Origin of the sequence: Nocardia aobensis NBRC 100429 (assembly GCF_000308375.1) — a bacterium.
GTDB classification, from domain to species: Bacteria; Actinomycetota; Actinomycetes; order Mycobacteriales; family Mycobacteriaceae; genus Nocardia; species Nocardia aobensis.
Map to the genome: position 1 here is coordinate 1 of NZ_BAFQ01000295.1, position 56,072 is coordinate 56,072.

General features: G+C 68.6%; 56 protein-coding genes (1 of these 56 running past the window's edge). 24 read left to right on the plus strand and 32 right to left on the minus strand.

The features are described from left to right. The coding region (locus RJ03_RS32780; protein WP_157163588.1) for an FAD-dependent oxidoreductase at positions 1-1,043 on the plus strand (1,043 nt) is incomplete at its 5' end. A 3-nt stretch (positions 1,044-1,046) separates the two neighbouring features. Here RJ03_RS32780 and RJ03_RS32785 read toward each other — a convergent pair. Next, positions 1,047-1,463 carry a YkvA family protein gene (locus RJ03_RS32785; RefSeq protein ID WP_036510413.1) on the minus strand — a complete coding sequence of 139 codons (417 nt, stop codon included), beginning with the start codon at positions 1,461-1,463 and terminating at the stop codon, positions 1,047-1,049. A gap of 174 nt (positions 1,464-1,637) precedes the next feature. Between RJ03_RS32785 and RJ03_RS32790 the strand changes: the two genes are divergently transcribed. Next, entirely contained in the window at positions 1,638-2,129 is a 492-nt protein-coding gene (locus RJ03_RS32790; RefSeq protein WP_036510622.1) for a DUF4334 domain-containing protein, read from the plus strand. Between the two features lie 101 nt (positions 2,130-2,230). Here the strand turns inward: RJ03_RS32790 and RJ03_RS32795 are convergent, their stop codons facing one another. Continuing rightward, the gene (locus RJ03_RS32795) at positions 2,231-3,172 is read right to left on the minus strand and encodes an alpha/beta hydrolase (protein WP_157122309.1); all 942 of its coding nucleotides are present in this window, start codon (positions 3,170-3,172) and stop codon (positions 2,231-2,233) included. Between the two features lie 177 nt (positions 3,173-3,349). On the opposite strand from RJ03_RS32795, the gene RJ03_RS32800 reads away from it, so the two are divergent. After that, positions 3,350-4,192, plus strand: coding sequence for an HpcH/HpaI aldolase/citrate lyase family protein (locus RJ03_RS32800; RefSeq protein ID WP_036510416.1), 843 nt, complete (start codon positions 3,350-3,352; stop codon positions 4,190-4,192). Here RJ03_RS32800 and RJ03_RS32805 read toward each other — a convergent pair. Both RJ03_RS32805 and RJ03_RS32810 read right to left on the minus strand, forming a co-directional pair. Continuing rightward, entirely contained in the window at positions 4,175-4,918 is a 744-nt protein-coding gene (locus RJ03_RS32805) for a maleate cis-trans isomerase family protein (protein ID WP_036510419.1), read from the minus strand. The genes RJ03_RS32800 and RJ03_RS32805 overlap by 18 nt on opposite strands. A gap of 33 nt (positions 4,919-4,951) precedes the next feature. Continuing rightward, entirely contained in the window at positions 4,952-5,518 is a 567-nt protein-coding gene (locus RJ03_RS32810) for a TetR/AcrR family transcriptional regulator (protein ID WP_036510422.1), read from the minus strand. A gap of 82 nt (positions 5,519-5,600) precedes the next feature. Here RJ03_RS32810 and RJ03_RS32815 point away from each other — a divergent pair, with 82 nt between their 5' ends. Further along, a complete protein-coding gene (locus RJ03_RS32815) occupies positions 5,601-6,494 on the plus strand; it encodes a DUF4437 domain-containing protein (protein ID WP_036510425.1) in 894 nt (297 codons plus the stop codon). A 46-nt stretch (positions 6,495-6,540) separates the two neighbouring features. On the opposite strand, the gene RJ03_RS32820 is transcribed toward RJ03_RS32815, so the two are convergent. Genes RJ03_RS32820 through RJ03_RS32855 form a run of 8 tightly spaced genes read right to left on the minus strand, consistent with a single transcriptional unit; the run spans position 6,541 to position 14,219 of the window. After that, entirely contained in the window at positions 6,541-7,284 is a 744-nt protein-coding gene (locus tag RJ03_RS32820; RefSeq protein ID WP_036510428.1) for a maleate cis-trans isomerase family protein, read from the minus strand. Between the two features lie 24 nt (positions 7,285-7,308). Continuing rightward, entirely contained in the window at positions 7,309-8,076 is a 768-nt protein-coding gene (locus tag RJ03_RS32825; protein WP_036510430.1) for an SDR family oxidoreductase, read from the minus strand. Beyond that, positions 8,073-8,987, minus strand: coding sequence for a hypothetical protein (locus RJ03_RS32830; protein WP_036510433.1), 915 nt, complete (start codon positions 8,985-8,987; stop codon positions 8,073-8,075). The genes RJ03_RS32825 and RJ03_RS32830 overlap by 4 nt, the downstream gene beginning before the upstream one ends. After that, positions 8,984-9,673, minus strand: a complete 690-nt coding sequence (locus tag RJ03_RS32835; protein WP_036510436.1) for a hypothetical protein — start codon at positions 9,671-9,673, stop codon at positions 8,984-8,986. Before RJ03_RS32835 ends, RJ03_RS32830 begins: the two co-directional genes overlap by 4 nt. Further along, positions 9,670-10,791, minus strand: a complete 1,122-nt coding sequence (locus RJ03_RS32840; protein WP_036510440.1) for an aromatic ring-hydroxylating dioxygenase subunit alpha — start codon at positions 10,789-10,791, stop codon at positions 9,670-9,672. Before RJ03_RS32840 ends, RJ03_RS32835 begins: the two co-directional genes overlap by 4 nt. 10 nt (positions 10,792-10,801) lie before the next feature. After that, complete coding sequence (locus RJ03_RS32845) at positions 10,802-11,743, minus strand: alpha/beta hydrolase family protein (protein ID WP_036510443.1); 942 nt, start codon at positions 11,741-11,743, stop codon at positions 10,802-10,804. A 2-nt stretch (positions 11,744-11,745) separates the two neighbouring features. Next, positions 11,746-12,555: an oxidoreductase gene (locus tag RJ03_RS32850; RefSeq protein ID WP_051025599.1), complete on the minus strand. Its 810-nt coding sequence runs from the start codon at positions 12,553-12,555 to the stop codon at positions 11,746-11,748. Continuing rightward, positions 12,552-14,219, minus strand: coding sequence for a carbon-nitrogen hydrolase family protein (locus RJ03_RS32855; RefSeq protein WP_036510446.1), 1,668 nt, complete (start codon positions 14,217-14,219; stop codon positions 12,552-12,554). The genes RJ03_RS32850 and RJ03_RS32855 overlap by 4 nt, the downstream gene beginning before the upstream one ends. Positions 14,220-14,473: 254 nt before the next feature. Here RJ03_RS32855 and RJ03_RS32860 point away from each other — a divergent pair, with 254 nt between their 5' ends. Genes RJ03_RS32860 through RJ03_RS32875 form a run of 4 tightly spaced genes read left to right on the plus strand, consistent with a single transcriptional unit; the run spans position 14,474 to position 17,281 of the window. After that, positions 14,474-15,691, plus strand: coding sequence for a hypothetical protein (locus tag RJ03_RS32860; RefSeq protein WP_157163589.1), 1,218 nt, complete (start codon positions 14,474-14,476; stop codon positions 15,689-15,691). Continuing rightward, complete coding sequence (locus tag RJ03_RS32865) at positions 15,688-16,266, plus strand: neocarzinostatin apoprotein domain-containing protein (protein ID WP_036510452.1); 579 nt, start codon at positions 15,688-15,690, stop codon at positions 16,264-16,266. Before RJ03_RS32860 ends, RJ03_RS32865 begins: the two co-directional genes overlap by 4 nt. A gap of 18 nt (positions 16,267-16,284) precedes the next feature. Continuing rightward, positions 16,285-16,692: a neocarzinostatin apoprotein domain-containing protein gene (locus RJ03_RS32870; RefSeq protein WP_083871526.1), complete on the plus strand. Its 408-nt coding sequence runs from the start codon at positions 16,285-16,287 to the stop codon at positions 16,690-16,692. Positions 16,693-16,702: 10 nt separating this feature from the next. Then, positions 16,703-17,281, plus strand: a complete 579-nt coding sequence (locus RJ03_RS32875; RefSeq protein WP_036510458.1) for a neocarzinostatin apoprotein domain-containing protein — start codon at positions 16,703-16,705, stop codon at positions 17,279-17,281. 56 nt (positions 17,282-17,337) lie between these two features. Here the strand turns inward: RJ03_RS32875 and RJ03_RS32880 are convergent, their stop codons facing one another. From RJ03_RS32880 to RJ03_RS32900, 5 genes are read right to left on the minus strand one after another with little or no spacing between them, the layout of a single operon-like run. Further along, positions 17,338-18,744: an aldehyde dehydrogenase family protein gene (locus RJ03_RS32880; RefSeq protein WP_051025600.1), complete on the minus strand. Its 1,407-nt coding sequence runs from the start codon at positions 18,742-18,744 to the stop codon at positions 17,338-17,340. Further along, on the minus strand, positions 18,741-19,883 hold the full coding sequence (locus RJ03_RS32885; protein WP_036510461.1) for an FAD-dependent oxidoreductase: 1,143 nt from the start codon (positions 19,881-19,883) through the stop codon (positions 18,741-18,743). The genes RJ03_RS32880 and RJ03_RS32885 overlap by 4 nt, the downstream gene beginning before the upstream one ends. Further along, the gene (locus tag RJ03_RS32890) at positions 19,880-21,268 is read right to left on the minus strand and encodes an aldehyde dehydrogenase family protein (RefSeq protein ID WP_036510464.1); all 1,389 of its coding nucleotides are present in this window, start codon (positions 21,266-21,268) and stop codon (positions 19,880-19,882) included. The genes RJ03_RS32885 and RJ03_RS32890 overlap by 4 nt, the downstream gene beginning before the upstream one ends. Next, positions 21,265-22,539, minus strand: coding sequence for an acyl-CoA dehydrogenase family protein (locus tag RJ03_RS32895; RefSeq protein WP_036510467.1), 1,275 nt, complete (start codon positions 22,537-22,539; stop codon positions 21,265-21,267). Before RJ03_RS32895 ends, RJ03_RS32890 begins: the two co-directional genes overlap by 4 nt. Further along, positions 22,536-23,015 carry a flavin reductase family protein gene (locus RJ03_RS32900; RefSeq protein ID WP_036510470.1) on the minus strand — a complete coding sequence of 160 codons (480 nt, stop codon included), beginning with the start codon at positions 23,013-23,015 and terminating at the stop codon, positions 22,536-22,538. Before RJ03_RS32900 ends, RJ03_RS32895 begins: the two co-directional genes overlap by 4 nt. Positions 23,016-23,139: 124 nt before the next feature. Between RJ03_RS32900 and RJ03_RS32905 the strand changes: the two genes are divergently transcribed. Beyond that, a complete protein-coding gene (locus RJ03_RS32905) occupies positions 23,140-23,925 on the plus strand; it encodes an IclR family transcriptional regulator (protein ID WP_036510474.1) in 786 nt (261 codons plus the stop codon). Here RJ03_RS32905 and RJ03_RS32910 read toward each other — a convergent pair. From RJ03_RS32910 to RJ03_RS32920, 3 genes are read right to left on the minus strand one after another with little or no spacing between them, the layout of a single operon-like run. Next, entirely contained in the window at positions 23,922-24,629 is a 708-nt protein-coding gene (locus tag RJ03_RS32910) for a hypothetical protein (protein ID WP_036510477.1), read from the minus strand. The two genes, RJ03_RS32905 and RJ03_RS32910, sit on opposite strands and share 4 nt — an antisense overlap. A 45-nt stretch (positions 24,630-24,674) precedes the next feature. After that, the gene (locus RJ03_RS32915; RefSeq protein ID WP_036510480.1) at positions 24,675-25,298 is read right to left on the minus strand and encodes an isochorismatase family protein; all 624 of its coding nucleotides are present in this window, start codon (positions 25,296-25,298) and stop codon (positions 24,675-24,677) included. Positions 25,299-25,309: 11 nt separating this feature from the next. Further along, positions 25,310-26,521, minus strand: a complete 1,212-nt coding sequence (locus tag RJ03_RS32920; protein ID WP_036510483.1) for a CaiB/BaiF CoA transferase family protein — start codon at positions 26,519-26,521, stop codon at positions 25,310-25,312. Positions 26,522-26,591: 70 nt separating this feature from the next. Between RJ03_RS32920 and RJ03_RS32925 the strand changes: the two genes are divergently transcribed. Continuing rightward, positions 26,592-27,545, plus strand: coding sequence for a hydroxymethylglutaryl-CoA lyase (locus RJ03_RS32925; protein ID WP_051025601.1), 954 nt, complete (start codon positions 26,592-26,594; stop codon positions 27,543-27,545). Between the two features lie 48 nt (positions 27,546-27,593). Here RJ03_RS32925 and RJ03_RS32930 read toward each other — a convergent pair whose 3' ends face one another. The 3 genes from RJ03_RS32930 to RJ03_RS32940 are packed head-to-tail and all read right to left on the minus strand — an operon-like array spanning position 27,594 to position 31,023. After that, the gene (locus RJ03_RS32930; RefSeq protein WP_036510488.1) at positions 27,594-29,024 is read right to left on the minus strand and encodes an MmgE/PrpD family protein; all 1,431 of its coding nucleotides are present in this window, start codon (positions 29,022-29,024) and stop codon (positions 27,594-27,596) included. After that, the gene (locus tag RJ03_RS32935) at positions 29,021-29,839 is read right to left on the minus strand and encodes a cyclase family protein (RefSeq protein ID WP_036510491.1); all 819 of its coding nucleotides are present in this window, start codon (positions 29,837-29,839) and stop codon (positions 29,021-29,023) included. The genes RJ03_RS32930 and RJ03_RS32935 overlap by 4 nt, the downstream gene beginning before the upstream one ends. Further along, positions 29,836-31,023, minus strand: a complete 1,188-nt coding sequence (locus RJ03_RS32940) for a CaiB/BaiF CoA transferase family protein (RefSeq protein WP_036510494.1) — start codon at positions 31,021-31,023, stop codon at positions 29,836-29,838. The genes RJ03_RS32935 and RJ03_RS32940 overlap by 4 nt, the downstream gene beginning before the upstream one ends. Before the next feature lie 138 nt (positions 31,024-31,161). Here RJ03_RS32940 and RJ03_RS32945 point away from each other — a divergent pair, with 138 nt between their 5' ends. From RJ03_RS32945 to RJ03_RS32955, 3 genes are all read left to right on the plus strand, one after another. Further along, positions 31,162-32,625: a dihydroorotase gene (locus tag RJ03_RS32945; protein ID WP_036510498.1), complete on the plus strand. Its 1,464-nt coding sequence runs from the start codon at positions 31,162-31,164 to the stop codon at positions 32,623-32,625. A gap of 54 nt (positions 32,626-32,679) precedes the next feature. Further along, positions 32,680-33,231 (plus strand): dihydrofolate reductase family protein, encoded by a 552-nt coding sequence (locus tag RJ03_RS32950; RefSeq protein WP_036510502.1) that lies wholly within the window; start codon positions 32,680-32,682, stop codon positions 33,229-33,231. Positions 33,232-33,364: 133 nt separating this feature from the next. Further along, positions 33,365-34,216 (plus strand): SDR family oxidoreductase, encoded by an 852-nt coding sequence (locus RJ03_RS32955; RefSeq protein ID WP_036510506.1) that lies wholly within the window; start codon positions 33,365-33,367, stop codon positions 34,214-34,216. A 12-nt stretch (positions 34,217-34,228) separates the two neighbouring features. On the opposite strand, the gene RJ03_RS32960 is transcribed toward RJ03_RS32955, so the two are convergent. Then, complete coding sequence (locus RJ03_RS32960) at positions 34,229-35,587, minus strand: flavin monoamine oxidase family protein (protein WP_036510509.1); 1,359 nt, start codon at positions 35,585-35,587, stop codon at positions 34,229-34,231. 159 nt (positions 35,588-35,746) lie between these two features. Further along, positions 35,747-37,123 carry an MFS transporter gene (locus RJ03_RS32965; RefSeq protein ID WP_051025602.1) on the minus strand — a complete coding sequence of 459 codons (1,377 nt, stop codon included), beginning with the start codon at positions 37,121-37,123 and terminating at the stop codon, positions 35,747-35,749. 260 nt (positions 37,124-37,383) lie between these two features. On the opposite strand from RJ03_RS32965, the gene RJ03_RS32970 reads away from it, so the two are divergent. Beyond that, positions 37,384-39,378 carry an APC family permease gene (locus tag RJ03_RS32970; RefSeq protein ID WP_036510512.1) on the plus strand — a complete coding sequence of 665 codons (1,995 nt, stop codon included), beginning with the start codon at positions 37,384-37,386 and terminating at the stop codon, positions 39,376-39,378. A gap of 19 nt (positions 39,379-39,397) precedes the next feature. Here the strand turns inward: RJ03_RS32970 and RJ03_RS32975 are convergent, their stop codons facing one another. The 4 genes from RJ03_RS32975 to RJ03_RS32990 form a co-directional block, all read right to left on the minus strand. Further along, complete coding sequence (locus RJ03_RS32975; RefSeq protein WP_036510516.1) at positions 39,398-40,669, minus strand: cytochrome P450; 1,272 nt, start codon at positions 40,667-40,669, stop codon at positions 39,398-39,400. Positions 40,670-40,716: 47 nt separating this feature from the next. Continuing rightward, positions 40,717-42,108 carry an NAD(P)/FAD-dependent oxidoreductase gene (locus RJ03_RS32980; RefSeq protein WP_036510521.1) on the minus strand — a complete coding sequence of 464 codons (1,392 nt, stop codon included), beginning with the start codon at positions 42,106-42,108 and terminating at the stop codon, positions 40,717-40,719. Beyond that, positions 42,105-42,323, minus strand: a complete 219-nt coding sequence (locus RJ03_RS32985) for a ferredoxin (protein ID WP_036510525.1) — start codon at positions 42,321-42,323, stop codon at positions 42,105-42,107. Before RJ03_RS32985 ends, RJ03_RS32980 begins: the two co-directional genes overlap by 4 nt. A 68-nt stretch (positions 42,324-42,391) precedes the next feature. Further along, positions 42,392-42,889: a MarR family winged helix-turn-helix transcriptional regulator gene (locus tag RJ03_RS32990; RefSeq protein ID WP_036510528.1), complete on the minus strand. Its 498-nt coding sequence runs from the start codon at positions 42,887-42,889 to the stop codon at positions 42,392-42,394. Between the two features lie 116 nt (positions 42,890-43,005). Between RJ03_RS32990 and RJ03_RS32995 the strand changes: the two genes are divergently transcribed. Further along, positions 43,006-43,950, plus strand: coding sequence for an NADP-dependent oxidoreductase (locus tag RJ03_RS32995; RefSeq protein ID WP_036510531.1), 945 nt, complete (start codon positions 43,006-43,008; stop codon positions 43,948-43,950). Between the two features lie 45 nt (positions 43,951-43,995). Here RJ03_RS32995 and RJ03_RS33000 read toward each other — a convergent pair whose 3' ends face one another. Then, positions 43,996-44,799: an SAM-dependent methyltransferase gene (locus RJ03_RS33000; RefSeq protein ID WP_051025603.1), complete on the minus strand. Its 804-nt coding sequence runs from the start codon at positions 44,797-44,799 to the stop codon at positions 43,996-43,998. A gap of 350 nt (positions 44,800-45,149) precedes the next feature. On the opposite strand from RJ03_RS33000, the gene RJ03_RS33005 reads away from it, so the two are divergent. The 8 genes from RJ03_RS33005 to RJ03_RS33040 all read left to right on the plus strand — a co-directional run bounded on the left by RJ03_RS33005 (position 45,150) and on the right by RJ03_RS33040 (position 52,341). Continuing rightward, positions 45,150-46,280: a 4Fe-4S dicluster domain-containing protein gene (locus RJ03_RS33005; protein WP_036510534.1), complete on the plus strand. Its 1,131-nt coding sequence runs from the start codon at positions 45,150-45,152 to the stop codon at positions 46,278-46,280. After that, positions 46,267-46,791, plus strand: coding sequence for a Crp/Fnr family transcriptional regulator (locus RJ03_RS33010; RefSeq protein WP_083871529.1), 525 nt, complete (start codon positions 46,267-46,269; stop codon positions 46,789-46,791). Before RJ03_RS33005 ends, RJ03_RS33010 begins: the two co-directional genes overlap by 14 nt. Positions 46,792-46,832: 41 nt before the next feature. Continuing rightward, positions 46,833-47,642, plus strand: coding sequence for an FAD/NAD(P)-binding protein (locus RJ03_RS33015; protein ID WP_051025611.1), 810 nt, complete (start codon positions 46,833-46,835; stop codon positions 47,640-47,642). Further along, a complete protein-coding gene (locus RJ03_RS33020; protein WP_036510540.1) occupies positions 47,642-48,415 on the plus strand; it encodes an NADH-quinone oxidoreductase subunit B family protein in 774 nt (257 codons plus the stop codon). Before RJ03_RS33015 ends, RJ03_RS33020 begins: the two co-directional genes overlap by 1 nt. Further along, positions 48,399-49,691: a Ni/Fe hydrogenase subunit alpha gene (locus RJ03_RS33025; protein WP_036510542.1), complete on the plus strand. Its 1,293-nt coding sequence runs from the start codon at positions 48,399-48,401 to the stop codon at positions 49,689-49,691. Before RJ03_RS33020 ends, RJ03_RS33025 begins: the two co-directional genes overlap by 17 nt. Further along, positions 49,688-50,179: a hydrogenase maturation protease gene (locus RJ03_RS33030; protein ID WP_036510545.1), complete on the plus strand. Its 492-nt coding sequence runs from the start codon at positions 49,688-49,690 to the stop codon at positions 50,177-50,179. The genes RJ03_RS33025 and RJ03_RS33030 overlap by 4 nt, the downstream gene beginning before the upstream one ends. Positions 50,180-50,287: 108 nt before the next feature. Next, positions 50,288-51,100: an alpha/beta fold hydrolase gene (locus tag RJ03_RS33035; RefSeq protein WP_036510548.1), complete on the plus strand. Its 813-nt coding sequence runs from the start codon at positions 50,288-50,290 to the stop codon at positions 51,098-51,100. Positions 51,101-51,174: 74 nt separating this feature from the next. After that, positions 51,175-52,341 carry a PP2C family protein-serine/threonine phosphatase gene (locus RJ03_RS33040; RefSeq protein ID WP_036510642.1) on the plus strand — a complete coding sequence of 389 codons (1,167 nt, stop codon included), beginning with the start codon at positions 51,175-51,177 and terminating at the stop codon, positions 52,339-52,341. A gap of 45 nt (positions 52,342-52,386) precedes the next feature. On the opposite strand, the gene RJ03_RS33045 is transcribed toward RJ03_RS33040, so the two are convergent. After that, on the minus strand, positions 52,387-53,244 hold the full coding sequence (locus RJ03_RS33045) for an aldo/keto reductase (protein ID WP_036510551.1): 858 nt from the start codon (positions 53,242-53,244) through the stop codon (positions 52,387-52,389). Positions 53,245-53,446: 202 nt separating this feature from the next. On the opposite strand from RJ03_RS33045, the gene RJ03_RS33055 reads away from it, so the two are divergent. Next, complete coding sequence (locus RJ03_RS33055) at positions 53,447-55,648, plus strand: acyl-CoA dehydrogenase family protein (RefSeq protein ID WP_036510557.1); 2,202 nt, start codon at positions 53,447-53,449, stop codon at positions 55,646-55,648. A gap of 11 nt (positions 55,649-55,659) precedes the next feature. Here RJ03_RS33055 and RJ03_RS33060 read toward each other — a convergent pair whose 3' ends face one another. After that, a protein-coding gene (locus RJ03_RS33060; protein ID WP_036510560.1) for a cytochrome P450 crosses the window boundary here: on the minus strand, positions 55,660-56,072 show its end. Its footprint extends 931 nt past the window's final position; the window shows 413 of its 1,344 coding nt (coding positions 932-1,344); its start codon lies beyond the right edge, outside the window — the gene reads right to left on this strand; its stop codon occupies positions 55,660-55,662.

The following is a 56,072-nucleotide window of genomic DNA, read 5'->3' on the forward strand; positions in this document are numbered from 1 at the left end:
GCGTTATCGGTGGTGGGATCGCGGGCAGTTGCCTGGCCGGTGGTCTCGCCCGGCGAGGGCATCGGGTAGCGGTCTACGAACAACAGCGCCCGGGGCCCGGAGCCGGGGCGTTTCTGTTCATCGACGGGCGCGGGCACGACGCGATGGCGGCGATGGGCGTCGATCGTTCGGCGCTGCACGAGGTTTCGTATCCGCTGGCGGGTCTCGACTACGAGGACAGCCGCGGACGGCGCAGCGCAATGCCCAGTCGCGGTCATCGTTTCTGGTTGCGCCGCAACCTCATGGGCGTGCTGTCGGAGTTCGTCGCGGGCTCGGGCGCCGAGCTGCGCTACGGCGAGCCGATCACCGGCGTGACCGTGGGCGAGGACAACCACACGATCCGGCGCGGCTCCGAAGTCCTCGCCGCCGAGGGACTGCTGATCGGCGCCGACGGTATCGACTCCGTCGTCCGCGCCGCGCTGGAACCCGCTCGCACTCCCGTCTACGCCGGTGACGTCGTGCTGTACGGAATGACCGGCACGCCACTGGATCCGCCACCGCCCACCACCCCCGCAGTCCTCCACTTCTACGCCGAGGTCGCCGAAGACGGCAGTGCCGGAAGTACTTTCGGCCACATCTGGCGTCCCGAGGATCCGGCAGCCCTGTGGTTCGTGCGGATCCCGCGCGATCCGCTCCCCGGCACCCGCGACGATATCGGGATGCGACCGGTCGACGAGTGGGCCGAAACCGTCCTGGCCGCAACACCTTCCAGCCGGGCGCTGGTGTCGGCCTTCCTGTCGCGGACGGAACAGGTGCACGTCAGCAACGCCCGCAACGTCCCCCTGGAAGATGCACGCGCACCGCAGGATTCGGTCATCCTCATCGGTGACGCCGACCACGCGATCACTCCGGCCGCCGGAGTGGGCGCCCGCGACGCGCTCGAGGACGCCCGCGCCGTCTTCGACGCGATCGTCGGCACCGCCTCACCCGCCGAAGCGATGACGCAACGCCGCAAGCAGATCGTCATCGACCGCGAAGCGGCTCTGCGGGCGCGGCGCCGATGACGACTATCGCACCGGCAGCCCTGTGAGCCGGGCGAGGGCGGTATAACCGTCGTCGGTGCCGGGCCAATGGGCGCGGACCGCCTCCGGGCCGGCGGCGCGGACGACGCTGCGCAGGACCGCGGTGACGATGATGGCGTCGTCGGCGTATCCGATGACGGGGATGATGTCGGGGATCAGGTCCAGGGGTGAGGCGAGGTAGGCCAGCACCAGCCAGAGCCGGATCCGGACGCCGCGTGGCAGGGAGCGGTCGGCGGCCAGGCGGCGGATCAGGCGCAGGGTGTCGGGCAGGATCCGCAGGGCTTCCCGCAGCAGGTTGCCCCGCGGCCGGACGATGATCAGCGCCGTGATCAGCGCAAACCAGCACACGATGAGCGCGGCCGCGACCGCGATCAGCAGATCCCACCACCACGAGCCGGTCATGATCGGTATCCCACCATCACACGTCGCCTCGATCGGCGGTGGGGTCCCCGGGTCCGGTCGTGTTCGCCTCCACACGATCGTGGCGGACACTTCGACCGCAGGTTTGCCCATAGCTTGCCCGGTCGCTTGGCGGTACCGTATTCACAAGCCTCCGCCGTCGGATTGGAGAGCATCGTGAGCGACGAATCGGCTCGCAAGACATTCACCGAACTGAAGGAACGCGCCGGGCGCCGTCTCGTCAGCGGACCGGAGCGTTCGTTCATCCCGGACGCCGATCTCGACGAGTTCTGGGCCACGCTGGAGCCCGCGACCATCGATTTCATGATCGGTGAATGGCAGGGCGGCGAGTTCGACACCGGCCACCGGGAGAACGGAACGCTGGCCCTCATCAACTGGTTCGGCAAGACGTTCGATTCGGCCACCGATGTGAAGCCGCTGGTCTGTCTGGACGCCGACGGCAACAAATACTCGAACACCGACAACGGCGAGGGCAGCCTCTGGATGGAGGAATTTCGCGGCGAGGTCACCGCGACGATGGTGTTCGACGGGCAGCCCGTGCACGACCATTTCAAGAAGATCGACGACGACGCCGTGATGGGCATCATGGACGGCAAATACGCACTCGACGACGGCCGCTACGCCTACTTCTATCTCGAACGGGCCTGATCCGGCGTCGATGACCGCCTCGCGGGCGATCCGATTCGGTACTCCTGGTCGATGATGCCGACGCCCGCGCGTGGTCGAGCGGCGGCGGTGACCCGTGGCCGCTACGCCCCCGCGAGGGTCTCGAGGTGGACAGCGGTGGCCGGCGAGGTCACCGAATAGTCGGTGGTGCCGGTGAAGTAGGCGCGGGTCCATGTCGTGGTGGTTCGTTCGAGCATGGCCCAGTTGGCGGGCTGCGGTGTGCCGCAGAATAATTCGCCCAATCCATCGCTGGAAGGTCCTTCGGCGTCGGTGTGTTCGCCGGAGGTGAGGCGAATGCCGACGAACGGCCGGTGCAGGTGCGTCTGAAGGGCCGCTGTGCCGCTGGCGAAGTTGTTGCACAGACCGGGTGGGCCGGAGATCGTGAGAATCGGCAGGGCGGTAGGGGCGAGATCGGCCAGAGCGGTGTCGGTGTTGGTGCCGAGGAAGGATTTCACCGGATCCAGCAGGATCAGTCCGCGCAGATTCGGCCAGGCCTGCGCAGCGCCGGCGTGCAGGCGGTGGGCGACGTACTCGACCGCCTCGGCCCCGGCCGAATGGCCGATGAACACGAACTGCCGCGGCAGGGCGGGTGCGGTGACGCCGGCCTGCGCGGCGGCGGTGGCGAGGGCGGTGGCCAGTGGGCCGGTGGGATCGTTCGCGGTAGCGAACAATCGGGCCACCTGATCCAGGAACACCGTATTGTCGCCGAGGTTCTGCAGCGTGCAGCCCGACAGGTTCATGAACGGCAGGCTCGGCGCGAAGACGAGGTTGCCGGCACCGGCCAGACGAGCGGCGAGCGCGGCGACATTGCCGTCGGCGCGGGCGAATCCGTGCTGCAACCACACCAGTCCGCGCGGTGCGCCGGTGGGCAGATACCAGTCGGCATGTTGCTCGAGGGTCGTCCCGGCGCACGGCAGCGCGATCGTCCCCGGCAAACCTGGCGAGTCGGCGGCCGCTGGGGCGAATCCGAGGACGGCGACGCATGCCGCGGCCATGACGGTGAGGGCCGAAGTTCGAAAGGCCATCGCGACTCCCTGTGCCGGGCAGCCGGTTTCGGCGCGGTGAGCCGACCGCGAGGGGGTTCCTGAGAAACCCAACGGGTGGACAGCTCCGGGCCGAGACCGCTATGTTTCATTCACCGAAACGGTGTTTCTTCCAAGGGAATAGTACGGCGATTCCCGAGCCGGTGCGAGGGGTAGTTGATGAGATCGGCGCTCTATGTTCCGGGCAACCGTCCGGCGCTGTTCGACAAGGCGTTGGCCGGACCTGCCGATGTGGTTCTGCTGGACCTCGAGGACTCCGTCCCGGCAGGGGAGAAGGTCCGCGCCCGTGAACTGGTGTCGGCATGGCTGGCCACACTCCCCGCGACGAGCCGCGAACGCATCTGGGTCCGGGTGAATTCCGGCGACGACGCCGATCTGTGCGCGGTGGCGGGCGCCGGACCCGCCGCGGTATGCCTGGCGAAAACCGAATCGGCCGAACAGGTCCGCGCGGCGGCGGGCGTGCTGAGCGACCATGAGCCGGCACCGGGCGTTGTCGGCATCTGCCCGCTGCTCGAAAGCGCGGCGGCGGTGCTCGCTGCCCGCGAGATCGCCGCGGCGCCGCGGGTGCTGCGACTGCAGCTGGGTGAGGCGGATCTGTGTGCCGATATCGGGATGGCGCCGGGCCCCGACGGCGCGGAACTGCTGGCGATCCGCACTCACCTGGTGCTGGTCAGCGGGGCCGCGGGTCTCGAACCGCCGCCGGCTCCGGTCAGCACCGACTTCCGCGATCTGGCCGCACTCCGAGAGAGCACCGAAGCGTTGGCGCGCTTGGGGTTTCGCGGCCGCACCTGTATCCATCCCGCCCAGCTGCCGGTCGTGAACGCGGTGTTCACCCCGTCCGCCGAGGAGCTGACGCGCGCCCGGGATCTGGTGGCGCGCTTCGAGGCCGGGGCCGGTGGCGTCGTACTGGACGCCGACGGTCGTATGGTCGATCTCGCTGTCGTCCGCCGCGCCCAGCGATTGCTGGCCGAAGCGGGCGATCGGTCACTGTTCGCGCAGTAGTCGTCCGGCCCCTTCGACGCGGTCGTCGATCCCGTGCTCGCGCAACGCATGCCACAGCGTCGCGGCATTGATCGCGATCACCGGTTTTCCCAACTCGCGTTCCAGTTCGTCGGCCGTTGCCACGAAGGACAGATTCGTGCCCACCTGCACGATCGCCTCCACCTGCGGCCCGTCCAGTCCCGCGACCACCGCGCGCAGCCGGTCGGGCCGGACCTTGGCGATATCCATGGCGGTCGAGCAGCGCAGCCCGGTGATCGCGGCGACCTCGAAGCCCGCCTCGGTGAAGAACCGACCCACCTCCTCGTCGGCGACCGGCTGATACGGCGAGAACACCGCGATCCGCCGGCACCCCAGGGCGTGCAGCGCCGCGCGGCACGAACTCGCCCCCGTCGTCACCGGCAGGCCGGTGCGTTCCCGCAGCCGTCGTTCGAAGGCCGCATTGCCCTCGACCCCGCCCCAGAACGTTTCCGCGGACATGCCCATGACCATGCGGTCCGGTTCGGCGGTGAGCACATCGCGCACGGCGGTATCGATGGAGGCGCGGATCTGGCCCAGCAGCGCCCGGAAATCGTCGTCGTCGCCCATGGCCGGATCGGGAATGTACATCGAACCGGCCCGGTAGCTGATTCCCGGCAGCCCGGCCCGCCAATAGTCGTGTTCGACAACGGTATTGGTACTGGGCACGATGACGCCGAAGACGGCGCGGGTTCCCACGGCATTGGTCATCTCGAGTCTCCTCGCTCGCTGCGACCGGCCGCCTCAGCGACGGCCGGAACTGTGTTCCAGTGCCTGATCGACCGCGCGGTGTGCGCGGTCCCGGTCGACGGGGCCGTCCAACAGCAGTACGTCCACGAGCAGCGGCGCCACGATGGACAGCGCGATCTCCTCGATCGCCGCCTGCTCCCGCACTCCGGCGCGGCGCACCGCGGCGCGGAACGGCGCGAGCAGGTCGCTGACGTATCGGTGGCGCAATTCGACGCAGTCGGGATCTGCCGCCGAGGCGGTCACCAGGGCGCGAAGGAACGCGGCAACCGGCTTGTCGCGCAGTCGATCACAGAGTGAATCGACCTCGCCGTGCAGGTCGGCGACCGGATCGCCGGTCGGCTCCGGGGAGGGGTGGGGTGCCACGGTGATGAGTGCGGCGAGGAAGTCCTTGGGTGCCGGCCAATGGCGGTAGATGGTGGTGCGCGCAACGCCTGTCACGGCGTGCAGCCGCCGGGGCGTCAGGGCGGCCGCGCCCTCGGTGAGGACCAGTTCCAGCGCGGCGGTGAGCACGATCTCCGCGGTGTCGGTGGCCGGTCCGGAAGGACGTCCGGGTCTGTTCACGGTAATAAACGATACATCTTGTTTTGCTTATTGATAAGCACTACATTCTGTATCGGAAAGTCAGCTCCGGGAGGAGGACCCCATGCGTCCACATGTAGAGCTCATCGACGACAAAGATCTGATCTGGCACCGCGCCGAGTTCCAGCGCGCCACGGGCAGTGCCGAACAACGCAACCTCAGTTATGACGAGGAGGACGGTTCGGCCTCGCTGAAGGTCCGGTTCACCAGCGACTGGTCCCGGCCCGCAGGCGTGCACGTGGCCGACACCGAATGGTTCGTGCTGTCCGGGCGAATAACCGTGGGCGACAACGAACTCGGAACCCACGGCTACTGGACGGCGCCGGCCGGGGTGTGGACGCCGCCGATCCGGGTAGCGGCCGGTACGGAGATTCTGCTGTTCCGGGAGGGGGGCGGCTGGGGGTTCGACCTGGCGGACGGTGATCGCGAATTCGTGCGTCCCGACCAGGAACTCGTCGTCCTGGATACCGCGTCGATGCCGTGGATCGATGTGAAGGACGGCAGCCCGATGCGGTTCGATCTGGGAGGCACCCCCGTGCCCGGGCTCTACATCAAACTGCTGCACCGCGACGAGAAGACCGGCTTCTACACCCGCCTGATCAAGGCGAAGCCGGGATGGCGGGAGGTGCCGCTGGCGCATCATCCGTGCAGCGAGGAAGCGTATTGTCTCGACGGCGGTTTCGAGTACAACTTCGGCACCATGTGGCCGGGCACCTACTTCTGGCGCCCGCCGTACATCCGGCACGGTGACTTCACCGCCGACGCCGAGCGCGGCTGCACCTGGATCATCCGCTCGGACGCGGACCTGGTCGACTGGTACACCGAGAACGCGAGCGTGTCCATGGCGGGCGATGCCACCAACTGGGGGCCGGACTTCCCGGAGACGGCGGCGCCGCGGTTCATCGAACCGGTCCGGTCGAAATCGGTCGGCGCGTGGGCGAATCCGAGCTATCAGTAGGTCGCGGCCCGTGCCCCTCCCTGGCGCCGGAGGGGCACGGGACCGGTCAATGGTCGCGCAGCAGTGAGCCCGCGCCCTCGATGCGATCGGTGAACCCGTTGTCGCGCAACGCCATCCACCAGGTCGCCGCATTGATCGCCAGCACGGGTTTGCCCAGCCAGCGTTCGGCCTCGTCGGCCAACCGCACCATCGACAGGTTGGTTCCGCACTGCACCAGCGCGTCCACGCCGTCACCGTCGACCTCGCGCAGCGCGGAGCGCAGCTCGTCCTCGGTGACGTGGGCGATGGAAACGGCTGTGGGGCAGCGCAGTCCCTTGATCGCCTTCACCTCGAATCCGAGCTCGCCGAAGAATCGCACCACATTCTCGTCGCCCACGGGTTGATAGGGCGTGACCACGCCGATGCGGCGCGCACCGTAGAGCGCCAGTGCGCGCCGGCACGCCTCGGCGCCGGTGGCGACCTCGAGTCCGGTCACGTCGTGAATCTGGCGCACGAAGCGGCGGTTGCCCTCGACGCCGCCCCAGAACGTCTCGGCCGACATTCCCATCACCATGTAATCGGGTTCGCAGGTCAGCACCCGCTCGCACGCGGCGACGATCTCGTCGCGGATCTGCTCGAGCAGCCGGCCCATTCCGGCGTCGTCGCTCATATCCTGGTCGCGGATGTGAATGCGGCCGAAATGCGCGGTCACCCCGGGCACACCCAGGCGCGCGAAATCGGGCTCGACCACGGTATTGGTGGACGGGGCCAGGACTGCGAACTTGGCTCGCCAGCCGAGTACGTCGGGCATCGAAACAGCTCCTTCTGGAATCGGCTACGCGGCGAACGGGTCGCGGGTGCGAAACGGTGCCGCGGCGAAGCGGCGGATCACCTTGCCCGTGGTCAGCCACTCGACTCGCGCACCGTTGCGGATGCGAGTGACGGCCCGCTCGGCCAGCCAGGGCGCGACGGTGTCCACCGGATCTGCGAGAATCGCGAAGATCTTGCGGGCCTTGGCCAACTCGTCCGGGTCGGTGTATCCGTGGGTGAGCAGGTCGGTGGTGACCATGCCGGGGCTGAGGACACCGACCGAGACGCCGGGCGGAACCTCCTTGGCGAGCGCCACGGTGAGGTAGCCGACCGCACGCTTGCTGGCTCCGTAGACACCGAGACCGGGTACGGTGCGCCCGTCGCTGCCCAACCCCTCCATATTCCAGATGTGGCCGCCGTGCTCGGACATACCGGCGATCGCGACCGCGCAGCCGTTGAGGACGCCGATCAGGTTGGTGTCGATCACCTTTCGCACCGCGGCGTCCGGTAGCTCCCACATCGGCGCGCGGGTCTGGGAGACGCCGGCGTTGTTGATCCAGATGTCCACGGCGCCGAATCGTTGCGCCGCCGCATCCCACAGGCTGCGCAGATCGTCACGATCGGTGGTGTCGGCGGCCAGCACCACGGCGTCCTCGCCGAGTTCGGTGCGTGCCGATTCGATCCGTTGCGGGTCGGTGCCGCAGACCGCGACGCGATGGCCGCGGGCCAGTAGCGCCCGGGCCATCCCCAATCCGATACCCCGGGTGCCGCCGGTGATGACCACGTTGCTCATTGCCGCTCCAGGACGCCGTGCACGATCACCGACAGCCGGTTGTGTTCGAACACTTGATAGGCGACCGCGAGAGTGGACCCTGCGCCCATACCTGGTTCGGCGTCCATCATGAATTCGCGGCCGATGAGCCGACGGCCGTCACGGTGGTGCAGCCGTACGAAATTGGCTCGGCCGCAAGCCAATCCGTTGCCGAACGCGTCGGGGCCCTCGTGGAATGTGCGTGCGCCGTCGCGACGGACGACGACATCGATCACGGATCCGAGCGGCCCTGCGAACTCGAGCCGATGGGCCGCGGTGAGCAGGTCGAGGGGTCCGACGGTGCGGGTCAGCTGAGTAGTGCCTAGGCTGCGCTGCTCCACCGACCACACTTCCAGATCGCCGGCATAGCAACTGTCGTCCTTGGTGGGAAAAATGAATGTCACTCCACCACAGCGCGTTTCGGTATTCACTCGTTCCTCGGCGAGCGCCGGGTCTCGGGTGTAGAGCCCGGTGAACACGCCGACCATCGCCGGGCCCTGATACAGCACCGACGAATACACCTGGGTGTCGTCGATCGTCTGATTCCACGTGTTCAGCGAGACCTGCCAGCCGGGCCCGTAGTAGTGGGCGTCGACGAATCCGCCGTAGGGCTGCCCGGAGCCGTAGAAGTCGGGCCCGGTGTAGATGCGATCGCCGTCGGAGTCCAGGACACCGAATTCGAACGGGGCGCCGAGGGCGAACCGCCCAGCCATCCGTCCGCCGCCGGAGAGCCCGCCGTCCATGTAGTAGGTGGTCGTGCCGTCCTCGAACACCGAGGACCGGCGGATATCCTCGAATCCCAGCCAGACGCCCTCGGCGTCGAACAGCGAGGGCCGCCCCACCCATTCGCCCGCGATCCGCTGCTGCCAGCGGCTCGGCTCCGTGGTGCTCATCCCTGCAACTCCCGGCGCACCTGTTCGGATTGCTCGGTGCCCAGCAGGCGGGTCACCTGATGCCACACCGGGTCGACCTCGGGGCTGAACAGGTTGGCGCGATTCGCGCGATCGCGGGCCGGCAGATCGGCATCCGGGGCCGGAACGCCCTTGTCCAGCAGGGTGAGCCAATGCCGCAGGTATGCGTCGACGGTCTCGGTGAGTTGCCCGAACGCCGATTCGCTCGCCCGGCACACCACCATCCACGGTGACATCAGCGCCCGCTGCCGGGGACCGATGGCGGCCGGTGCGACGCCGTCGAGCTGCCAGGCCGCATCCAGCAGCGGCGTCAACGGCAGATAGACGGCGTCCAGATAATCCAGATTCACCGCCAGATCGGCACGCGGAATCAGGTCCAGGTGCATGGCGTAGTACTCGCCGCCGTAGACCGCGTCGAGCGTGAAATGCGGCACCGCGGAATCGGCCGCGGTGAACGCGAAGATCATATGGCTGTCCAGGCCGATGGGCGGCACCACCAGATCGACGGTCACCACCTTGTCGATCTGACCACCGCGCAACACCCGCAACCTGCCCACCGGTCCGGGTGACATGGGACTGTGCAGCGCTCTGTCCTCGACGACGATCGAACCCGTTGCGCCGGAAAGTGTTTCGAGAGTGCGCGTACTCAGCGTGGTGGGCAGGCTCATCGTGGGTCTCCTCCCTGGCGGGCCTTGTGCACCCAGGCGGCGGCGAGTTCGGGATCGTCCAGGCGCGCGGGGGAGGCGATGACGGTGGCCCTGCGTCGCGGCGAATCGCCGGTGATCACATCGTCGCCGCCGAGCCACCAGCCGTCCTTGATCAACTGGGCGCGGCGCCGGCGGTAGGCGACCTGCAGGGCATCGCTGCGCACATGCAGCTCATCGGACAGGTCGAACGGAAGCAGCTCCGGACGTTGGGATTCCACCACCGGCCGGTCCTGCAGCAGGATCTTCTCGATGCGCTTGCGGGCGTTGCCGTCGGCCCAGGAGGCGGTGAAGAAGTTTCGGAAGCCGAGAATCTTGATCAGTGTGCGGTCCTGCGAAAGCGGAATGTTGAAGTCGTAGAGCATCAGATTGCCGATCGGCAGCCGCACATGCAGTTTCACGATATTCGGCAGATACCAGGCATTGGTGACGGTGACGTACTCCGGCATCGCCTTGCCGCGAAACAGCAGGCCCCACAGCCCCTTCGGTGGTGGCGGGCTCAGCGGAATATCCGCCTCCGCCGACCAGTCCGTCTGCCGTATCCGGAAATCCGGGATCTGCGGTTTGTCCGGGTTGCCGAACGCGGTGCCGTGCACGAAGGGTGTGTGCGAGGCGTCCACCACGTTCTCGAAGGCGCGTTCGTAGTTGGCGTCGATGACCATCTCGTACTGCACGGCCCGGAACGCCGGATCCTCCCACTGCGGAATCTCCGGAATCGGTGGCCGCTGCGACTCGGGTAGATCGCCGAGGAACGCCCACACCATGCCGTAGCGCTCCACCGCCGGATAGGCGTCCACTCGCGCCTTGCGGGGGATGGCCCGTTCGGGCGCGTTGGCGGGGATGCGCACGCACACGCCGCCGGAGTCGTATTGCCAGCCGTGGTACGGGCAGGTGATGCAGTCCCCGCTCACCGTTCCCAGCGACAGGGCGCCGCCGCGGTGCACGCACAGATCCGACAGGCAGACCGGCGCGCCGGATTCGGCGCGATAGAGCACGAAGTCCTGGCCCAGGCAGGTCACCCGGCGCGGCGCCCGGCCGACCTTGTCCGCGAATTCCATTGCGTACCAAAAGTTCTTGAGCACCGTGATCTCCTCAGCGCCGCTTCAGCAGCAGTCCGTCGTCGAAACCCGACAGTTCGTCGCGGGCGGTCGCCGAATCCTTCAGGTGGGCGTTCAGGAACAGTGTGGTCAGCCGTGCGAATCGGGGCAGGGCATCGGACTCCGCGGGCCCGTCGAGGAATGCGCGGGCCGCGGTCGGATCGGCGTCGGCGATGCCGAAATGATTGGCGCCCGGCACGATCGCGAGCAGATGCTCACCCTCGGGCAGTGCCTCGGCGAAGGTGCGGGCCACCGGATCCGGCCGATCCGCGCCCTCACCGTAGCGGTCGGCGCTGCCCTGGATCACGCCGTCGTTGCCGCCGACACCCAGCAGCACCGGGCAGCTCACCTGCGCGGGAAGCACCGTACCCGGGTCCCAGCCCAGCATGGTGGCGACCATGGTGTGCGCGCCCCACGCGAAAACCGCTCGCACGGAAGCGAAGTACCGCGCGGACTGCAACACCACGGTGCCGCCCGCCGAATGGCCGCCCAGTGCGACGCGCTCCGGATCGAGTGCGCCGCGCAACGGTGCGGTGGTGTTCAGTTCGGCCAGCGCGTCCAGCACCGCCGGGATGGTCGGGCAGGTGGGCCGGGTGCCGTAGGTGTCGGGTCGCGCGGCCGCCAGATCGACGCCGGGCGTGAGCCCGCGCTGCCCACCGAACAGATCGGCCACCCGATCGAAGGTGACCACCACATAACCGGATTCGGCGATCGCGGTCGCGAATCGGCGATAGCTGTCCTGCCCGACATTGACACCGGACAGGAAAACCACCACCGGATAGGGTGCGCCGGCCGGATCGGGGGCGAAGACGCCGGTGAGCCGCTCGGCGTCGTCGCCGGAGGCGACGGCGGGGTAGTAGAGCTTGAGGTGGGCAGTGTCGAAGGGGGCGTCGCCGTCGGTGCGCGCGGACCACCACAGGGAGCGGATCAGGCTCATGGTCACCCCACCGGCCGCGGCAGCACCCGGTCCCCGCCCCAGAGGGCGCGCACCAGTCGCTGGGTGAGTTCGGGGCCGAACATGCGCTCGCCCATGACGTTCGCAGGATCGCGTTCGGCGATGTTGCGGCGTATCCGCAGATCCCGGGCCGCGAGGTCGGCGCGCTCGTCGTCGGGTACCGGTTCGGCGGCGTCCACCCATCCCAGCCACTGGTCGACCTTGGCGGTGAGCAGTTCGGCCACGGTGTCGAGATTGGGTCGGGTGGGTGGGAAGGAATAGCAGTAGGCGACCGGTGAGAGGCTGGTGCGGATGAATCCGGTGCGGCTGGTGAACCAGGTGAAGTCGGGGTGGTCCGCCTTGAACGCCAGCCACGGCTCGTCGGCCTCGGCGTAGTAGCGGTCGTAATAGTCGCCGTCGCCCACCAGATCACCACGAGGCACCGCATCCACGTAGAACCAGCCCTGCGGCCACAGCAGCAGCGCCGACGCCAGATGCGGTACCCGTACCTGCGGCCCGAGCCACGCCGTGAGGTGCATGTTCACGAAACCGGTGCGGGGATCGCCGATCCAGGAATGCACCAGCCAGTCGATCTCGGGTCCGGTGTAGGCGGCGAGGCGGCCGGAGGGTCCGGTCGCCGCGTCTCCGTAGGAGTCGAGGTCGGCGGTACTGGGGTCGCGGGTCAGCTCGAACCGGCCGGCGATCCTGGCCTGCAGTCCGGCCAGCAGCCGCTGCCATTCCGAAAATGTCTCGGTGACATCGGTTCTGGGGTTCTCGTCGACCATCTGCTCGACATGTCGCACGGTTTCACTCATGGCAGCTCCGGTTCGGTTGTCGCGGTGGCAGGTTCGCGCAGGAGGGCGGACACGGCGGCGGCGGGACGTCCCGCGACCAGATCGGTGCCCCGGGATACGGCGCGGTTCACGGCTTGGGCCGGTCGGATGTCGGCCTGCACCCGGTTCGCGCCGGGCGGGGCGGAGGTCACCTGCGGGGCGCTGATCACCCCGGTGAACGGCCCGCTCCAGGCCGTCCACAAGGTGAAATCCGGGCTCAGCGCGTAGATCGAACCGGCCAGCGCCCCGGTCGAATCCACGGCGGCGGCGACGATGTTGAGCCGATTCTCGGCCGCTCGTTCCGGCAGGCCGAGCCGCGTTTCCCAGGGTTCACCGAGAGCGTGCGGCACTGCCACCACATCGGCGTCCCCGACCGCGGCCAGGCGGAAGGTTTCGGGGAACAGCGCGTCGTCGCCGACCACGAGAGCCAGTCGGCCCCAGGGCATGTCGAAGATTTCGAGGGCATCGCCCAGATCCGACAGCCACGGGTGGCGTTCGGTGCGGTGCAACTGGCGCTGATATCCGGCCACGCCCTCGGCGTTCACCAGCACTCCGACATGCGCGTCACCGTCGCGCAGGGATACCACGACATGCGCCGTCGTCCCCCGCAGCGCCGCCGCCACCTCCGGAACAGACACCGTCGCTGATGGGCGCTCGGCCGACGCCGTGCCGGTCAGCGCCGGCAGCACGATCAATGCGGCGCCGCTGCGGGCGATATCGCCGATGAGGCCGACATCGGCGAGTGCCGCGGCCACGGGGAGGGTCGGCGCACCGGCAGGGGCGCGCCGGGGTGAGATGTCGAGCATCGGGGCGTAGAGGCGGGGGCGGCGAGCGGCGAGCACATCGGTTCCGTCGGGACGCCGTTTGTCGTCGGCGAGACCGATATCGATATCCGCCACGACCACCGCCTCACCGCGTGCCGGTGCGCGCGCCACCGTCGTCCCGTCCGGTGCGACGATCTGGCTCTCGCCGGCACCGTGCAACCGATCCGGCGGGACTCCCAGCCGGGCCGCGATCGAGGGCAGCTCGTCCTCGGGTAGCAGCGGGCCGACCTTGTTGGCCGCCACCACCCATACCTTGTTCTCCGCCGCGCGTACCGGAATGTGCAGGCTCGCCTCGTCGGTGGCGAAGGAGTTGAGGCTGTTGAGCAGCAGCTGCGCGCCGCGTATCGCCAGCGACCGGGTCACCTCGCAGATGACGCCCTCCATGCAGGCGTACAGGCCGATGCGGCCCAGCGGGGTGTCGACGACCTCGGAATCGGAGTCACCGGGGTCGAGGTGATCGTTCTCCGCGCCCATCAGAATCTGCTTGTCGGACTGCCCGAGCAGGGCGCCGTCGGGGCCGAACAGCAGGCCGGTGCCGGTGGTGCGGCCGTCCTCGCGGGCCAGCGTCACCCCGATCTTGGTGTACATCCGATGCTGTGCGGCGCGTTCGGCGATCGCGGTCAGGAATCGATCTCCGATCCGGCACGCCATTCGGTGCGCGTGGTCGCGGTCGGCGTACCACGATAGGTGGTTACAGAACTCGGGCAGGACCACCAGATCCGGCGCGTGCGCTGCGGCGTCGTCGATGAGGCGCAGGCAGGTGGCGAGGTTGACCGCGACATCGGTGCCGGCGGCGAGCTGGACGGCGGCGATTCGCGTCATCAGCGCGCACCTCCTTGTCGAACCCGTTTCGTAGAACGAAACGATGTTTCCAATAGTTGCGATTCTGTACCGGCGCCGCGCATCTGTCCAGTGGACGGTCGAGATTTCTGTCGCAATCCTCACCGGATCGCGAAAATCGGCTGTTTCCATGCCGTTACGTGCTTGTTCTCGCTTGACAGCCGTCGTCGCCGACGGTTCAATATGGCAACTGCGAAACCGTGTTTCTTTCTGCGAAACGCGGGCGGAGGTGAGATATGACGACACCACCGGCGGGAGCGCGGCCCGGGTCCGGAGCCACGCGTGCTGAACTGCCCCCCGCGAGCCGGACCGGAACGTGGCTGCTCGCCATCGCCGCGGCGGCGGCCGGGCCTATGACGGGTATCGAGATCGTCTTGCTGAGCAAACCGCTCGGTGGTGTGGTCGGGCTGCCCGCCGCGGTCGTGGGGTATATCGCCCTGACCGCGGGGATGCTCGGGGGTCTGACGGTGTTGCCGGGCGTGCGGCTCCGGTTCACCGCGTCGAGTCGCCGCACCGGCGCGCTCGCCGTCCTCGGTGGCGTGGGAATACTTGTCGCAGCGCTGTTTTCGTCGATGCCCGCCTTCCTGTGTGGCGTGGTCGTGGCCGGTGTGGCGGCGGGACCGCTGCTCGTCACTGCTCGGGCCGTCGCCGGTGTCCGAGTCTGCTACGCAGCGGTGACGGTCGCGTTGCTCGCGGGTGCCGTGCTGGCCGGCGCGTGCGGCCGGCAACCGGACGAGGCGCTGTTCGTGGCCGGGAGTGTGGTGATCGCGGCCGGATTGTCGGTGTCGGTGCGGAACGCATCTTTCGGCGGTGTCGCGGGCGGCCTGCGCGTGTCCGGTACCGCGCTGCGCGGCGGGATGGGATATGCGGCAGTCGGATTCGCCCTGGGGGCGACGGTGCTGCCGGCCCTGCACCTGCTGCTGTTTCGCTGGGAGGTGCTCGACGCCGATCAGCCTGCGCGCCTAGCCCTCGCGATGGTGCCGGCGGTGCTCGTGGTCGCCGCGCGCGGATACCGGCTGTGTGCGGTGCCGCCGCTGCTGATTCTCGCCGCCGGCGGCCCGGTGCTGGTGGCGACCGCGCCCGGCGCATGGCAGTCGATGATCGGTGTGGCGGTCACCGTCACGGCAGCGATCCGTTGCCTCTCCGTGCTGGACCACGAACTGCGACAGCGACTTCCGGGTAGCGAACAGTGGTGGAGCGCAGTGACCGGACTCGTCGTCGGGGTCGGTGGGATCTGCGGCCTCGGCGGCGCCGTCGCCTGCGGGCGGCTGTGGGGGACCGGCTCCGCGCTCACCCTGGCCGGCGTGCCGGTGTTGCTGGCCGCGCTGGTGATCGCGCGGACGTCGGCGCCCGGCGGCGGCCGAACCCAGACCGTCGACCGCCGCGCCGATGCGGACGACCGTCCCACCGCCCCTCAGCCCAGCGAGATCGCCGTCGAAGGAGGCGCCCGATGAAACGCGCACTACTACGGGGTGGACTGGGCCTCGCGTTCGCGGCCGCCATCGCGGCACCCGCCGCGGCCGACACGCCCGCCACTCTGCACATCGACGCCGCGACGGACCTGCGGGAGGGGCAGCGAGTCACGGTGGACGGCAGCGGTTTCCAGCCAGGCCTGGCGGCGGTTGCCGTGGGGCTGTGTAAACAGGGCTATACCAACGGGTTGAACGATTGCGATCTCGACGGCGGCGCCACCTTCGTCAATATCGCCTCCGACGGAACCTTTCCGACGCTCGTGCTCACTCTGCATCCGAAGTTCGAGAACATCGACTGCCTGCGGCAGCAGTGCGTGATCGCGGCCGCGCCGCTGCCCGGTACCGAACCCGCCGGAGTCATCGCCGCCAATTCCGCCGTGACTCCCGTGGTTTTCGCGGGCTCGAGCCTTCCCCCGCCCGCGGCCGTGCCGGTGGCCGGCACGGTGGCGGCGGGCTCCACCGATACGCGCGGCCCGTCCGCGGTGCTGTGGTCGCTGACCGCGGCACTGCTGGTCGTCGTCGCCGCAATCGCCCTCGCCGACCGGCGGCGGCTCTAGGAAATCCAGGAGGAGCACATGTTTCGAACCAGAAACCTGGTGAGCGCGGTATTCGCGGGACTCACCGCTGTCGCGATGTTCGGTGGGGCGCCCGCCCAGGCGGCCACGGTCGCGGTGAGCCAGTCCGGTGGTGTCGCGGTCGGGCAGAGCGTCAGCGTCTCGGTGAGCGGGCTGGCACCTGATCTGGCCTCGGTCGCGGTCGGGCAGTGCACGACGAACATCTCCGGGCCCTCGGACTGCAATCTCGCCGGCTCGCTGCTGGGCACCGCCGACGCGCAGGGTAATTGGGACGCCGGCAGTATCACCCTGGTCGGCTCCGTCGGTGGCGTGGACTGCACGGCGCAGGCGGGCGCGTGCACGATCGCGGTCACCAGCCTGACCGACCCGACCAATATCCTCGCCTCGATTCCCCTCAGCTTCGGATGAGGTCGACACCATGAGACGCAGCATCTTTCGCAGCGCCGTCGGCGCGGCGGTGACGGCCGTCGCGCTGCTGGTGACGGCCCCGCTCGCCGCGGCCGCACCCACCCTGCATCCCACGCCCACCGGCGATGTCACCGTCGGTGAGGTCGTCACCGTCGCCGTGGACGGACTGCCATCCAACCTGGCCCAGGTGGCGGTCGGCCAGTGTAAACCGCAGGTGGTCGCGCCCACCGACTGCAATCTCGGCGCCTCCCTGCTCGGCTCCGCCGACGCGCAGGGGGCCTGGCAGCCCGGAATGCGCGGCAACACCATCACGCTGACCGCGTCGGTCGGTGCGGTGGACTGCACCTCGGCGCCCGGCGCCTGCACCCTGGCCGTCACCAGCCTCACCGACCCCGGCAATATCCTCGCCTCGGTGCCGCTGACGTTCACCCACGCCCCGGCGGTCGCCACGACGGCACCGAAAGCTGCTGCGGCGGACAGTGATTCATCCGACTCGCACACGACGGCGATCGTCGTCGCGATCGTGGTGGTCGTGGTCGTCGTGCTCGCGGTGGCCGGATTGCTGGTGCGGCGACGACGTCGAACCTGACCTCGGCGTGTTCGTCCCTGTGCGGATATCCGTACAGGGACGAACACGTGTGCCGATCAGGGCGGGTAGGCGCGAGCGGACAGCCCCGCACCGCCGGCGCGGAACGCTGCGGGCAGGTGGGTGACGGTGGTCTGCACGTATTCGCGCAGTCCCTCATCGCCGTATTCCCGGCCGTATCCGCTGCGTTTGGTCCCGCCGAACGGGGCACGCAGTGACATTCCGGTGCGGTTGTGGGTGTTGACGAAGGTGAAGCCGGCTTCCAGTCGCGCGGCGAAGTCGAAGGCGCGCTCCTCGTCGGCCGACCACACCGACGCCGCGAGCCCGAGCGCGGAATCGTTGGCGCGAGCCCGGACTTCGTCCTGCGTGCGGTAGGTGAGCAGCGGTACCGCGGGCCCGAACTGTTCGGTGACCACGAGCGGCGCATCGTCGGGCAGATCCAGGACGAGCACGGGGTCGACGAAATAGCCCTCTCCCACCGGGCCTTTCGCCAGCGGGACGACGCGTCCACGGCTGCCCGCCTCCGCGATCAGTGCTCGAAGTCGTTCCGCGGCGGCGCGCGTCACCACCGGGCCCATGGTGACATCCTCGTCGACCGGATCGCCGACCCGCAGAATCCGCTGGGCCGCAGCGGTATACGCCGCCAGGAACTCCGCCGCGCGGTGTTCGGGCACATAGAGCCGTTTGGCGGCCATGCATACCTGTCCGGAGGTGGCGAAGGAGGCAAGCACCAGGCGTTCGTAGTCGTCCGGAGAGAGCGCGAAATCATCGAGGAAGACCGCCGGATCGTTGCCGCCGAGTTCGAGCACCACCGGCGTCAGCGCTTCCCCCGCCGCGGCGGCGATGCTGCGCCCGGCGCTCTCGCCGCCGGTGAAGGCGACCTTCCCGACCGCGGGATGGGCGATCAGCGTCCGCACCACCTCCGGCCCGCCGTGCACCACGGTGGTCTCCGGCAGCGCCTCGGCGACCGCCGACACCGCGAGCGGCGCCAGCGGTGAGGGCTTGAGCACCACCGTATTTCCGGCGGCCAAGGCGGGACCGAGTTTCACCATCGCCAGAATGATGGGAGCGTTCCACGGTGTGATAGCGGCGATCACACCGAACGGGCGCGGCGTGATCCGCAACCGCCCTTGGGCGTCATCGATCTCGGTGTCGGCGAAGATCACCGGGGCCCGATCGCAGAGCCAGCGCAGATAGGTGACGGCGAAACCGATTTCGCCCCGGCAGTCGGCGATGGGCTTGCCGGACTCCCGGGCGAGCAGCAGCGCCAGCGCCTCCCGGTCCGCCGCGATGCGGTCGGCGGCGGTGCGGAGTCGGGCCAGCCGTTCGTCCAACGGCCGCCGCGACCAGTCCCGAAAACTCCGTTCCGCGTGCCGCACGAGCGCATCCACCTGTTCCGGTGCGGTGACCCGGACCGAGCCGACGATCTCGGCCGGACGGGCCGGATTCTCGCGCTCGATCCTCACGCCGTCGACTCCAGGCTGTCCATCAGGCAGGCGCGGCGCAGATAGGCGCGGGCCGCGGCGGGATCGGCAGCCAACTCCCGCAGACCACGGCGGTATTCGGCCTCGTGGGTGCGCAAGCGCGTCCAGTTGGCCCGGCTCGTGCGCTGCACATGGTCGACCGCCACCCTCCGGCGCTGCCGGACCGCCTGCTCCAGCACCTCGTCGGGAGCGCCCGCCAGCACGTCGGCGAGAGCGGACCCCATCCACACCGCGTCGTGAATGCCGCTGTTCATCCCCAGCCCACCGAGCGGATTGTTCACGTGCGCGGCATCGCCCATCAACAACACCCGGCCATAGCGGAACCGTGGCGCGACCCGCTCGTGCACGTGATACAGCGAGGCATGCGCGATCCGCCACGGCCGGCCGAGGTCGGCTACCCGCGCCAAACGTTCGGGCAGACGGCGCAATTCGAGATCGTCGGCGGTATCCGCGGGCGTCGGCAGCAGCACCCGCCAGTGGTCGGGGGTGCGCAGCAGCACCAGCCACTCGTCGGGGTCGAACACGTAGTTGATCGGGGCGATACCCGGCAGCGCCGCGTCGAGCTGTTCGTCGACCGAGGCGACCAGGAACCGCTCCGGATAGGTGCTGCCCTCGAACTCCGCGCCGACCCCACCCCGGACCGCCGAATGTGCCCCGTCCGCGCCGATCAGCCAGTCACATCGCACCGGCCCGCGCGAGGTGGACATCCGCACGCCGTGGGATCCCGTCTCGACGCCGTCGACGGTATGGCCGAACCGCACGCGCACCGAATCGGGTAGCGCGTCGAGCAGTATCGGGGTGAGTTTGCTCTGCTCACACTGCACCCGGTACGGGAAATCGGTATCACCGGCCAGTACGCCGAGATCGAGGGTGGCCACCGGGTCGCCGCCACGCTCGCGGTACTGAAAGGTGCTCGCTACCAGTCCTTTTCCCAGCAGGGCGTCGACGACACCGAGATCGCGCAGCATTTCCAGCGTGGGCGGATGGAAGGTCGACGCGCGCGATTCACCCGCCAGTCCCGCACCCTGCTCGAGGACGGTGACCTCCACACCGCGCCGCGCCAGCACCAAGGCGGCGGTGAGCCCCACGGGCCCGGCCCCGGCGATCGCCACCGTGGTCATGACGTGTGCAGGGCGAAGCGCCCCTCGACGCCGACGACCCGCGCGCCGGTGAAGAACTGCAAGGTCTCGGCCGTCCCCTCTTCGCCGAGTCCCGATATGCCCCAGGCGGGACGCGGGGTCATCGGATGCAGGCTCATGATCGAGGAGCCGTTCACCTTCACCTCACCGGCTCGGATCCGGCGCGCGACCGCGAGCGCGAATTCGGTGTCCGTTCCGCATACATAGCCTTCCAGGCCGTAGGGCACGGCGTTCGCGATGTTCACCACGTCCTCGACGCGGTCGTAGGTGACGACCCCGGCGACCGGGCCGAAGATCTCCTCGTGCGAGTCGCCGTCCAGAAGTGCTGGGGCGCAATAACTTCCCGACTGCGGCAGCACCCCGTACACGTGGTGTTCGCTACCGTCCAGCGCGGCGCGGATCGCGGCCACATGCCGTGAGTGCACGAGCGGGCCCAGATCGGTGCCGAGATCCAGTGGTGGACCGATGGACAGCGTCGCGAGCTGCTTACCGATGGCCTCTGTCAATTCCCCGGCGCGGTCCGCGGGCACGATCAGCCGCCCCAGCGCTCGGCACCATTGCCCGTTGAGGGTGGTGAGCAGTTCGGCGGCCATCCGCGCCGCGGTCTCGGTGTCGGCGTCGGGAAGGACGACCAGGGGATTGTTCCCGCCCAATTCCAGCTGGCACGGCCGCAACAGCGGCGCCGACGCGCCCGCCACAGCGCGCCCGCCCGCCACGCCACCGGTGAACGACACCGCCTTGATCCGGGCATCGGCGGTGAGCCGGGCGCCGGTGCCCGCATCGCCGTGCACCAGCTGGAACATGCCGGCCGGCACCCGTTCGGCGATCGCCTCGGCCAGTATCACCGCACTGTAGGGCGCCAATTCGCTCACCTTCAGGATCACCGGGCAGCCGGCGGCGAGGGCGCCCGCGACCTTGTGCGCGGCCATCGGCGCGGGTGCGTTCCACGGCACCAGGCACAGCGCCGGACCCAGCGGCAGTCGATGCACCTCGACGCCGTCGCGATCCGCGCGCAGTGCGCCGCCCCGAATCTGCGCGGCGGCCAGGCGGAACGAACCGGCGACGATCGCCCCGAGCGGCCGGGTCTGCCGCAGCGGCACCCCCGTCGCGAAGGCGTCCAGTTCGGCGATGCGTTCCAGACGTGGTTCGAGGTCGTCGGCGATCGCCTCGAGGGTTTCGGGCTCGATGCGTCCGGTGGCGTTGTCGGCCACCGCGAGTGCGCGCTCGAGCCGGTCGGCGGTGGTGGCGACGGTACGGCTCACAACCTGCCCGGTGGCCGGATCTTCCAGCGTCCCCTCGAGTTCCGTGCCGGGCATACTCCAGGTGTCGTCGATCAGATCGCGAATCGCGGGCAGGCGCACCGTCATTTCGCGGCCTCCGCCGGCGCGGTGGCGAACAGGTCGTTGGCGCGCGCGTCGGTGACGATGCGGGCCACCTCGAGGAGTCCGCGTTCGGCCGGGAAGGTCATGACCAGCCCCATGGCCAGATCGCGCAGTGCGCGGCCGGCGATACCGTTCATCGACGCCGCCGATGTCCCGCCCGCCTTCAGCGCGCCCAGTGCTACCTGGAAACAGGCCTCGGTGACCGCGCCCTTACCCAGGCGCCACTGCGCGAACACCTCCTGCTTCGGCTTGAACGGCACCTCCGCGGTCTCCACCGCGAGCTGATAGCGCAACCACAGGTACGCGGTCTCCAGCTGGCGGGTCATCTCACCGAACAACACCTGATGCACCGGTGAGGACGCGATCGGCTCGCCGGTATCGGCGAAAGTCTTCGTCGTTGTCGCCGTGAGGATTTCGTCATACACCCGCTGTGCGCATCCGGTGTAGACCGCGGCGATGGCGAGCTGATTGCCGACGAAACTGCCGCGGCTCATGGTCAGCATCTTGGTGAAGGCCCCCGGAACAGCGAGCGCTTCGTCGTCGGGGATGAACACGGTGTCGAGCCGGATGCCGTTGTTGGCGGTCGCGCGCATTCCCAGACCGTCCCACGGCGCCCGCACACTCACCCCGTCGGCGGCGCGTGGCACGAAGAAGGTGGCCAGACCCTCCGCGGTGTCGTAACCCTCCAGTTTCGCGGAGGTCAGATAGTAATCGGCGACGCCGGTCGCGCAGCCGAAAGACTTCTCCCCGTGGAGAACCCATCCGCCGTCGACCTTCGTCGCGGTCGTCGCGATGGTGATGTTGGCGGACGAGGTCTTCACCGATTCGGAGGCGAAATTGGCCAGCCACACCCCGTCGGCCATCCGGGTGAGCACCTTCTCGGCGAAGGCGCGCACCACCGGAATCTCCGCCTCGTCGAACAATCCGGCGTCGATCGCCTCCAACGGCAGCAGCCCGCGCGAGGCGCTGGTGTTGTGGAAGAAGTAGGCCAGTGCCGTGGACGGGCAGGCGGTGCCCATGGCGTAGGTGGCGGCGGCGAGATCGCGCAATGTGCCGCCGAGGCCGCCGAATTTCTCCGGAACCACCAGCCCCAGCAATCCGGCGTCGCGGAGCAGCGCGATATGCGAGACCGGGAAGGTGGCGGTGCGGTCGGCCTCCTCGGCCGCCGCACGCAGTGCCGGTAGCACCGATTCGACGCGACGGGCGCGTTCGCGCTCCGCGGCGGTCATCTGTTCGACGAGTCGTTCTCCGATCATCGGGCAATCCCCTCGTGGTAGCAGCGGTCGTGGTAAATGAGCGGTGCGGCCGGGCGCGGCGTGGCCGCATCGTGGACCAGGCCCAGGATGATGGTGTGGTCGCCGGCCGGATAGCTTGCCGCGACAACGCAATCCACCCACGCGACCGCGTCGGCGAGCACGGCCGCACCGGTGGTCGCGGTCTGCCAGCGTCCGGTCGCGAAGCGGTCACCGGACGCCGGGGCGGAGAATCGGCGGCCGATCTCCTCGTGATCGCTGCCGAGCATGTTGACCGCGAAAACGCCGCTGTCGTGGATCATCCGGCAGGTGGTGCCCTGCGAGGCCACACAGATCGAGACGAGCGGCGGATCGAGCGCCACACTGGTGAAGGAACTGGCGGTCATGCCGTGTCGTCCACCGCCGGCGGCGGGGGTGGTGATCACCACGACCCCGCTCGCCCACTGTGCCAGCACCGTACGGAGATACTGCGAATCCATCTCTACTCCGTTTCGGTAGTGGAAACGCTGTAACGCACAAGGTAACGCCATGGACCTGGTCGCGCAAGGGGAACGAATGGGGATGGTGTTTCCCATGGGGAAATCCGCCGCCTAGACTGGCTGGGTGACCGTTACCGAATCCGACAGTCAGAGCCGGTCCATCGCCGCGGTCGAACGCGCTATGGACGTGCTGCTGCTCTTCGGCCGCAGCGGCCGGCCCGATCTCGGCGTCACCGAGATCGCCAACGAACTCGGCATCACCAAGGCCGCTGTCCACCGCATTCTCACCGCGCTGCGCAGCCGCGACCTGATCACGCTGGAGCCGACCACCCGCCGCTACGCGCTCGGGCATGCCGCGATGGCGCTGGGGCGGGCGTATCTGGCACGCACCGATCTGCGGGTGGTGGCCGGTCCGGAGTTGCGGCGGCTGGCGACGCTGACGGGGGAGACCGCGACCCTGTCCATTCGGCGCGGTGACACGCGCATGTACGTGGACCAGGTGGTGCCGGATCAGGAATTGCGAATGGAAGTGGCGCTGGGACAGCCGTATCCGTTGCATGCCGGCAGCTCCTCGAAGGTGATTCTGGCGCATCTGCGCAAGCAGGAGATCGACGACTATCTCGAACGGCACGAGTTGACCGCGCTCACCGACGCCACGGTGACTTCGCAGCGCAAACTGCGCGCCGAGCTGACCGCGATCCGCAAACGCGGCTACGCGGTATCGCTGGGGGAGCGGCAGGTCGGCGCGGCATCGATCGCCGCGCCGATTCTCGACCACGACGGCGGGGTGGTGGCGGCCATCAGTGTGTGCGGGCCACTGTCGCGCTTCGAGCCGCGCATGGACGAGTGCGTGCCGATGCTGCTCAAGGCATCCGGGGCGCTCTCGACCCAATTGGGCTATTCGGGTTAGAGATTCGCGCCCGGTTTGAACACCCCGAGCGCCGCGGCCCCCAGGACACTGCCCCAGATCACCCAGACATACGGCAGGCAGCCGTTCACGCTACGGCGCAGCACCGACTCGAGGCCCGGGCTCGAACCCTCGGACTGGAGCCGGCCGAAGGCGGGACCGAAGGGGCGCAACGTCATTCGGATTCCGAGGCCCGCGGCCACGGCGGCGGTGTAGAGCAGGATCTTCCCGCCCAGCCATCGGGGATCGGTGGTGACGCCGAACGGATCCTCGGCGGCCAGGGTGCAGACCCCGGCGACGGCCGCCGCGGCGATCACCGCGATCCGGATGGTCAGATCGGCGCGATGGACGACGACGATCCGGCCGTGAGTGCGGTGGGCGGTGATCGCCAGCGCCAGCCATCCTGCCGCGAACAACCAGACCAGCACCACGAACCACCACGGAAACAGGGCGATTCCGAACAGGGTGGCCCCGTGTGGATCCAGCGCCATGAGGGTGATGCCGCTCGGCAGGAACAGGATCAGGCAGATCTTCGGCCCCAGATCGAGACCGCTCATGATGGCCAGGGCGGTGGCGCGGGCCGTAGGGGTGCGTTCGGGATCGATGACGAAGCGGCTGGAGTAGAAGACGCCGAGATCACCGCCCAGCCAGAAGACGAACAGCACCAGATGCAGCAGGATCCACCAGCCGTGCGGATGCGGGCCCATAGCGTTCCTCACGATCGAGTCGAAAAGTGATGTGACAGTGCATGTTCAGCGCGCGTCGAGTACCGACAGGGCGCCGGCGAGGTCGACGACGTCGGCGTACTTGGCATCCAGATCGAGCAGATTGGCCTCGTGCAGGCGCGGATCGCGATCACCACAGGCATCGGCGACCACCAGCGGACGGAAGCCGTGCTGCAGCGCATCGGTGGCAGTGGCGCGCACACAGCCGCTGGTGGTCAGGCCGGTGATCATGACGGTGTCCACGCGCTGCGCGGTGAGGGTCGCCGCCAGCGAGGTGCCGTGGAAGGCACTCGCATACTGTTTGGTGACGACCACCTCACCGGGCTCCGGTGCCGGGGTGTCGAGGAATGCGCCGAGTGGATTACCTTCCTCGAAGACGTCGAGCGCCGGCACTTTCCGGCGGAACAGGCCGCCGTCCGCGCTGCCGGGGCGATAGTGCACGCGGGTGAAGATGACGGGGTGTGCGGCGGCGCGAGCGTGCGTGACCACCCGGTCCGCGGCCGCCACGGCCGCTTCCACCGGTGCGCGCAGCGGTGAGCCGTCGGTCAGGTACGCCGCGCAGATGTCGACGACCAGCACGGCGGGCCGCTCGCCCGCGCCGAGGCGGGCGGCGAATCCGTGCCGGCGATAGTCCTCGGCGAGGTCGGACATGGGACAACCCTTCAGACGATGCCGTTTTCGGCCAGCCGGCTCAGTTCGTCCGGGCCGATGCCGAGCAGCCGCTCGTATACCTCGGCAGTGTGCTCACCCAGTTCGGGCCCGGTATGGCGCACGCTGCCCGGAGTTTCGCTCAGTTTCGGAAAGACGTTCTGCATGGGAATCTCGCCGAGCTCGGGATGAGCCAGGCGCACGATCGCCTCGCGGGCGGCGAAATGTGGATCGGCGAACATGTCGCGGGCGGTGTAGATGGGTCCGGCGGGCACACCGGCGGCGTGCAGGCGGTCCAGAAGGTCGTTCGTCGGCAGTGTGCGGGTCCACTCGCCGATGATGTCGTCGAGCTCGGCCATGTTCTCCCCGCGCGTCGAATGCGTGGCGAACCGTTCTGTCGTCGCGAGCTCGGGGCGGCCCATGACCTTCACCAGCCGCCCGAACACCGTGTCCTGATTGGCCGCGATGAGGACGAGATCATCGCCGGCGGCGGGATACACATTGCTCGGAGCCACATTGGGCAGCACCGCACCGGTGCGTTCGCGTTGGTACTGCGTGATATCCCATTCGGGCAGCAGCGATTCCATCATCGCCAGCACCGCCTCGTAGATCGCGGAATCCACCAGCTGACCGTGTCCGGTGCGCTCCCGGTGGTGCAGTGCGGCCAGCGTGCCGATGGTCGCGAAGACCGCGGCCAGGGAATCGCCGAGGGAGATACCGGTTCTGGCGGGCGGATGACCGGGATCGCCGGTGGTGTAACGGATTCCGCCCATCGCCTCGCCGATGGAACCGTATCCGGCGCGCGGTGCGTAGGGGCCGGTCTGTCCGTAGCCGGTGACCCGGGTGAGGATCAGTCCGGGATTGCCGGCGCGCAGGGTCTCGAAGTCCAGGCCCCACCGCTCGAGGGTGCCGGGGCGGAAATTCTCGACGACGATATCGGCCTGCGCGATGAGATCGCGGGCCAGCTTCTGTCCCTGCGCCGTGCGCAGATCGCAGGTCACCGACTTCTTGTTGCGCGCCACTACCGGCCACCACAGCGATCGGCCGTAGGGCTTCTCCCGGCCCCACTCCCGCATCGGATCGCCGCGGCCCGGAGATTCGAGTTTGATCACCTCGGCCCCGAAATCGCCCAGTAGCTGACCACAGAACGGGCCCGCCAGCAACTGTCCCATTTCGATGACCCGCAGGTCGGCCAGCGGACCCGCCGCGGCGTGATGGTCTGGCATCGGGCCAACTCCGTTCTGTCGCAGCGCCGCGGGAGGAATCCGGCCGCGCGGTCCCGTGAGAATGGATACAATGTATCCCGTAGCGAAACACTCGGCAAGATCAGGAAACGGAGGAGCCGTGGAGATCACGCTGGTCGACGTCGCGCCGCGGGACGGATTGCAGAACGAGCCGGAGCCGATCGCGACGGCTGACAAGATCGAGCTCGTTCGCCGATCGGTCGATGCCGGACTGCGCCGGATCGAGGCGGTGAGTTTCGTGCATCCCGACCGGGTGCCCCGCATGGCCGACGCCGAAGCGGTGCTGGCCGGTGTACCGCGCGACGACGAAACCTCCTATGCCGGGCTGATTTTCAACGACCGTGGACTCGACCGTGCCCTCGCCGCAGGCGTCGACGAGATCAATGTGGTGGTGGTCGCGACCGATACCTTCAGCCGTCGCAACCAGGGCTGCGACACGGAGGAGGGCATTGCCCGCTGGGCGCGGTTGGCGGCCCGCGCCGCCGAGGCCGGACTGTGGCGCACCGTCACCATCGCGGCCGCCTTCGGCTGTCCGTTCGAAGGGGAGGTGCCGGAGTCACGCGTGCTCGACCTCGTCTCCCGAGTCGCCGAATCCCGCCCCGACGAAATCGCGCTGGCCGACACCATCGGCGTCGGCACCCCGGACCGCGTGCGACGCCTGGTCTCCGGCGTGCGCCGCCGGGCGCCCGGGGCCGTGGCTCGCTGCCATTTTCACAACACTCGAAACACCGGCTACGCCAATGCGATAGCGGCGCTCGATGCCGGCGTGCAAGTTCTCGACGCCAGCACCGGCGGTATCGGCGGTTGCCCCTTCGCTCCCGCCGCCACCGGCAACATCGCCACCGAGGATCTGCTGTACACCCTCGACCGCATGGGCGTCACCACCGGCGTCCGCATCGAGCCGGTCATCGAGACGGCGAACTGGCTCGGCGGGGTCTTGGGCGCGCCGGTGCCCGCCCTGCTCGGCCGAGCCGGAGTCTTCCCCGGCGCACCCGCGGCGTCCTGAGCGGAGTGCTCGAGAACAACGGGGATCTGGCCGGCGCCACAACGGCGTTCATTGGGCCCCCTGCGCCGACCCGATCGTGCGCAGGGGTTCCAGCAGCGGGTCGAGGGTCGCGGCTCCAGCCAGGTTGAAGGCGGTTTCGCTGAGGATGTCCGCTGCCACGGGGGAGAGCGCTCGCTCGGTGTTGAGCCGGAATTTGAGGGCCAATTCCTCCGGGGTGAGCGGATTGCCGGGGCCTCCCCGGTTGGATTCGACGCGTTCGGTGAGGGTGCGGCCGTCGTGCAGGCGCGCGGTGAGGACCGCGGGGAACTGCGTGGGAAAGATGTCGTCGCTGCGGAGATCGGGAACGCAGCGCACCCGAGCGGCCAGGTCCAGGCGGTCGGGGTCGCGGGCGGCGGTGTCGGTGAAATCCTCATGGAACACCCCGAGTCCACCGCCGCCGGTGAGGGCCGCCGCGACGGTGTAAGGCCCGGAAAAGGCGGCGTGATAACCGGATTCGGGACGAGACTTCAGTTCCGGTGGATAGCCGATGGTGCGCAATGCCGCCGCGGGTGCGCCCAATTCCAGTTCCGCGATGTCCTCGGGCCGCACACCCTGCGCGCGCAGGCGCAGTGCCGCGTCGATGCCGGCATGGGTGAAGTGATTGCAGGGGTAGGGCTTGAAGCACACCTCGGGCAGCCGCCACCGGTCGCCGAGCCCGTCGACCAGTGCGGCGGGATCGGCCTGATCGCCGCAGAAGGCGTGCAGCAGACCGAATCTGCCCTCGAAGACCGTCGGGGGGCCGGTGAGCCCGGCGCGTGCCAGCCCCGCCGCGGCCACCGCGGCATGCGCCGCCCATCCACAGTGCACGCGCTTGACGGTGCCACCGGTGCGATTGGCCTCCAGCAGACCCGAGCCCATACTCGCCGCGATCGCCATGGCATGGGCGATGCCGTCCGCCTCGAGACCGGACAGCATCGCCGCGGCCGCCGCACCCCCGACGGCGCCGCAGATGGCGGTCGCATGCAATCCGCGTTCGAAGAACACCGAATTGCGCAGCGTCGCATCGTATCCGGCCATTCCGGCTCGCACCGTGATCTCGATTCCCACGGCCACCGCGTCGAGCAGGGCGGCTCCGCTCGCGTCGCGGGATTCGGCGACCGCGAGCGCCGCGGGTACCACCGACGCCGACGGATGCAGCACCGACGGCAGGTGGGTGTCGTCGAAATCCAGAGCGTGCGCGAGCGTGCCACCCAGCAGTGCGACGCTGGGCGCCGGATATCCGCCCTCCAGTCCGAGCGCGGTCGCACCGGTGTGGCCACCCCACTCGGTGATCACCGCGCGCACCGCCACCGCGGGCGGGGTGTCCAACGCCGCAATGCTGTTACCGAGCACATCCAGCACTCGGCGCGACGTATCGGCGCGCAATTCGGCTCCGACTCCGGTGACTCGCGCGGCCGCGGCGAAGTCGGCGAGCCGGGCGAGAATCGTCTGTTCGGTCATCGGCTCACCGCCGCGAGCGGGCGCACCGGTGATCCGGTGCCGCCGACAATGCGCAACGGTGCCGCCAAGAAGACGAATTCCGGAAGCTTCTCGGCGGCAAGCTCTTCCAGGGCCAGATGCTCCATGATGTAGATCCCCGACTCCACCAGCAGCACCCGGTGTACCGGCAGCACCCTGTGCCCCGCGCCCGGCTGGACGCATTCGTAGGCGGTGGTGTCGCAGCCGGTGGCCACCACCCCGCGGCCCGCCAGCCAGCGCGCCGCCTCGACCCCCACGCCCGGCACACCGGTGGCCGCACCGAGGTAGGCGTCGCCTTCATCGAACAATCGCGACCATCCCGTCCGGATCAGCGCGACGTCGCCCGGCTGCGGTTCCGATCCGGTCGCTTTCGCCGCCCGCCGCAGATCCTCGACCGTGATCTCGTACCCGCCCGGCAGCGTCGGCACCCCGTGCAGGGCAGCCACGTCGAGCAGCACCCCGCGCCGCAGCAGTCCCGGCAGGTTCTCCGCCCCGAGTTCGTGGAAGAGACCGCCGCGCTGTGCCTGTGCGGCATCCACCCCGCCGTGCAGCAATCCGTCGTGGCTGACGTGGCTGAGCGCATCGATATGCGTCCCGACATGCCCACCGGTGACGATGATCTCGTTGGCGGCCGAACCACCGTCGGGGCGCGTCATGTCACCGTGGCGGCGGATGAGGGTCATGCGGAAACCGGGGTGATTCGGTGAACACGGCATCCCGGTGAAGAACGGCTGGCCCAGTTCGATCAGTCGCACTCCGCCGGAGACCGCCGCCGTCAACGGATCCCGCGCGCTCATCGGATCACCCCCGCTGTACGCAGCCGGGCCAGGTGCGCCTCGCCGACCCCGTAGGAGCCCAGGACCTCCTCGGTATGTGCCCCCAGCGGGGGGCCGGTCCAGCGGATGCGGCCAGGGGTGTCGGAGAGCCGGAACAGCACGTTCTGCATCCGCAGCGCACCGAGTTCCGGATCATCGAGGGTGATGATCGATCCCAGCGCGCGGAACTGCGGGTCGGCGAGGATGTCGGCGGCGGTGTAGATCGGGGCGACCGCCGCCTCGGCCTTCTCGAACGCGCGCACCACCTCATCGGTGTCGCGGTGGGAAATCCATTCCCCGACAGCGGCATCGAGCTCGTCGGCGTGCGCGGCGCGGCCGGTGCCGGTGGCGAACCACGGCTGCTCGATGTAGTCGGGCCGTTCGACCAGGCGCATCACTCGTTCGGCGATCGATTGCGCGCTGGTCGACACCGCGACCCAGCCACCGTCGGCGGTGCGATAGGTATTGCGTGGCGCGTTGTTGGTGGAGCGGTTGCCGGTGCGCGGCGCCATCTCCCCGAGCTGATCGTAGGCGAGGATGTGCGGGCCGAGCAGGGTGAGGATCGGCTCGATGATGGCCAGATCGATCTGCTGGCCGCGACCGTCGCGATCGCGGGCCCGCAGTGCGGACATGATCGCGAAAGACGCGGCGAGAGCGGCGATCCCATCGGCCAAGCCGAAGGGCGGCAGCGTGGGTGGGCCGTCGGGTTCGCCGGTCATCGCCGCGAAACCGCTCATCGCCTCCGCCAGGGTGCCGAATCCGGGCCGGCGAGCATACGGCCCCACCTGCCCGAACCCGGTCACCCGCGCCAGGACGAGACCCGGATTGTGTTCCCGCAGTGCGGAATAGCCCAATCCCCACCGTTCCAGGGTGCCGGGCCGGAAGTTCTCGATCACCACGTCGGCGTCGGAGGCCATCCGCCGGAACAACTCCTGCCCCTCGGCCGACCCGAGATACAAGGTCACCGACTTCTTTCCGCGCCCCAGCATCTTCCACCACAGACCGACACCGTCGCGCTGCGCGCCGTGCCCGCGCACCGGATCGCCATCCGGATGTTCGATCTTGATCACCTCGGCGCCGAAGTCGGCGAGCAGCGTCGCCGCGAGCGGGCCCGCGAACAGCGTCGCCGCATCGATGACCCGGATTCCCGACAGTGGTCCCGCCATGACTGAACTCCTCATCGACCAAACGTTTCTCAGAGCGAAACATGCGCAAGCCGCCGTACCGATTGACTACCTGCGAATAGTACTGCGATGATCGCTTCGTTGGTAAGAATGTTTCGCAGGACGAAACTGGAGAAGGTTGTGGCGGAGATCGAGCTGCTGATCCGGAATGCCCGCGTGGTTCACCCCGATGGCGACGCGGAGGTGCCGGAGCCCGTGGATATCGCCGTCGCCGGAGGAGTGGTCCGCCATATCGCCCGCGACATCGCGGCCGGGCCGGCGACCGAAGTCGTCGATGCCCGCGGACTGCTGGCGTTTCCGGGGGTGGTCGACGCGCATCAGCACTGGGGCATCTATTCCGACCTGGCCGCGGACACCGAATCAGAGAGCCGGGCGTGTGCGCAGGGCGGGGTGACGACGTCGTTGAGCTATCTGCGCACCGGCCGCTACTATCTCAACCGCGGCGGCCCCTACCGCGACTTCGTCCCCGAGGCGCTCGACCGCATGTCCGGACGCTCGTATGTCGATTTCGGTGTCCACCTGGCGCCGATGACCCGGGAGCACATCGGCGAAATCCCCACGCTGGTGGAGGATTTCGGTATCACGTCGTTCAAGATCTTCATGTTCTACGGTGGTCACGGCTTGCACGGACGCTCCGGCGACCAATCCGAATTCCTGATGATCGGCCCGGACGAACGCTACGACCTGGCGCATTTCGAATTCGTCATGCGCGGGCTCGCCGAGGCCCGGGAACGCTACGGCGATGCCGTCTCGCTGTCGCTGCACTGCGAAACCGCCGAAATCATGGCCGCCTACACCGAACTCGTCGAACGCGAGGGCACGCTCAGCGGGCTGCGCGCCTACAGCGCCTCCCGCCCGCCCCATTCGGAAGGACTGGCCATCACGATGGCCGCCTACCTCGCCCACGAAACCGGTTTCCCCAATATCAACCTGCTGCATCTGTCATCGGCGAAAGCGGTGGATGCCGCGTTGCGGATGGCGAAGGCGTTTCCGCACATCGACTTTCGGCGCGAGGTGACCATCGGGCATCTGCTCGCCGACGTCGACACCGCAGACGGTATCGGCGGCAAGGTGAATCCGCCCCTGCGCGAACGTCGCGACGTCGAGGCGCTGTGGCAGCATCTGCTGGCCGGCGATATCGACTGGGTGGTCAGCGATCACGCCTGCTGCCGCGACGAACAGAAGTTCGCCACCGACCGCGCCGACGTCTTCGGCGCCAAATCCGGATTCGGCGGTGCCGAGTACCTCCTGCCCGGCCTGGTGAGCGAGGGAACCAAACGCGGATTGCCCCTGGCCCGGGTCGCGGCCCTCACTGCCACCGAACCCGCCCGTCGCTACGGCCTCACGCGCAAAGGGCGCATCGCACCCGGCTACGACGCCGACGTCGCCCTCGTCGACCTCGGCGCCCGCTGGACCGTCCACGCCGAATCCTCCGAATCAGCCCAGGAATATACGCCTTTCGAAGGATTCGACATGTCTGCCCGCGTCACCGACGTTTTCCTGCGCGGTCGGCGAATACTGCGTGACGGAGCAGTCTGCGGACCGCCGCGCGGTGAGTACCTGCGTCGCGCGGCCCTACCGTGATATCTGCTCGACATTCGCCGATGAATTTCGGGCGCGCACAACGTCTGTCCCGTTATGAGGAGACTGAGCTACGGGATCAGCATGTCCCTGGACGGTTACATCAACGACCGCGACGGCAGCATCGACTGGTCCCATCCGGACGACGAGTTGCACCAGTTTCACAACGACCGGTATCGGGACATCGAGATGTCGCTGCACGGTCGTCGCCTGTACGAGCTGATGGCCGATTACTGGCCGCATGTGCCCGAGGACGCGCCGCCGATCCAGCGTGAATTCGGCAGGTTGTGGACGGAGAAGCCGAAGGTCGTCTTCTCGCGGACACTGACCGAGGTGCACTGGAACAGCACGCTGGTCAGCGAGAACGCCGTGGAGGAGGTGCGCAGGCTCAAGGCCGAGGGCGACGGCGTCATGGAGGTCGGCGGCGCGAGTCTCGCGGCCTCGCTGATTCCGCACGGGCTCATCGACGAGTATCAAGTGTTCGTCCTGCCCGTGGTGCTCGGCGGCGGTACACCGATGTTTCCCCTGCTGGACAAGCGTATTCCGCTCCGGTTGGCGGAGACGAGGCATTTCGACACGGCGGTGATGCTGCGCTACATCCTCGACTGAGGTCGGGTCCGGTTCGAGGCGTCGCCATTGTGCACGTGCTCCGACTCGGGCACAGTTCGGTGCGGCGGTGACGGGGTCGTCCACCGCCGGTTGGGATCGTTCGAGGCTCGGGTAGCGGAAAGCAGGCGATGCGGTGGGTGTGTACGTGGTGACCGGGGCGGCGTCCGGAATGGGACGGGCCGCGGCGGAGAAGTTGCGCGAGCGGGGCCATACGGTGGTCGGGGTCGATCTGCGGGACGCACAGGTGGTGGCGGATCTGTCGACTCCGGCCGGGCGCCGCACCGCGATCGACGGTGTGCTCGCACAGGTGGACGGGCATCTCGACGGCGCGATCCTGGCGGCGGGGGTGGGCCCGGCGCCCGGTGCGGACCGGCCGCGGCTGATCTTCGAGGTGAACTATCGCGGCGTCGTCGACCTGCTCGACGGCTGGCGCTCGGCGCTGGCGCGCGCGGACGAGGCGAAAGTCGTTGTGTTCGGCAGCAATTCGACGACCACCACGCCGCTGGTGCCGCGCCGGGCGATTCGAGCGCTGCTGGCGGGTGACACCGAGAAGGCGCTGCGAGCGTTGCGGATCTTCGGCAGGAATGCGCCGTCGATCGCGTACGGGACGTCGAAGATCGCGGTGAGTCACTGGGTGCGCCGCCAGGCGACGACCGCGCAGTGGGCCGGGGCGGGAATCCGGCTCAACGCCCTGGCGCCCGGCGCGGTGCTGACGCCGCTGCTGGAGAAGCAGCTCGCGACTGCGGCCGAGGCCAAGAATATCGAGCGGTTCCCGGTTCCGATCGGCGGATTCGGCGATCCGGGCGATCTGGCCGAGTGGGCGGTGTTCATGCTGTCGCCGGCGGCGCGTTTCCTGTGCGGCAGTATCGTTTTCGTCGACGGCGGCAGCGACGCCTACTTCCGTGCCGGCGATTGGCCTCGCGCTGTCCCGCTGCGCAAGCTGCCCGGGTATCTGTGGCGATTCTTCGGCTCGGGACCGCGCTGAACGCTTCGGCCCTCAGACCGCGGCGAGTTCGTGTCGCAGTACCTCGCTCGCGGCGCGTTCCCCCGAGCGAACCGCTCCGTCGACCCACCCGCACATCACGGGCGAGCTCTCGGTTCCGGCCCAGTGGATCCGTCCGCACGGTTCGCGCAGCGCACGGCCGAACCCGGTGAGCACCCCGGTCGGGAGGTGACTGAGCATTCCGCCGCCGGAATAGCGTTCGGCACTCCAGTCCTGCTCGACGTAGTCGACCGGGGAACCGGCTCTGTTCCCGAACCGGGCGACCAGCTCACGCACGATCGCGGTCCTGCGTTCGGTGGCGTCGAGCCGGCCGATCCGTCGTGCGGTGGGCCCCTCCGTGATGACGCACAGCACTCCGGGGCGCGCGGTATCGGTGCAGGCGTCGATGGTGACGGTGGCCGGTGACCCCGGCGCGGCCGACTGACCGGACAATCCGTCGTACCGCCAGAACGGCTCGTCGTAGACGACGGAGGTTTTGATGATCGAGCCACTCGGCACGCGCTGATGCAGCAACGAGCGATCGACCGGCAGCATCGGCTCGTACCGGATCTGCCCGGCGACCGCGAGCGGGACGGCGACGATCGCCCGAGGAGCGCGCAGCGTCGACGCTCCGGCGTGCACGGTCACCCCGGACTCGTCCTGCTCGATGCCGTGCACCGGATGCGACAGGTGAATGGAGTCGCCGACCTGGTCGGCCATCGCACCGTAGATCGCGCCCATGCCGCCCACGGGCCGCGAGTCCTGGGCGCCGCCGCGGACGCTGAACATGAAGTTCGGCCCGCCCCCGGACGCCATCTGATACAGCGCGAACAGCATGGACACTTCCGAGGCGGCGGAGGTATAGCTGCCCGCGATGGCGGTCTCGAGCAGATCGTGGGCGGTCTTCGACCGGATGCGAGTCAGCCACTGCGCCACCGTGATCCGATCCCATTTCTCGGCCTTGCGGGCATCCCACGGCGCCTCGAGCGGGATCGACTTGCACAGGTAGGCGAGCTCGGCGAAGCCGGCGCCGAGGTTGATGGCGGCCCACGGACTCATCGTCCACGGGATCGTGCCGGTGTAGCGGTACTGCTCGCCGTCGACGACCATCATCGCCTCGCCGTCGGTGTACTGCCGGTAGCTCCCGATCCCGAATTCGGCCATCAGGGCACGGATGCGGTCCTGTCCGGGCCCGATCCAGGCGCCGCCGCGGTCGATCCAGCAGCCGTCCGTGCGCACCTCGGTGAACGTGCGCCCGCCGAGCCGGTCGCGTGCTTCGAGCAGCGCCACCGATCGACCCGCCTGTTTCAGTCGCAGCGCGGCGGTCAATCCGGCGAATCCGCCACCGATCACGCAACAGTCCACGTCTGTCATCGAGAGCCGCCTTCGTGTCGACGTTCTCCGGGCCACTGTCGGGCCACGGCACGGCTCGCATCCACGATTTCGTCGCTACGAACCACTTCGGTCGGATCGACATCTCAGGTGGGCAATTTTATAGCAAACTTCGAGGGTGGCAGACCGGAAATCCGGTGGCTATCCCTGTCGGCCGGTCGAGACGGCTGCCGGGGAGCCGGCGCGGGGAACGAGCGCGACGCGCCTGCCCGAGATCTGTAACCGCAGACCGGCGGCACGGGCGAGGACGACACCGATCAGCGCCGCCGATGCCGCCGAGACCGCCCCGCAGGCGAACAGCCCGAACCGGGGGCCGAATTCCTCGGTGAGCCATCCGACGATCGGGCCGCCGATAGGGGTGCCGCCGGTGAAGACCATCATGTACAGCGACATCACCCGCCCCCGCATGGTGGGGTCGGTCTCCAGTTGCACCATCGAATTACCGGACGTGCTGAAGGTGAGTCCGAGCAGACCCACCACCGCGAGCAGGACGGTGAAGAGCCAGAAGTCCGGCGCGAAGGCGGTGACCGCCTCGAGTGCGCCGAAGCCGACCGCGGTGGCGACCAGCGTGCGCATCCGAACCCGCCCGCGGCGGCTGGCCAGCAGCGCACCCGCGAGCGAACCCACGGCCAGTGCGGTGTTGAGCAGCCCGTACTTACCGGCGTCGACATCGAAGACGTGATAGGCGAAGCCCGACAGCACGGTGGGGAAGTTGTAGCCGAAGGTGCCGATGAAGCCCACCATGACGATCGGCCAGAGCAGTTGCGGATGTGCTCTCACATAGCGGAGACCGTCGCGCAGTTGACCTTTCCGCCGAGGCAGGCGCGGCACCGGTGTCAGCTCCGACGGTCGCATGGCCAGCAGACCGGCGATCACGGCGGCGAAGGAGCAGGCGTTGATAGCGAAGGCCCAGCCGGACCCGACGGCGGCGATCAACGCTCCGGCGACCGCCGGCCCGACCAGTCGCGCGGCCTGGAAATTCGCGGAGTTCAGGCTGACGGCATTGCGCAGTCGCTGCCGGCCGACGATTTCCGGGACGAACGACTGGCGGGTCGGGTTGTCGACTACGGTCACCATGCCCAGCAGCAGCGCCAGCAGGTAGACGTGCCACACCTCGACCGTGCCGGTCAGTGTCAGGACCGCGAGTACCGCGGCGAGCACGCCCATGGTGGCCTGGGTGAGGACCAGAAGCCCCCGCTTGGGAAAGCGGTCGGCGATGACGCCGCCGTAGAGACCGAACAGCAGCATCGGCAGGAACTGCATGGCAGTGGTGATGCCGACGGCGAACGAGCTACCGGTGAGGCCGAGCACCAGCCAGTCCTGCGCGATCCGCTGCATCCAGGTGCCGGTATTCGAAACCACCTGGCCCGCAAAGTAATAGCGATAGTTCGGGACGGTGAGGGAGGCGAACATCCCGCCCGTGCGTTCCGGCGGTGCCGGTGGTGGTGCGGGCAGATCGGGCGGAAGCGAATCGGGGGCGGTGGTGGTCTGGAAGTCGTCGGTGCGGGTCGCGGTCAAAACTGCCTTTCCTGCGTTCAGCTCCTTGTTCGGTGAAGAGCAACGTTCGGTTGCCGCGGATGGGCCGGAGGGTGGATGCGGCGTGGTGCCGGACACCGATCCATGTTGCTTAGCCTATCTAATTAATTATACTGCACCGGATCCCGTCACCGGCCGGCGAATTCTGTGCGGTTGGCGACACGGCGGCGGCGGATTCTTAACGTTTTCCCTACGGCTCGCGGCGGCCGGGTTCGGGTTTGCCGGATTTACGCTGATTAATCGTGGTTTCACCGATCGACGTCGCCAAACGAGTTGTGCTGGGACGACCGTTCCGCAGCGATCGGCTCGGGGAGACGCTGTTGCCCAAGCGGCTGGCGTTGCCGATCTTCGCCAGCGATCCGCTGTCCTCGGTGGCGTATGCGACCCAGGAAATTCTGCTCATCCTGACGTTGGGCGGCCTCAGCTACCTGTATCTGACCCCGTGGGTGGCCGGCGGTGTCGTGGTGCTGCTGGCGGTGGTCGCGTTGTCGTATCGCCAAGTCGTGCGCGCCTATCCCTCGGGTGGCGGATCCTATGAGGTGGTCGCCGAAAACCTCGGTGCGATACCGGGTTTGGTCGTGGCGGCGGCGCTGCTGGTCGACTACGTCATGACGGTGGCCGTGTCGGTCGCGGCGGGGGTGGACAACATCATCTCCGCGGCGCCGGCGTTGAACCCGCATCGGGTGCTGATCGATATCGGGTTCATCGTGGCGCTGACCGCGATGAACCTGCGCGGGGTGCGAGAATCCGGCCGCGCGTTCGCCGTGCCGACCTACGGATTCGTCGCCGGCGTCATGGTGATGATCTCCATCGGCCTGATCGAGACACTGATCGGACACGCACCGGTCGCCGAGAGCGCGCACTACCAGATCAACGCCGCGCACGCCGGCCTCGGGACGGCCGCGGTGGCGTTTCTCGCGCTGCGGGCGTTTTCCTCGGGATGCACGGCGCTGACGGGCGCCGAAGCGATCTCCAACGGCGTCCCCGCGTTCCGGAAACCGAAGTCGCTCAACGCGGCCCGGACGATGACCGCGATGGGTGTGCTGGCGATCGCCATGTTCACCGGTGTGACCGCGCTGGCCATGATCACCCACACGCGGGTCGCCGAGAACACCTGCGACCTGATCGGATTTCCCGGGGATTGCCGCACCGACGCCCAGAAAACCGTGATCGCGCAGATCGCGGGGGCGGTGTTCGGCGACACCAGCCCGGGTTTCTACTACCTCATGGTCACCACCGCGCTGATCCTGATCCTCGCCGCGAACACCGCCTACAACGGGTTCCCGCTGCTGACCTCGATTCTGGCTCAGCATCGCTACCTGCCGCGCCAATTGCACACGCGCGGGGACCGGCTCGCCTACTCCAACGGCATCATCCTGCTCGCCGCGGTCGCCGCCGGGTTGATCTACGCCTTCGACGGGCAGACCACCAGGCTGATTCAGCTGTATATCGTCGGCGTGTTCACCTCGTTCACGCTGTGCCAGACCGGCATGGTCCGGCACTGGAATCGCGAGCTACTCGACGTGACGGCCCCGGCGCAACGACAACGCATCCACCGAGCCCGGGCGATCAACGCGTTCGGCGCCTGCTTCACCGGTGTGGTGCTGGTCGTGGTCATGATCACCAAATTCGGCCACGGCGCCTATCTCGTGGTCATCGCGATGCCGTTGCTGGTGCTGATGATGTATTCCATCCACACCCACTACACGAGCGTGCGCGCCGAACTCGATATCGATCCGGACGAGGAAACAACTCTGCCCGGCCGGGTGCATGCGATCGTGCTGGTTTCGGACTGGCACAAGGCCACTCGGCGAGCGGTTCAATTCGCGCGCGCGACCCGTCCCGACACCCTCACCGCGATCACGGTCAACGTCGACGACAGTGATACGAGGGCACTGACCCAGTCCTGGGAGAGCCACGATGTCACCATCCCGCTGAAGGTCGTGGAGTCGCCCTACCGCGAAATCACCCGCCCCGTCATCGAATACATCAAGCGAGTCCGCCGCTCAGGGCCCCGGGACGTCGTCAGCGTCTACATTCCGGAGTACGTCGTCGGGCACTGGTGGGAAAACCTGCTCCACAATCAGAGTTCGCTGCGACTCAAGGCGCGCCTGCTGTTCGAACCGGGTGTGATGGTCACCAGCGTGCCCTATCAGTTGCGCTCTTCGCGAAACCGCAAGCCGCCCACTGTCACACCGAGCCCCGGGCAGGTCCGCCGCGGAATCGTCGCTCCCTGATCCGTGACCTCCGCCGCGATCAGCGAGCCTCTCCGCCGGTGACGGAGTCGACGTCGACGAGCAGATGCCGTGGCCCCCGGAAGATCTGGCTGCGCCGATACGGTGGCGGATCGACGACCAGCCGTGGGGTCGCCACGCGGCGCAGGAAAATCTCGAGCGCGAGATTGACTTCCAGTCGGGCCAGTGGGCCGCCCGGACAGGTGTGAATGCCACTGCCCCAACCGAAATGCTCGTTATCGGGGCGCTGGAGGTCGAATCGGTTCGGGTCGGCGAATCGGTTCGGGTCGCGGTTGGCGGCGGCGTAGACCAGATGCAGCGCGGCCCCTTCCGGGATGACGGTGCCGGCGATCTCGATATCGGCGGTGACGCTGCGGCTGGGGAAGAACTGCACCGCCGCCTGCAACCGCTGGACCTCTTCGATCGCGCGGGGAATCAGCTGCGGTCGATCGCGTACCTGATCGTAGGAGCCGGGGTTGCGCAGGAGCGTCATCACACAGTTGGCGATGGTGTTGACCGTCGAGTCGTGGCCGGCGATCAACAGCAGCACCGCATTGGCCAATACCTCCTCGGCCGGCATCGGGCCGTCGGGGCCGTCGTCGTGCAGTAGTCGCGACAGCAGCCCCGGCCCCGGCTCGTGCTGGAGCTGTTCGATCAGGTCCGCCAGATATCGCGTGAGGGCGTCACGGCCGGCGTGGGCCTTACCGGCGCGAATTCTGCCGTCTTCGGTACCCGCGTCCGGACCCAGATCGGTGCCGGTGAGCATGTCGTAGATCCAGGCGTGGAACCGGGGCTCGTCCGCGAGCGGGATGCCGAGGATCGTGCTGATCACCGTCACCGGTACCGGATAGGCGTACTCGTCGACCACGTCCAGCCGCGTCTTGCCGCTTGCCTCGACGTCGTCGAGCAGCTTGTCGCACAACCCGACGATGACGGGTTCCATGCCGGGGATGACGTGCGGGGAGTGCGGTGGGCCGAAGTGGCGCATCACCTGCCGGCGTGCCCGGTCGTGTGCGGGCGGATCGGAGGCGATGATGCTCTGCGGGCGAGTGTGCGGCGGCGGCGTGCTCGCCGCGTCGGTGCCCGCCAGGGGATTGCCCAGCGGGCTGCGGCTGATATCGGAGCTGACCCGGGGGTCGTGCGCCAGGGCCAGCAGTTCCTGATATCCCGTCACCACGTACAGGTTGTCGGCCACACGCGCGACCGGGGTCCTGCGCAGCTGGTCGAAGTACGGGTACGGGTCGGCGCGGTGTTCGTATTTCATCGCCTCGGTCCAGGCGGTCGCCGCGGTCATTGCTGCCCTACCTTTCTGGTGTGCGCCCGCTCGGTGGAACTCGGCGCTCAGTGGAATTCGGCGCCTCGTGAGGTGGGGTCGTGGCCGGTCAGCACTACGTCGGGAATGCCGGTCGGCACGCGCGGGTCGGGGAAGCGGGCCGGTATGGGCGCCGGATCGGGGGCTCGGTCGTAGCCCGGCGGTGGCGGCGGAAACGGCGCCGACCGTTCGATCATCGCCGCGTAGTAGGGCAGCCATTTGCCGTGATCGAACGTCACCGCACCGACGATGCGGCCCCGCCTTCCGTAGACGGCGGCGAACCGATGGTTCTCGGGACAGCCCTGGGTGAACGCGATCTCGTCACCGAACGAGCAGACCCCCACGCCTTTGATGTTCACCCCGAATTGCGCCGACCAGAACGACGGCAGCGGCAGGTGTGGTCGCCGTTCGGTCTCGAGGCTGATCATGTTGTTCGCGGCGACCTGCGCACCGCACACCGCGTTGTCCCAATGCTCCATCGAGATGAACTGATACTCGTACAGCACGTGCGGCTGCCGGGCGACATCCCCGGCCACGAAGATGTTGTCGGTCACCACCCCGTTGATGTCGAAGGCACGACAGCCCGCATCACATCCGACGCCCCAGAAACCTGCGGCCAGCCCGGCACCCTGCAACCATTCGACATTGCGGATCGACCCCAGCGACGCGACCACCACATCGACGTCCAGTGTGGTTCCGTCCGAGAGGCAGGCCTGGCGCACCCGGCCCTCGGCGTCACCGTCGAGGGATCGGACGGACACACCGGTGCGCAGGTCGACCCCCGCGCCGCGCTGCATCCGCGCGGCGATATCGCCGATCACCCCGCCGAGCGGGCCGATCAGTGGTCCGCCGCCGCGTTCGGCGACGGTCACCGGCACGCCGCGCTCGCGGCACACCGAGGCCAGCTCGGAGCCGATGAATCCCGAGCCGACGACCAGGACGCGCTTCGGATTCGCGTTGAGCGCGGCCTGGAGTCCCGCCGCGTCCTCGCGGGTGCGCACCGTGAACACTCCGCGCAGCGCGCCCTCGGCGGGGTTCGGCCACGGCCGGGCTCGAACGCCGGTGGCGATGAGCAACCGGTCGTAGGGCACCGTGTCGCCGGTGGCCAGCAGGACCCGCCGGTTCACTCGGTCCAGACCGGTCGCGGCCACTCCCAGCCGCCAGTCCGCGTCGACGGCCCGCATCCGCGGAAGTGCGGTGTGATCGGCGCCGACCCACCCCTGCAGGACCTGTTTCGACAACGGCGGACGGTCGTACGGTTCGTGCGGCTCGTCGCCGATGAGGGTCAGGTTGCCGTGAAAGCCTCTCTCCCGCAACGCTTCCGCCGCGCGCAGTCCGGCCAGGGAGGCGCCCACGATGACGATGCGGCCTTCCGCCCGGAATGTCTCGACCAGGTCCGCGACCAGCGAGGCGGTCCTCATGGCGCGGGCTCGGCGTCCTCGGGAGTGTGGGTTTCCACCGCGATGGCCTGGACCGGACACGACGCCGCCGCCCGCAGGACCCGGCGGCGCTGTTCGTCGTCCGGGTTGGGGTCGTAGGTCAGCGCCTCCTCGCCCAGTAATCGCAGCACTTGCGGTGCCAGCGGAACGCACTGCGCGTATCCCTGACACTTGTTCAGATCGACCACGATGCGCATGCCCTCAGCTCCCCTTCCGAACCCGTGCGGAGCACTCACCAAGGATTCGTAGCGGCCGGGCCGACGGGTTATCGCCGGCGGCGGGGTGTTGCCGAGCGGGGTGGCGCCGCACGCATGTGGTCGCGCACCGGAGACAGCAGATCGGCCAGCGCCGTGGTGTCCTCGCGTGACAACGGCTCGAACAGTTGCTGGTTGACGACCTCGGTGTGGCCGGGCAGCACCTCGGCGAGCAGCGCCCGGCCGGCATCGGTGATCGTGACCGTGACGCCGCGCTCGTCGTCCGCGGAGGGTGCGCGCGTGACCAGGCCCGCCTTCTCGAGCAGACCTGCCTGGTAGGTCAATCCGCTGCGGCTGTAGACGACGCCGTCGGCCAAGTCGGTCATGCGTTCACTGCCGGTGGGGGAGTCGAGGCCGAGCCGCGCCAGAAGCTGGAACTGCACGTAGCTCAGATCGCCGGCGTCTCGCAGCTGTTGCTCGACCGCGTGCCGCAGCAGGCCGGCCACCTCCATGAGGGCGAAGTACGCGCCCAGTTGGGCGGCGTCCAGCGGCCGCGGGGTGTCGGACATGGCACGACTGTACCACTTGCTTCGATTTCGAACCTCTTGCTTCGAATTCAAAGCACTGCTACGGTTGCACAGTGCTTCGAGTTCGAAGCACATCACATCGAGAGTGAGGCACCACGATGAAGGCGATCCGATTTCACGAGTACGGCGATCCCGACGTTCTTCGCTACGAGGACGTCGACCTGCCCGTTCCCGGTCCCGGGCAGGTGCGGGTGCGCGTCGCGGCGACCTCGTTCAACGCCGTCGACGGCAATATTCGCGCCGGGTTCATGCAGGGCCCCATGCCGCTGACCCTGCCGCACATTCCCGGCGTGGACGTCGCGGGAACGGTCGACGCACTCGGCGAGGGCGTCGCCGAGTGGGCGGTCGGTGAGCGGGTCGTCGGCTTCCTGCCGTTCACCGACGACGGGGCCGCGGCGGAGTACGTCCTCGCGTCCGCGGAGATTCTGGCGGCGGCGCCGGCGAGTATCCCGCTCACCGATGCGGCCGCGCTCCCGGTGGTCGGTCTCACGGCGTGGCAGGCGTTGTTCGACCACGCCGAACTGAAGCCCGGCCAGCGGATTCTGATCAGCGGCGCCGGCGGCGCCGTGGGTGGTTATGCGCTACAGCTGGCCAAGGCGGCCGGTGCCTACGTGATCGCCACCGGCAGTCCGCGCAGCCGCGAGCGCGTCGCGGCGCGGGGTGCCGACGAGGTCGTCGACCACACCACCACCGAGGTGACCGCCGCGGTGACCGAGCCGGTCGACGTCCTGCTCAACCTCGCGCCGATCGGCCCGGCCGAGTACGCGGCGCTGGCCGGTCTGGTCCGCGACGGCGGCGTCGTGGTCGGCACCACCGTGTGGATGCCCGCCCCGGCGGACGAGGCACGCGGTGTGCGTGCGGTCGACGTCTACGTCCGCGGTGATGCGCGGCAACTGGCGGAACTCGTTGCGCGCGTGGATCTTCGCGAGCTGATCGTGGACGTCGACGAGCGTGCGCCTCTGGCCGAGCTGGCGTCGGTGCACACCCGGGCGGCCGCGGGGACGCTGCCGGGCAAGGTCGTCGTCGTTGCGGCCACGGACTGACCACCACCGGCGGGCTGCCCGGACGCCCCGCTCGCGGAGACCGGACTACTTGCGGGCGACGCCCGCGTAGGCCGACACCTGCGCGTCCATCTTCTTCGGCGGGGCCACGCCGTCGGGGTGCCAGCGGTGGGGCACCTCGATACCCGGTTCGACCAGGTCCATACCGTCGAAGAAGCGCGCGAACTCGTCGCGGCTGCGGACCTGGCACGGCAGGCCGCTGCGGCGGTAGATCTCGACCACGGTGGCTATCGCCGCCGGATCGAAGTCCGGGGTGACGTGTGTCATCACCAGGTACGAGCCGGGGACGAACCGGTTCATCAACGTCTCGATGATGCCGTAGGCGTCCTGCTCGTCGGGCACGAAGTGCATCAGCGCGTTGAGGCTGACCGCGACCGGCCGGGTCAGGTCCAATGTCTCGTGCAAACCGGGCGCATCGAGAATGTCCTGGGGTGTGGTGACGTCGGCGGAGAGGTAATTGGTGCGTCCCTCCGGGGAACTGATCATCAACGCTCGGGCGTGGACGAGCACGATCGGATCGTTGTCGACGTAGACCACTCGTGCGTCGGGGGCGACCTCCTGGGCCACCTGATGCAGATTCGGCTCGGTCGGGATACCCGTTCCGATATCGAGGAATTGGCGAATCCCCTTGTGCGCGAGGAATCGTGTCACGCGGTGGATGAAGGCCCTGTTCTGCTGCGCGGCCGTCCGCACTCCGGGCCAGGTCGCCACGACCTTTTCGGCCGCTTCCGCATCCGCGCTGTAGTGATCCTGGCCGCCGAGGTAGTAGTCGTACATGCGGGCGGTGTGTGGCTGGTTCTGTCGCAGATCGACAGGGGCGCCGGATTCCACGGTCGCAGTCCTTTCCGAGACGAAGTGGCCCTGGCGAAATGCGGTGCGCCGGGTCGAACGTGTTGCGGGCAACGGGAATCGGCGACCCGGCCGATTCCCGCACGCCGGGTGAGTCTACCCGGCACCCTCGGCAGGGACCCGGTTCTCCGACGATCTTGTCACCGCCTCCGTCGGGGTCCGGGGCGCGGGCCTCGGGGACGGCGCGGGCCTGCGTTGCCGTGGATCGATGCGATTCGGGCCTTCCGTCCCCTCGGCCGGGACCTTCGGCGCTCCCGATCGGGCAGCGCCGCGACGAGGCTGGAACGCGAACCGGCGACGAACACCGACTCTGCGGCGAACAGAGGCCCCACATGACCATCGGCGACAGCGTGACGATCGACCGGGCGGGCCTGGATCGGCTCGTCACGGTCCTGATCGAGCACGGCTACCGGGTCATCGGCCCGCAGGTCCGCGACGGGGCGATAGTCCTCGACGAGCTCGACTCGGGCGCCCGGCTGCCGGCGGGCTGGGGAGCGCATACCGAGCCGGGGCGATATCGGCTGTTCCGGCGCGACGACGAAGCCGTCTTCTCGCATTCCGCCGGTCCGGGATCGTGGAAGCAATTCCTCCACCCGCCGCATCGCAGGCTCGCCGGACTCGATGCGGATCTGAATGCCGAACCGGTGCGGGAAGTTCCGACGCCGACCGCGTTTCTCGGCGTACGCGGCTGCGATATGGCCGCGATCGGCGTGCTTGGGCAGGTGCTCGGCGGCGGTGCGCATCCCGATGCGGCGTTCGCGGCTCGGCGGCGGGAGCTGTTCATCATCGGTGTGAACTGCACCGAGCCCGGCGGAGTGTGCTTCTGCGCGTCGATGCACACCGGCCCGGACGTGTCCGCCGGCTACGACCTGGCCCTCACCGAACGCCTCGATCACGCCGGTCACCGGTTCCTCGTCGACGTGGGCACCGAGGCGGGTGCGCGCATCGCCGCCGAGCTGGTCACCGAACCGAGTTCGGAGACGGAGATATCGGCGGCACGCGCCGAGGTCGCGGCGGCGGCCGGCCGGATGGGGCGCAGCATGCCGGATGTCGATGTGCGCGACGTGCTTCGCCGCTCCCAGGAGTCACCCCACTGGGAGGACGTCGCGAGCCGCTGTCTCACCTGCGCCAACTGCACGATGGTGTGCCCCACCTGCTTCTGCACCACCACCGAGGACGTCACCGATCTCACCGGCACGCATGCCGAGCGCTGGGAGCGCTGGGCCTCGTGCTTCGAACTCGACTTCTCCCATCTGCACGGCGGCAGTGTCCGGCAGTCGGGAGAGAGCCGGTACCGGCAGTGGCTCAGCCACAAATTGAGTACCTGGTACGACCAATTCGGCAGTTCCGGCTGCGTGGGGTGCGGACGCTGCATCGCGTGGTGCCCGGCGGGTATCGACTTGACCGTCGAGGTCGCCCGCCTGGCCGAAACGGCCGACGGAGGCGACGATGACCGCCGTTGAGGAGACCACCGCTGAGGAGCTGTCCGCCTTCGCTCCGCTCGCCACGCTGGACCGCGGCAAACTCGCCACGCTCGCCCACGCGGGACGAAACGTTCGCTATCCCGCCGGGCAGCGGTTGATCACCGAGGGCCGCCGAGCCGACCGATGCTGGCTCATCCGATCGGGATGTGTGGGCGTGGACGCGGCGCTGCCCGGACGCGACCCGGTTGTGGTGCAGACTCTGGGACCCGGTGATCTGCTGGGATGGTCGTGGCTGGTGCCGCCGTACCGCTGGCACTTCGGCGCCGTCACCACCGAGCCCGTGCAGGCGATCGAATTCGACGCGGCCCGCCTGGCCGACATCGCCGATACCGACCCGAAATTCGGCTACACGCTCACCCTGCTGCTGTTCGAGGCGCTCGTGGAGCGGCTGCAGGCGACCCGGGCCAGATTGCTGAACCTCTACCGCAACCCGGGCGAGACGGCCGCGACCGCCCCACTGCGCATGGGGGAGAGCGGAGGTGGGCGGTGAGCAGCGCGCCGGCTGCGGCCGTGGCCGCGGACCCGGACACCATGCTCCGTTATCGGGTGGTCGACCGCATCCGGCAGACCGCCGATACCGCGACCTTGGTCCTCGCCCCGATAGATGGTGCGGCACAACGGTTCCGGGCCGGCCAGTTCATGATGCTCTACCGATTCGGGGTGGGCGAGATCGCGATCTCGATCAGCGGCGATCCGTGTGCCCCCGGCGATCTCCTCGAGCACACCATTCGTTCGGTCGGCGCGGTGAGCGCGGCGCTGCACGACTCGCCGCCCGGCGCGGTGATCGGGGTGCGCGGGCCGTTCGGCACCGGATGGGATCTCGATTCCGTCGTCGGCCGCGATCTCGTCGTCGTCGGTGGCGGAGTCGGTGTGGCGCCGCTGCGTCCGATCGTGCTGGAGGCGCTGGCGCGGCGAGCCGAATACGGCCGGATCGTGCTGATCACCGGCGCTCGGACACCCGATGAGATCCTCTTCCGGGACGATCAGCGTGCATGGCACGCCGACGGCCGGCTCGAGCTTTACCGAACCGTCGATCACCCGGCTCCCGGCTGGACGGGAAGGGTCGGCTTCGTCACCGAACCCCTCCGCACGCTCGTCGTCGACCCGGGGCGCACCACGGCATTCCTGTGCGGACCGGAACCGATGATGCGGTTCTGCGCGCAGACGCTGATCCGGCACGGCATGGCACGCGCTGACATTCGCCTGTCGATGGAGCGCAATATGCAGTGCGGAGTGGGCCGATGCGGCCACTGTCAGCTCGGGCCGCTGCTGATCTGCCGCGACGGTCCCGTCGTCGACTACGCGGTGGCCGGGCCGCTGATGACGGTGCGGGAGTTGTGATGGCCGTCCCGACCCTCGCGGTATGGAAGTTCACCTCCTGCGACGGCTGTCAGCTCACCCTGCTGGACTGCGAGGACGAACTGCTGACCCTCGCGGGCCGGATCCGGATCGCGCATTTCACCGAGGCGTCCAGTGCGGTCGAACCCGGTCCGTACGACGTGTCGCTGGTCGAGGGATCGGTCTCCACCCCCGAAGAGGTGGATCGGATCGCCGAAATCCGCGCGCAGTCACGCATTCTCGTCACGATCGGCGCCTGCGCCAGTCACGGCGGCATCCAGGCACTGCGCAACTTCGCCGATATCGCGGACTTCACCTCGATCGTGTACGCGAGCCCGCAGTACATATCGACGCTGGACACCGTGACCCCGATCGCCGCGCATGTGCGAGTGGACTACGAACTGCGCGGCTGCCCCATCGACCGCCGCCAGCTCCTCGACACTCTCTGCGCGCTGCTGGCCGGTCGCGCACCCGACCTGCCGGACACCAGTGTGTGCACCGAATGCAAACGCCGCGGCACTACCTGCGTCATGGTGGCCGACGGCATACCGTGCCTGGGCCCGGTGACCCAGGCCGGCTGCGGCGCCCTGTGCCCGTCGTATCACCGTGGCTGTTTCGGATGCTTCGGGCCGATGGCGCGACCCAATATCGGTGCGCTGCTTCCGATTCTGCGCGTCAACGGCATGTCCTACGAGGATGTCGACCGAGTGTTCCACACAGTTGCCGCAGCCGCACCGCCGTTCGCGCAGAGGGGGCGAGATGACCCGCCGCGGTAGGCGATTGACGGTGAACTCGCTGGCTCGGGTGGAGGGGGAAGGGGCGCTGCGGGTGGTCGTCGAAGACGGCACGGTCACCCGTGCGGAATTGAACATCTATGAGCCACCACGATTCTTCGAGGCGTTCCTGCGGGGCAGGGCGTACACCGAGCCGCCCGATATCACCGCGCGCATCTGCGGGATCTGCCCGGTGGCGTATCAGACCAGCGCGTGCAACGCCCTCGAACAGCTCTGCGGTATCCGTCTCGACGCGCCGCTGGCGGCGCTGCGGCGGCTGCTGTATTGCGGTGAGTGGATCGCCAGCCACGCCCTGCACATCTATCTGCTGCACCTGCCCGATTTCCTGGGCTATCCCGATGCCGTCGCGCTGGCCGCCGACCACCGGGACCTGGTGGAACACGGTCTGGCGGTGAAGAAGGCGGGCAACAGCCTGCTCGAACTGCTCGGGGGACGCTCGATCCATCCGATCAACGTCCGAGTCGGGGGCTTCTATTCGGTGCCCGACCGGGACCGGCTCGAGCCGATCGCCGAACAGCTGCGTCGTGCGCGCGACTACGCCGCCGACACCGCCGAATTCGCCGCGGGATTCGAATTTCCCGACCTCGAGCTCGACCACGACCTGCTCGCGCTCACCGCGCCGGACGGGTATGCCATCGAAGACGGAGACCTGCGCAGCGACACCGGAACATCGTTCATCGCAGCCGATTTCGGTGCCCACGTCGTCGAACGGCAGGTGCCGCATTCCACCGCGTTGCACGCCCGATTGGACGGCCGGCGATATCTGGCCGGTCCGCTCGCCCGCTACAGCCTCAACTCCGCGCAGTTGTCACCGCTGGCCCGCGAGGTCGCCGCGGCCACCGGCCTGCGAGAGCAATGCCGAAACCCGTTCCGCAGCATCCTCGTTCGCGCCGTCGAACTGGTCTACGCGCTCGACGAAGCGCTGCGGCTGATCGGGGACTACGAGCGGCCCGCGCGACCGGCGATCACGGCCCGCCCCCGTGCCGGCGTCGGCCACGGCGTCAGCGAAGCGCCACGCGGTGTGCTCTACCACCGGTACGAAACCGACGACGCCGGAGTGGTGAGCGCGGCCACCGTCATCCCGCCGACCTCGCAGAACCAGGCCGCGATCGAGGAGGACCTACGCCAGGTGGTGGAGGCCAACCTCGAACTGGACGACGCGGCACTCACCCACCTGTGTGAACTCACCATCCGCAACTACGACCCGTGCATCTCCTGCTCGGCCCACTTCCTCGACCTCGACCTGGTGCGCCGATGATCGAGCCGCGGGCCGTGGTGATCGGTGTCGGCAACGACTACCGGCGCGACGACGGCATCGGCCCTGCCGTGGCTCGCCGCCTCGAATCGCTGCGTATCCCCGCCGTAGCGGTGGCACGGTGGGACGGCGACCCCGCCGGTCTTCTCGACCTGTGGGCAGATGTCGAGCTCGCGGTGGTCGTGGACGCGGTTCGCTGCGATCCCTCGAATCCCGGCCGGATATGGCGAACCACGGTCGAGGCTCTGCGCGGGTGCGCCCGCGCCACCGGCTCGCACGCGCTGGGCATTCCCGATGTGCTGCCGCTCGGACGAGTCCTGGGCAGTGTTCCGGCCGAACTGGTCGTCGTCGCGGTCGAGGCACAGAGCCTCGACCTGGGTGTCGGCATGTCCGGTCCGGTAGCGGCTGCTGTCCCGGACGTCGTCGCGGTCGTGCTGAGCGAACTCGCGCGCCTCGGTCTGCGCCCGTCCGAGCCGGCGCTGCCGGAGTGACGCCGCACCCGGCCGGTCGGGGCGGCTCACCGGTGCGGGCACCGGCCGTTCGGCACGAGCGGCACCGAGGAAAACGCCGGGCCGTCGCGGGCGTGGTAAGCATGTCGAGTGGGTGTGCGTGAGAGAAACAACGTGGTAGTCGTCGGCTCGACGGCTGGGCCGACGGTGCTGCTCGCGCACGGATTCGGCTGTGACCAGAACATGTGGCGACTCGTCACCCCGATTCTGGCGCGGCGTTTTCGGGTGGTGCTTTTCGATCATGTCGGCTCGGGCCGCTCGGACGTCTCGGCGTGGTCGAGCGATCGGTACGGCGACCTGCACGCCTATGCCGAGGACATCGTCGACATCTGTGCCGAGTTGGAGCTGCGGGACGTGGTGCTGGTCGGCCATTCGGTGGCGGCGACGATCGCGGTGCTGGCGGCGAATCGGTCGCCGGAGTGGTTCGCGAAGCTGGTGCTGGTGACGCCGTCACCGCGGTATATCGACGAGGGTGACTACCGTGGCGGATTCAGCCACGCCGATATCGAGGAATTGCTCGACGCGCTCGAGGCCAACTATCTGGGCTGGTCGGCATCCATGGCCCCGGTGATCATGGGCAATCCGGACCGGCCCGAATTGGGCGCCGAGCTGACCGAGAGTTTCTGCCGCATGGATCCGGCGATCGCTCGGGTTTTCGCGCGCGCGACCTTTCTGTCCGACAATCGCGCCGACCTGCGGCAGGTGCGTGTGTCGACGCTGATCCTGGAAACCGCGCAGGATCCGATCGCCCCGCGCGAGGTCGGCCGATTCGTTCGCGACCAGATCGCGGGAAGTGAACTCGTCACCCTCGACGCCACCGGGCACTGCCCGCAGCTGAGCGCCCCCGAACTCACCGCCGCCGCCATCGAGGCGTTCGCCGAGCAGTCGACGATGAGCCGCTGATGATGTCCCCGCAGGGCGAGGCGGGCCATCGCGACAGCGAGCGGTCGCCGAATGCCGATCCCGCGTTCTCGGCGATGCTGGAAGACAGCGCCGAGGACCTCTACGCCCACGCACCCTGCGGCTACCTGTCCACCCTGATGGACGGCACGATCGCGAAAATCAACCACACGCTGGTTGGCTGGCTGGGCTACGAGCAGTCCGAGCTGGTCGGACGCCGCACCTTCACCGATCTTCTCGCGGTGGGCGCGCGCATCTACTACGAGACCCATATGGCGCCGATGCTGGCCATGCACGGCCAGGTCAACGGCCTGGCGCTGGATCTGCGGTGCGCCGACGGGACCAGGCTTCCGGTGCTGGTGACATCGGTGGTGAAATGCGGTTCCGACGGCACCGCACAACTGATCCGCACCACGATCTTCGATGCCCGCGAACGCCGCGCCTACGAGCAGGAACTTCTGCGCGCGCGCCAGGCCGCCGAACGGGAACGCGAACGGGCCCTCACACTGGCCGCGACCCTGCAGCGCAGCCTGTTGCCGTCCGAACTGCCGGCGGTGCCGGGGATGCAGGTCGCCGCCTACTACCATCCGGCGTCCGTCGACGAGGTCGGCGGCGACTTCTACGACCTGTTTCCGCTCACGCCCGACACCTGGGGATTCTTCCTCGGCGACGTCTGCGGTAAGGGCGCCGACGCCGCGGTGGTGACGTCCTCGGCGCGGTACACGATGCGCGCCGCGGCGGTCTACGACCCGGACCCGCCTGCTGTGCTGGCACATCTCAACACGGTGCTGTGCCGCGAATTCCACACGGGCACACCACGTTTCTGCACCGTGGTCTACGGGTCCATGCGGCCGACCCCCACCGGCGCCACGCTCATCCTGGCCGCCGGCGGACATCCACCTCCGGTGGTGATCCGCGCGAACGGCACCACCGAGGTGATCGAGATGACGGGAGGCATGCTGGTCGGGGCACTTCCCGACGCCGTATTCGCCGCCCGAACAGTGCAACTCGTTCCCGGCGACACGGTGCTGCTCTACAGCGACGGCCTCACCGAGGCCCGTGTCCGCGGCCGCGAACGCCTCGGTGAGGAGCACCTCCGCGAGTTCATCGACACCCTCGGCCCGGTCACCGCGCCCGCGCTGGTCGCCGCGCTGACCGAGATGCTCGCCGGATTCGAGGGCGTCGACGACGACACCGCTCTGCTCGCGCTCGGCGTCCCGCCGACCGCGGATCGGTCGGCGTAGACGCGGTCCGTTGGCGCATAACGAGTTTCGGCGAAGCGGTCTCGGCTACTTACCGCTGAAGACCGGGAATTTGCCGGCGTCGCCGTAATCCCGGAACTGTTCCATGTTCCGCAACGTGTGCATGTCGTCGTCGGAGATCGTGAAGTCGACCTGAGCGTTGCTTCGCATATGTTCCGGATTCGCCGTTTTCGGCAGCGGGAGAGTGCCGAGCTGCAGCGTGTAGCGGATGCACAGCTGGGGCACGGTGGCCCCGTAGCGGTCCGCCATCGCGGCGACATCCTGGTTGTTCAGTATCTCCCCGTGTGCGATGGGGGAGTAGGCCTGCACGAGGATGTCCTTGCCCTCGCAGTAGGCGATGAGGTCGGCCGGGGTGTTTCCGACGTGGACGAGCAGTTGATTCACCTGTGGTGCGACGGTGCAGGCCGCGAGGATGTTGTCGAGGTCGTGCTGTTCGAAGTTGGAGACGCCGATGGAGCGGAGCTTGCCCGCCCGATACGCGTCTTCGAGCGCGCGCCACGCCTCCCGATTGCCGTCCGCGTAGTCTCCGCCGCGGAAATCGGCCCAGGGCTGCGGACTGTGGATCAGCATGAGGTCGATGTGGTCGAGCCCCATCGTGGCGAGGGAACCGTCGATGGCGGCGGCCGCGTCGGCGTAGTTCTTGATCTCCGCCGCCAGTTTGCTGGACACGAACAACTCGTCTCGCGCTACGCCGCTGGTGCGGACCCCTTCGCCCACGCCTCGTTCGTTCCCGTACGCCTGCGCGGTGTCGATATTGCGGTACCCGATGCCGACGGCATCGACCACCGCCCGCGCGGCCTTGTCGTCGTCGATGAACCAGGTACCCAAGCCCAGCTTGGGCGTGCGCACCCCGTTGGACAGCGTGTACGTCTCGTTCAGAACCATCGATGTCCACTCCTTCGGTCGTCGAATCGTCTGCGGGATCGACTACCCACTGCAGCCCGGCTGTACCGGCAACGAGATCGACTACTCCCACTCAGGGCGGCACGCCGTCGCGGTGAACGGCTCCGCGATTCGATGCAACCTGTTCTAATCGGGGTGTCCGGGCGGCAACCCGGACCGTATCGACGCCGAGCGGAGTGAGATCGTGCCCCTAGCTCTGACCGCGGATCAGGCGGCGCTGGCGCAGGCCGTCAGCGGATTCGCCGACCGCCACCACACGCGTGAGTACACCCGTAAGCACACCGATCGGCTCGCCGCCGGCGAACTGCCCACCTTCTGGGCGGACCTGGTCGCGCTGGGACTGCCCGGTGTGCATCTGCCGGACGAGGTGGGCGGGCAGGGCGGAACGCTCGACGAGATGGCGGTGGTGCTCGCCGAATCCGGGCGGGCGCTGCTACCCGGCCCGCTACTGCCTTCGGTGATCACGAGCGCCATCGTCGCGTCCGCGGAAACCGTTGCGTCGGTGCGTGATATGTTGCGGCGTTTCGCCGAGGGCGGGACCGGCGCGACGGTGGACGCGGGTCACGGGGTGCGGTTCGCCGATGGCGGCTCGAGCGGTGAGACCGGCCCGGTGCTGGGCGCCGCCGCGGCCGATGTGCTGCTGGTGGCCGCGGCCGACGGCGACCGCACTCGCTGGTTCCTGGTGGAACGTGACGCCCAGGGTGTGCAGATCGAGGCGTGTGCCGGATCGGATCTGGGCCGTGACCTCGCCGTCGTCCGTTTGCGCGAGGTCGCCGGAATCGAGCTCACCGGCATCGACACCGGCTATGCCGAGGCGGTCGCCACCGCGTTCCTGGCCGCCGAAGCCGCCGGGGTGATCCGCTGGTGTTCGGACACGGCCACCGAATACATCAAGGCCCGCAAGCAGTTCGGCCGTCCCGTCGGTTCCTTTCAGGCCGTGCAGCACCGCGCCGCGCAACTGCTGATCACCAGTGAGCTCGCCACCTCGGCGGCCTGGGACGCGGTGCGCGGTCTCGCCGACGAACCGGCCCAGCGCACGCACGCCGCGGCCGGTGCCGCGCTCACCACCCTCGGCACTGCCGTGCACGCGGCCGTGGAATGTCTGTGCCTGCACGGCGCGACCGGTTTCACCTGGGAGCACGATCTGCACCTGTACTGGCGGCGGGCCATGTCCCTGGCCGGGCTCGGCGGCTCCGCGGAGAGCTGGGAACGCAGGCTCGGCGAGGTGGCGCTCGGTGGTCCGCGCACGTTCGCGGTACCGCTGCCGGAAACCGATTCCTCGTTCCGCACATGGGTGTCGGATATTCTGGATCGTGCTGCCGCCCTGGACAACCCGACTCCCGGCAAGATCGGTGACCACGACGCCACCAATACCGGTCCTCGCCGCACGCTGCTCGCCGATTCCGGCCTGGTGTCGCCGCCGATGCCGAAACCGTGGGGGATCGAGGCGGGCCCGCTGGAACAGCTGATCCTGCAGGACGAATACGACCGGCACGGAATCACGCAGCCCTCCATGGGCATCGGCCAGTGGGTGGTGCCGATCGTGCTGCAGCGCGGCACCCCCGAACAGCTCGCCCGACTGGCCGCGCCGGCACTGCGCGGCGAACAGATCTGGTGTCAGCTGATGAGCGAACCGGAAGCGGGTTCGGATGTGGCGTCGCTGAGCCTGCGCGCCACCAAGGACGGCGACGGCTGGCGGCTCAACGGCCAGAAGATCTGGACCACGCTGGCGCATCGCTGCGACTGGGGACTGCTCCTGGCGCGCACCGATCCCGAGGCCGAACGCCATCGTGGCCTGACCATGTTCCTGGTCGATATGCACGGTGCGGGTGTGACGGTCCGCCCGATCACCCAATCCAGCGGTCAGGCCGAATTCAACGAGGTGTTCTTCGACGACGCCTTCGTTCCCGACGACATGGTGCTCGGCGAGGTCGGGCAGGGCTGGGCGCTGACGCTGGAAACCCTTGCCCAGGAACGGCTTTTCATCGGCGGCGTCCGCGACCCGGGACACAACTCCCGCATCGTCGGCATCATCGAACGTGCGGAGTACGCGGGCAGCCGTGAGAATGCCCTGCGCGTGCTGGGCCGGATCAGTGCGCGCGGAGCCGCCATCTCGGCGATGAATCTGCGCGAGACCATTCGGCGCCTCGGCGGTCACGGGATCGGCCCGGCCACCAGTATGTCGAAGGCCGCGGCCTCGATGCTGCACACCGACGCCGCGGCCGCCGCTCTGGAACTCATCGGTCCCGCCGCGGCGTTGAACGAGAAGGACTGCGAGGTCGTCCTGCACGAACTCGACATCCCGAGCTGGGTGATCGGTGGCGGGACACTGGAAATCCAGCTCAACACGATCGCCACCCTGGTCATGGGGTTGCCTCGGAAGTAGGGGGAGCGCACTCAGTTACGGACGAAGGTGATGGGCAGGCCGTCCTTGGGATAGGGCAGGGAGTGATAGTCCAGGGGTGGGACGTAGGCGGGGTCCACCCGCCAGTGGTAGTCGCGCAGCAGGCGGTGCATGATCGACTTCACTTCCACTCCGCCGAAATGCATGCCGATGCATTTGTGCGCGCCCCCTCCGAAGGGCTCCCACGCGAAGCGATGCGATTTGTCCTCGCGGCGTTCGGGGCCGAAGCGGTCGGGATCGAAGGTGTGCGGGTCGGTCCAGTACTGCGGCATCAGGTGGGTGAACTGGATTCCGATGACGACATCGGTGCCCGCCGGAATCCGAACCCCTTGGATCACAGTGTCTTTCACCGCGTAGCGGACCAGGACCGGGACCGGGGCGCGCAGTCGCAGCGCCTCGCGCATCA

Coding starts and splice junctions, on each gene's coding strand:
- RJ03_RS32920 (WP_036510483.1), bottom strand. CDS start 26,521: ATGCCAGACCATCACGCCGCGGCGGGTCCGCTGGCCGACCTGCGGGTC.
- RJ03_RS32930 (WP_036510488.1), bottom strand. CDS start 29,024: ATGACCGAACAGACGATTCTCGCCCGGCTCGCCGACTTCGCCGCGGCC.
- RJ03_RS32910 (WP_036510477.1), bottom strand. CDS start 24,629: ATGGGCCCGCATCCGCACGGCTGGTGGATCCTGCTGCATCTGGTGCTG.
- RJ03_RS32825 (WP_036510430.1), bottom strand. CDS start 8,076: ATGAGCAACGTGGTCATCACCGGCGGCACCCGGGGTATCGGATTGGGG.
- RJ03_RS33005 (WP_036510534.1), top strand. CDS start 45,150: ATGACCATCGGCGACAGCGTGACGATCGACCGGGCGGGCCTGGATCGG.
- RJ03_RS32950 (WP_036510502.1), top strand. CDS start 32,680: ATGAGGAGACTGAGCTACGGGATCAGCATGTCCCTGGACGGTTACATC.
- RJ03_RS33010 (WP_083871529.1), top strand. CDS start 46,267: ATGACCGCCGTTGAGGAGACCACCGCTGAGGAGCTGTCCGCCTTCGCT.
- RJ03_RS32875 (WP_036510458.1), top strand. CDS start 16,703: ATGAGACGCAGCATCTTTCGCAGCGCCGTCGGCGCGGCGGTGACGGCC.
- RJ03_RS32830 (WP_036510433.1), bottom strand. CDS start 8,987: ATGAGCACCACGGAGCCGAGCCGCTGGCAGCAGCGGATCGCGGGCGAA.
- RJ03_RS33045 (WP_036510551.1), bottom strand. CDS start 53,244: ATGGTTCTGAACGAGACGTACACGCTGTCCAACGGGGTGCGCACGCCC.
- RJ03_RS32820 (WP_036510428.1), bottom strand. CDS start 7,284: ATGCCCGACGTACTCGGCTGGCGAGCCAAGTTCGCAGTCCTGGCCCCG.
- RJ03_RS32795 (WP_157122309.1), bottom strand. CDS start 3,172: ATGGCCTTTCGAACTTCGGCCCTCACCGTCATGGCCGCGGCATGCGTC.
- RJ03_RS32850 (WP_051025599.1), bottom strand. CDS start 12,555: ATGAGTGAAACCGTGCGACATGTCGAGCAGATGGTCGACGAGAACCCC.
- RJ03_RS32985 (WP_036510525.1), bottom strand. CDS start 42,323: ATGCGCATCGTGGTCGATCTGAACAAGTGTCAGGGATACGCGCAGTGC.
- RJ03_RS32900 (WP_036510470.1), bottom strand. CDS start 23,015: ATGGATTCGCAGTATCTCCGTACGGTGCTGGCACAGTGGGCGAGCGGG.
- RJ03_RS32940 (WP_036510494.1), bottom strand. CDS start 31,023: ATGGCGGGACCACTGTCGGGAATCCGGGTCATCGATGCGGCGACGCTG.
- RJ03_RS33030 (WP_036510545.1), top strand. CDS start 49,688: ATGATCGAGCCGCGGGCCGTGGTGATCGGTGTCGGCAACGACTACCGG.
- RJ03_RS32960 (WP_036510509.1), bottom strand. CDS start 35,587: ATGACAGACGTGGACTGTTGCGTGATCGGTGGCGGATTCGCCGGATTG.
- RJ03_RS32890 (WP_036510464.1), bottom strand. CDS start 21,268: ATGACGGTGCGCCTGCCCGCGATTCGCGATCTGATCGACGACACCTGG.
- RJ03_RS32785 (WP_036510413.1), bottom strand. CDS start 1,463: ATGACCGGCTCGTGGTGGTGGGATCTGCTGATCGCGGTCGCGGCCGCG.
- RJ03_RS32835 (WP_036510436.1), bottom strand. CDS start 9,673: ATGAGCCTGCCCACCACGCTGAGTACGCGCACTCTCGAAACACTTTCC.
- RJ03_RS32815 (WP_036510425.1), top strand. CDS start 5,601: ATGCGTCCACATGTAGAGCTCATCGACGACAAAGATCTGATCTGGCAC.
- RJ03_RS32800 (WP_036510416.1), top strand. CDS start 3,350: ATGAGATCGGCGCTCTATGTTCCGGGCAACCGTCCGGCGCTGTTCGAC.
- RJ03_RS33025 (WP_036510542.1), top strand. CDS start 48,399: ATGACCCGCCGCGGTAGGCGATTGACGGTGAACTCGCTGGCTCGGGTG.
- RJ03_RS32990 (WP_036510528.1), bottom strand. CDS start 42,889: ATGTCCGACACCCCGCGGCCGCTGGACGCCGCCCAACTGGGCGCGTAC.
- RJ03_RS32935 (WP_036510491.1), bottom strand. CDS start 29,839: ATGAGCGCGCGGGATCCGTTGACGGCGGCGGTCTCCGGCGGAGTGCGA.
- RJ03_RS33020 (WP_036510540.1), top strand. CDS start 47,642: ATGGCCGTCCCGACCCTCGCGGTATGGAAGTTCACCTCCTGCGACGGC.
- RJ03_RS32925 (WP_051025601.1), top strand. CDS start 26,592: ATGTATCCCGTAGCGAAACACTCGGCAAGATCAGGAAACGGAGGAGCC.
- RJ03_RS32865 (WP_036510452.1), top strand. CDS start 15,688: ATGAAACGCGCACTACTACGGGGTGGACTGGGCCTCGCGTTCGCGGCC.
- RJ03_RS32885 (WP_036510461.1), bottom strand. CDS start 19,883: ATGACCACGGTGGCGATCGCCGGGGCCGGGCCCGTGGGGCTCACCGCC.
- RJ03_RS32870 (WP_083871526.1), top strand. CDS start 16,285: ATGTTTCGAACCAGAAACCTGGTGAGCGCGGTATTCGCGGGACTCACC.
- RJ03_RS32975 (WP_036510516.1), bottom strand. CDS start 40,669: ATGACCGCGGCGACCGCCTGGACCGAGGCGATGAAATACGAACACCGC.
- RJ03_RS33040 (WP_036510642.1), top strand. CDS start 51,175: ATGCTGGAAGACAGCGCCGAGGACCTCTACGCCCACGCACCCTGCGGC.
- RJ03_RS32855 (WP_036510446.1), bottom strand. CDS start 14,219: ATGACGCGAATCGCCGCCGTCCAGCTCGCCGCCGGCACCGATGTCGCG.
- RJ03_RS32860 (WP_157163589.1), top strand. CDS start 14,474: ATGACGACACCACCGGCGGGAGCGCGGCCCGGGTCCGGAGCCACGCGT.
- RJ03_RS32980 (WP_036510521.1), bottom strand. CDS start 42,108: ATGAGGACCGCCTCGCTGGTCGCGGACCTGGTCGAGACATTCCGGGCG.
- RJ03_RS32915 (WP_036510480.1), bottom strand. CDS start 25,298: ATGTCCGACCTCGCCGAGGACTATCGCCGGCACGGATTCGCCGCCCGC.
- RJ03_RS32995 (WP_036510531.1), top strand. CDS start 43,006: ATGAAGGCGATCCGATTTCACGAGTACGGCGATCCCGACGTTCTTCGC.
- RJ03_RS32805 (WP_036510419.1), bottom strand. CDS start 4,918: ATGACCAATGCCGTGGGAACCCGCGCCGTCTTCGGCGTCATCGTGCCC.
- RJ03_RS32895 (WP_036510467.1), bottom strand. CDS start 22,539: ATGATCGGAGAACGACTCGTCGAACAGATGACCGCCGCGGAGCGCGAA.
- RJ03_RS33015 (WP_051025611.1), top strand. CDS start 46,833: ATGCTCCGTTATCGGGTGGTCGACCGCATCCGGCAGACCGCCGATACC.
- RJ03_RS32845 (WP_036510443.1), bottom strand. CDS start 11,743: ATGAGCCTGATCCGCTCCCTGTGGTGGTCCGCGCGCACCGACGGCGAC.